A 57330-nucleotide genomic window follows, 5' to 3' on the forward strand; every position below is an offset into this window, starting at 1 on the left:
CCCGATGACGATGAAGGTGAACAGCAGCGTCTGTGCGACGACGAGATCGTCACTCACGGAGAGACCGTGGAAGAACAGCGGCAGGCCAATTGCCGCGTAGATCAGACCGAAAGCCACGATCAAAACCAGGCTGTGGCGATTGATCACCGGTTCGTCCGCGCCACGTGGCGGTCGCTCCATGATCCCGTCGGTCTTGGGGTCGACGCCGAGTGCCAGCGCCGGAAGGCCGTCGGTCACGAGGTTGATCCACAGCAGCATGACGGGCGTCAGGATCAGTGCCTGGGACTCGCTGGCAAACTGGGACGGAAACAGTGCACTACCGATCAGGACGCCGAAGAACACCGCGAGTACCTCGCCGGCGTTGGCCGACAGCAGGAAGTTGACGAACTTTCGGATGTTGTCGAAGACGCCCCGACCCTCGGCAACCGCGTCTCTGATCGACGCGAAGTTATCGTCGAGTAACACCATGTCGCTGGATTGCTGGGCGACGTCGGTCCCGCGTTCGCCCATCGAGACGCCGACGTCGGCGCGTTTGAGGGCGGGGGCGTCGTTGACGCCGTCGCCGGTCATCGCGACGTTGTGGTCGTTTTCGAGTACGGCTTCGAGGACCCGTACTTTCTGGTCGGGGGCCATCCGCGCGAAGAGTTCGACGTCCTCGACGGCCTCGGAAAGTTCCTCGTCCGAGAGGGTCTCGACCTCCGTGCCGGTCATCGCGCCCGCCGGATCGAACCCGACTTCCTCGCCGATCGCGATGGCCGTCTCGCGATTGTCCCCAGTGACCATGATCACGTCGATCCCGGCGCTCCGGCAGTCGGCGACGGCGTCGGGGACCTCCGCGCGGGCGGGGTCGATCATCCCCTGCAGGCCCAAAAAGACCATGCCGGACTCGATCTCGTCGGCTTCGGCTTCAGGGTCGGCCCCGGACTTCTCGGCGAACCCGAGGACGCGCAGAGCGTCGGTCGCGAAAGACTGGTTGCGATCGAGGATTTCCTGGCGACGCTCGTCGGTGAGTTCCACGACCTCGCCGCCCTCGCGGATCCGGTCACAGCGTTCGAGGACGATCTCTGGTGCCCCTTTCATGTAGGCGGTCTCGTCGTCAGTCACGACGGTCATCCGCTTGCGTGCCGAGGAGAAGGGGACCTCACGGACACGCTCGCCAGTGGATTCGATGCCGGCTTTCTCCGCTGCGACCTTGAGTGCGACCTCAGTTGGGTCGCCGAAGAAGGCCTCCTCTTCCTCGGCCGGCGCGCGTTCGGCGTTGTTACACACCGTCCCGCAGCGCAGGATCGCTTCGAGGGGTTCGGTATCGACTGCTTGGCCGTCGCGCTCGAATTCGCCGGTCGGGGTCGTCCCCGTCCCGGTCACGTCGTACTCTCGCCCGTCCGTGTAGAGTCGCCGGACGGTCATCTCGTCTTCGGTCAGTGTTCCGGTCTTGTCCGTCAGGATGACGTCGACTGATCCGAGACTCTCGACGACCGGCAGTCGCCGCACGAGGGCGTTGTCGTCGAGTAGCCGCCGCGAACCCAGCGCCAGGGTTAGCGTCACGACCGCAGGGAGTCCTTCCGGCACGGCGGCGACAGCGAGCGTGATCGCCACCAGCAGCGTCGAGATCGGGCCGGCGCCCGTAAACAGCAACTGGATGATCCCGACCAAGACGATGATCGCCATGATCCCGAGGCCGATCGTCCGACCGAGCCGGTCGACCTCCTTTTGGAAGGGCGTCTGCGTGTCTTCGGTCTCGCTGAGTTGCTCGGCGATGGCCCCGACCTCGGTATCCATTCCGGTCTCGGTCACGACGGCCCGACCTCGGCCCCGGACGGCCGAGGTGTTCATGTACACCATGCCGGTCCGTTCGGCGATCGGCGCGTCTTCGTCGGTCGGAGCGATGTCCTTCGTGACCTGGGCGCTCTCACCGGTCAGGGCCGACTCGTCGGTTTCGAGGCTCGCGGTCTCGATGAGGCGGGCGTCGGCGGGGATCGCGTCGCCGCCTTCGACGACGATGACGTCGCCTGGGACGACTTCCGAAGAGTCGACGACGTGACGTTCGCCCTCCCTGATGACCGTCGCGTCTGGCGTCGAGAGGTCTTTCAGCGCCTCGATGGACTTCTCTGCCTGGTAGTCCTGGACGAACCCGAATATCCCGTTGGCCAATAGGATGAGGCCGATCAGTGCCGCGTCGATGTATTCGGGTTCGTGACCGGGGAGCAACCCGACGCCAAGCGAGATCAGCATGGCGAAAATCAGCAGGTAGATCAGGACGTCCCGGAACTGATCGACGAAGATCGCCAACGGCGAGATCTCTTCGTCGTCACGGATCTCGTTGGGGCCGTATTCGTCGCGTCGACGACTGGCTTCGGCCTCGCTGAGCCCGTCCGGACCCGAATTCACGGCATCGAGGACATCCGCGCCGGGCTGGCTGTGCCAGGCTGTCTCCGTGTGTGCGTCGCTCATCGTCCTTTCAGATCTGCCTGTGGCGGTTCACGGCCGGTGCTGGCTGGTGGGTGCTCGTTGTAGCGCGACGTATCGGGGAGACAACTCGAAACGTGGATCGGTGGCTTCCTGGCTCGGTCATCGACAATCGTTCCCCAAGACGACGGTCGGAGTAATAAATCACCTATTTCGACAGTACTGTCCGTTTTCCGGCCATTTGGGCGTTCTCGGCACGGATGTCCCGAACAGTCGGCTTATCGAGGAATCTCCCGTCTCGGGCCGCGACATGGGCGATACTGACCGACACAGCGATATCCTCGTGACACTCCGCTCTGATGGTGAGTCATTCCCGATCCGAGGTATCGACGACGGTCGCGCCCCCGGCGACCCGCTTGACGCTGTCGATCCCGCGCTTTGCCCCTTGTTTCGAGACGTATCCCTCGGCGCTATCGGCGATGATCTCCCCGTTTGCCGCAACGAGCCGCCAGCGCCATTCGTCGGCTCGATCGAGAAACAGTTCAAACCGTGGTTCGGCTGGCACGGTTACTCCGCTAGCTCTTCTCGCAACAACGCGTTCACGTCACCGGGGTCCGCACTGCCGCCGGTCTTTTGCATTACCTGGCCGACCAGGAAGTTGATCGCGCCGCCATCGCCGTCGTGGTAGTCCGCGACGGCATCGGGGTTCTCCTCGATGGTCTCCTCGACTGCACCTCGGAGTTCGTCGCCGCCGGTCTTGCCCAGGCCCTCCCGGTCGACGATCGTGTCGGGGTCCTCGCCGTCGTCGAGCACTCCCCGGAGAACGGTCTCGCGAGCGTTCTTGGCGGTGATCTCCTCGCGAGCGACGAGTTCGACCAGGCGCTCGATCTCGTCGAGTCGCTCGGTCACGTCGGTGATCGCCATGTCGCGGTAGTTGAGTTCGCCCAGCAGTTCGTCGGCGACCCAGGTCGCCACGAGGTCGGGATCGAACTCCGCAGCCAGGTCCTCATAGAAGTCTGCGACCTGCTTGGTCGTGGTGAGCTTCGAGGCGGCCTCCTCGTTGAGCCCGTACTCCTCGCCGAAGCGTTCGCGCCGAGCGTCCGGAAGCTCCGGGATCGATAGCTCTTCTTTCCAGTGGCTGACCTCCAGGGGCGGCAGGTCGGCCTCCCGGAAGTAGCGGTAGTCCTTTTCTTCTTCCTTCGAGCGCATCGAGACGGTGATCCCGCGGGACTCGTCCCAATGGCGGGTCTCCTGCTCGACCTCGCGGCCGCGCTGGACGGCGTTTTTCTGCCGTTGGGCCTCGTAGGCCAGTGCCTTCTCTGCGCCCTTGTGACTGGAGATGTTCTTGACCTCCGTCCGGTTGGCCTCGGCCAGCACGTCGTCGTCGATCTCCCCAGCCTCGTCGACTTCTTCGGCCTCGACCAGCGAGAGGTTGGCGTCGATTCGAAGCGAGCCGTCCCGCGTCGCGTCGAAGATACCCAAGTATTCGAGGACCTCCTCCAGCTTCGCGAGGAAAGCTCTGACTTCCGTCGCGTCACGGAAGTCGGGCTCGGTGACGACCTCCATCAGGGGGACGCCGGCGCGGTTGTAGTTGACGAGCGTGTACTCAGCGGTGTCGATGTTCCCGCCCTGGTGTTGGAGGCTCCCCGGATCTTCCTCCAGGTGAGCGCGTTCGATCCCGACCGTGCGGCGCTCGCCCTCGACAGTGAATTCGAGTTCGCCGTCCTGGCAAATCGGCGCGTCGTACTGGCTGATCTGGAAGTTCTTCGGCAGGTCGGGGTAGTAGTAGTTCTTCCGGTGAAAGCGGGTTTGCTCTGGAATCGACGCATCGATGGCCTTGCCGACTCGCACGGCCGCCTCGACGGCCGCTTCGTTGAGGACGGGCAACGCGCCGGGGAGGCCAAGACAGACCGGGCAGGTATGGGTGTTGGGCTCGGCCTCGGCGAGGTCGGTCGAACAGCCACAGAAGATCTTCGTGTCGGTTTCGAGCTGGACGTGAACTTCCAGCCCGATCACGACCGCGTGTTCGTGTTCTTGGGTAGCTTGGGGAGTCATTGCCCGCGATTGTCAGCGCCGCGGCTAAAGGCTAACGACCCGGGCGGCCGCGACGGGCGCCGAGACACTGTCTCTCCTGACGACGACAGCGACCGGCTTCTTCGAAAATCAGGGATACGAACCAGTTTCTCGGGAAGCAGTTCCGGAGCCGATCCGACAAACGTCACCGTTCACCGAGCTGTGTCCAGACTCAGCGATGTGTTTGGGTCGATCTCTGGATTAGATAACGACCATTGTCACCGGGCGCGTGTTACTCCAAGAACGTGACGTCGGTGAATACGAACCGAGTTCCGCCGTCGCGTCCGTCTGTGATTTCACTATCCCACCCGTGGGCGGAGGCGATCTGCTGGACGATCGACAGCCCCATGCCAGTGCCGTCGTCCGCCGTCGAGTATCCCAGTTCGAACACCTCTTCCCGTCGGTCGCTTGGAATGCCGGGGCCGTCGTCTTCGACGTAAAACCCGTCCCGATCAGCGACGCCAACACGGACCGTCACGTCTTCTGCACCGTGCGTGACAGCGTTGTTGAAGAGGTTTTCGAGCAGTTCCTGTAATCGGCCCGGGTCCGCTTCGATCATTCCACTATCGGCAATGTCGATCCGGGCGGACTCGGTCCTGACGCTCGCCCAGGCTTCTTCAGCGATATGAGCGAGATCGACCGCGTCGGGCTGATGGGCGGCCTTTCCCTGTCGAGCGAGCGTGAGAACGTCGTCTATCAGCCGATCCATCCGGGTCAGTGCACGATCCATCCGATCGACTGCGTCGGTCTCGTCACACTCATCGGCAATCAGTTGCGCCGACCCCCGTGCCACTCCCAGTGGGTTTCTGAGGTCGTGGCTGACCACGCTGGCAAACTTCTCTAGCCGTTCGTTCTGGCGCTGGAGCTCCCGTTCGCGTTCCTTCTGCTCGGTGATGTCCCGAGAGATGAGCTGAAAGGTGTCGTGATCGCTATCGAAATCGACCGGGACGAAGATGTTGTGGAAGTGCTTGCCCTCGTAGACGTCCTCGCTTCGCTTCGGTTTGCCATCTGCGATCACGGCTCGTCCCGTCTCGAGACGCTCGTTGCCGACATCGCCGAAGACTTGCGGGAGGGTACTGCCGATGACGGTCTCGCGTTCCGAGCCGACAGTAGCCGCAAGTGACGGGTTCGCCGTGAGTACCGTCCCATCGCTGGCTACGTGGGCGACGCCATCCGGTGAGGACGTGACCAGGAGCTCGTACTTTTGCTGGGCACGGTTCTCGCTGACGACGCTCCGGATGCGATTTGCAAGTCGGCCATACTCCTCGTCTTCGACGACGTTGAGCTTCAGAAAGTAGTCATCGACGCCCGAGGCGATCGCTTCGCTTGCGACCTCCTCGTCACCGCGACCAGTGAGCAAGAGGAACGGAATCTCCTCGTCGACCGTCTCTCTGACGGTTTCGAGGAATTTGAGGCCGTTCTGCTCGGGCATCTCGTAATCGCTGACGATACAATCTACCCGCTCGTCCGCGAGGAATTCGATCCCTTCGTGGGCACTCTTTCGGGCGAACGTTTCGAACCCATGTTCTGTCTCCAGGGTCTTGGCAGTCATCTCGGCGAAGAACTCGCTGTCGTCGACGACGAGAACGCGGATCGGCCCACGCTCTATCATGGTGGACGCCTATTTCCCAGACACATACCTATACGTATTTTCTCTGGCCGGCACAAAAATCATTTCCCGTTCGTTCGAGCCCTCTCTCAAAATGGCACACGGCCCCTCACTGCTGAGACGTATCAGAAAGGATGTGAATGTCTGACGCAAGTTTAAGCGGACAGAGGCAGGTGATGGACGTATGAGCGACAATCGCGTCGAGGAACTGGAAGCGAAAGTCAAGGATCTCGAAGCCACCGTCGAGGGACTCACAGACGAACTCGTCGAGTCCAAAGTCCGCTTGCGGGAACTCGAAAACGTCGTCGACGACAACACTGGATTCAAGGAGCCAGCCGAGATCGAACACGAGTCAGTCCCCGAGTCGGATGCGGCCGAAGCCGATAAGGGCCAGGGGGACGACATCCCTGACGACGCCGAGACAGAATCGGATATCATCATCGCCTGAGGTCCGACAGGGTGCCCGGATCTCAGCCGGAAGGAGTCGTCTCACCATATGCACATCACAGAGGTCGTCCTGGACAATTTCAAGAGCTTCGGGCGCAAGACACGGATCCCCTTCTACGAGGACTTCACGACGATTAGTGGCCCGAACGGCTCGGGTAAGTCCAACATCGTCGACGCGATTCTCTTTGCACTCGGGTTGGCCCGCACGTCGGGGATCCGTGCCGAGAAACTGACTGATCTCATCTACAACCCCGGTCATCAGGATGGACAGCGACCGGACGGCGAGCGCGAAGCCAGCGTCACCGTCGTTTTAGACAACGCAGACGGAACCCTCTCCCGATCGCAGGTCGAAAATGCCGCCGGCAGCCAGAACGTCGGTGACATCGAGGACATCGAGATCAGGCGCCGCGTCAAAGAGACCGAAGACAACTACTACTCGTATTATTACATCAACGGTCGGTCTGTCAATCTCGGAGATATTCAGGACTTACTCGCCCAGGCCGGGGTGGCTCCGGAAGGGTACAACGTCGTCATGCAGGGCGACGTCACCGAGATCATCAACATGACCGCGGGTGCTCGCCGGGAGATCATCGACGAGATCGCCGGCGTCGCGGAGTTCGACAAGAAAAAAGAGCAGGCCTTTGCGGAACTGGAGACCGTCCAAGACCGTATCGACGAGGCCGAACTCCGTATCGAAGAAAAGGAGACACGCCTCGAACAACTCGAAGACGAGCGCGAGACGGCCCTAGAATACCAGGAACTCAAAGACGAGAAAGACGAATACGAGGCCTACAAGAAGGCCGCCGAACTGGAAGACAAACGCGACGATCTGGCCGAGATCGACGCCGAGATCGACGAGCTGGAGGCGACCCTCGAAAAGCGCCAGCGTGAACTCGACGAACGCCAGGGCAAAGTCCTCCGGCTCGAAGCGGAGCTAGAAGACCTGAACGCGGAGATCGAGCGGAAAGGCGAAGACGAGCAACTCCAACTCAAACGCGAGATCGAGGAGATCAAAGGCGAGATCGCTCGCCTCGAAGACGCCGTCGAGAGTGCGACCGAGAAACGCGAGGCCGCCGAGACCGACCGCCGTGAGGCTTTTGTCCAGATCGACCGCAAGCAGGAGACTGTCGACGACCTGGAGACCGAGATCCGGGAGACCAAAGTCGAGAAATCCTCCGTGAAAGCCGAGATCGACGACCTGCAGGTCGACCTTGCGGCCGTCGAGGAAGAGATCGAAGAAGTCGGCGCTGAATACGAGGAAGTCCGCGCGGAACTCGACGCAAAGAAGGCCGATCTGGAGGAGGCAAAGGAGCGCCGGAACGACCGCCAGCGCGAGCAGGATCGCCTGCTCGATGAGGCCCGGCGGCGCTCGAACCAGCAACGAGAGATCGAATCGACCATCGAGAGTCAGCGGGAGTCGATTCCCGAAATCGATGCCGAGATCGACGATCTCGAAGACGAACGCCGGAAGGCACGGAAGAACCGCGAGACGATCGACGAGGTAGTCGAGGACCTTCAAGACGAGAAACGCGATCTGCAAGCCGACATCGAGGAAATCGAAGACGATCTAGAGGCGGCCCGTCAGGAGTACGCCGAACTCGAAGCTCGCGCCGAGGAGTCCGGTGATGGCTCCTATGGCCGGGCGGTCACGACGATCCAGAAGGCCGATGTCGCGGGCGTTCACGGGCCGGTCGGCGACCTCGGTGGCGTCGATCCCGAGTATGCAGACGCCTGTGAGACGGCCGCAGGCGGGCGACTGGCAAACGTCGTCGTCGCGGACGACGGGGTCGGGCAGCGTTGCATCGAACACCTCAAGTCCCGCAACGCCGGGCGGGCAACCTTCCTGCCGATGACCGAGATGCACGACCGGTCGCTGCCCTCGCCGCCCGATTTGCCAGGCGTCGTCGATTTCGCGTACAACCTCGTCGACTTCGACGCGCAGTATTCGGGCGTGTTCAGCTACGTCCTCGGCGACACGCTCGTCGTCGAAGACATGGAGACAGCCCGCGACCTCATGGGCGAGTTTCGCCTGGTGACCCTGGACGGCGATCTCGTCGAGAAGAGCGGTGCGATGACTGGTGGCTCCTCGAGCGGGTCCCGGTACTCCTTTTCGGGTGGCGAAGGCCGCCTCAAGCGAGTTGCCGAGCGGATCACGGACCTAGAGGACGAACGCACGTCCGTTCGCGAGGAGCTGCGTGACGTCGAGGAGCGCTTGGAAGATGCCCGTGATCGTCGCTCGGAGGCGGCCGAGCAACTCCGGGAGATCCAGGCCGAGATCGAGCGCCGCGAACGCGAACGCGAGGAGGCCGACGAGCGCATCGAAGCGCTGGAAAGCGAGCTGGACGAAATCGAGAGAGAGCGCGAGGACGTCTCCGCACAGATGGACGAGATCGAGGCAGAGATCGAGGCTATCGAGGCCGAGATCGAAGACGCCGAGGCGACGATCGCCCAGCTTGAAAGCGAGATCGAAGACTCCGAGCTGCCGGCACTGACCGACGAGGCAGAGACGATCCGGGCGGCGATCGACGAGCGCGAGGACGAACTCGAAGATCTAGACGCCCAGCTGAACGAACTCCAGCTCGAGAACCAATACGCCGAGGAGGCCATCGAGGACCTCCACGACGAGATCGAGTCGGCCCAGAATCGCAAGGCCGAGCAGGACGAGCGCATCGAGGAGCTGGAGGGCGAAATCGACGAACAAGAGGCGTTGCTGGCCGACAAAGAGGACGCAGTCGCCGAACTCGAAGCGGAACTCGCCGAGCTGAAGGGCGAACGCGAGGAGCTCCGTGAGGACGTGCGAGCGGCTCGCGAGGCCCGCGACGAGCACCGAGAGCGCGTCAACGCCGTCCAGAGCGAATTAGAGAGCGAGCGCGAGACCCAACAGCGCTTGCAGTGGGAGATCGAGGAACTGGCGTCGGCGGTCGGGGAGTACGATCCCGACGAGATTCCCGATCATCACACCGTCCAGACGCGGATCGGCCAGCTCGAATCTCGAATGGAGGCCTTAGAGCCGGTGAACATGCTCGCGATCGAGGAGTACGACGCGGTCAACGAGGATCTCGAGGATCTGCAGGCCAAACGGGAGACGTTAGTCGAGGAGGCCGATGGGATCCGCGAGCGGATCGAGACCTACGAGGCCCGCAAGAAGGAGACGTTCATGGACGCCTACGAGGCGATCGACGAGCACTTCCAGGATATCTTCGAACGACTCTCGAACGGAACGGGGCGGCTCCATCTCGAAAACGAGGACGATCCCTTCGACGGTGGGCTGACGATGAAGGCCCAGCCGGGCGATAAGCCGATCCAGCGACTCGCCGCGATGAGCGGCGGCGAGAAGTCACTGACGGCACTAGCCTTCATTTTCGCGATCCAGCGGCACAACCCGGCCCCGTTCTACGCCCTAGACGAGGTGGACGCGTTCCTTGATGCGGCCAACGCCGACCTCGTTGGCGAAATGGTCGACGACCTCGCGGGTGAGGCCCAGTTCGTCGTCGTCTCCCATCGCTCGGCCATGCTCGAACGCTCAGAGCGGGCCATCGGCGTGACGATGGGCGAAGATAACGTCAGTGCCGTCACCGGGATCGACCTGAGCGATACCGCTGGGGAGGTGTCTGCCGATGACTGACCGTGACGGGGCTGGCTGTGGACAGACAGCATACGGAGGGTCGAATCGATGACAGAGGACGTCCCACTCGACATCGCTGGCCACGAGGGACGCGAGCGACCGGACGGCGGCACGGAGGTCCTGACGGACGCGAGTCCGCCGACCGACGGGCCGTCGATCGACGACGAGGCAGACGTCGAACCGGTCGAAGTACTGGTGACGATGGCTGAGGAGGACGAGATCGAGCCCTGGGACATCGACGTCGTGGTCGTGACGGACAAATTCCTGGACCGTCTCGACGAGGCAGATCTTCGCACCTCCGGGCGGGCGCTGTTTTACGCGAGTGTCCTCCTCCGGATGAAAAGCGACGCGTTGCTGGAGGACGACGACGAGCCAGAACCCGAACCGGAACCCGACCCCTTCGTCGGTGCGCCGGGCGAGACCGTGGATGGCGATCCGTTCGACGCCTTGGAAGACGAGATGGATCGGCGGCTCGATCGCAAGCGTGCTCGCGGGACGCCACAGACACTGGACGAACTCGTCAGGGAGTTACGCGAGGCCGAACGCGACACCTGGTGGAAAGACTCCAGAGAGTACGACACCAGTGACTCCCCGCGCGGGTTCCAGCGTGGCACCCAGCAACTGGACTATCGAGCCAGCGACGACTTCCGGGACGATTCAGAACCGACGGCGGCCGACGTGACCGGTACGGCCCACGGCGAGAACGTCGAGGAACTGGTCGAGTCGGTGGCCGAGAAACTGGAATCTCACTACGAAGCCGGCCGCGAGGAGGTCTTGTTCGCTGAAGTCGAGGCAGTCGGCGGCTCCCGCATCGAGACGTTCCTCGGTGTCCTCTTTTTGGCCGATACGGGCCGAGTCGAACTCCAGCAAGACACACTCTTTGGCGACCTCTGGCTCAGAAATCCCGACGTGACCCAGCAAAGCGACGTGGCCGCTGCCGACGACTGAGTTCGTGAGGAATCAGTACGGTTCTGGCCGTGCTACTCCCACACACGGCATGACCCCGGAACGTGTCAGCGAGCGCCTGGCCGAACTGGACGATCGATTCGACCGGAATCGCTACTACGCGGCACTCGAGTACGTTCACGACGACGGGCGGTGAGGGAGACTTAGACGACGGCTTCGCGGAGCGCGATCAGGACCGTCAGTATTGGGATCGATAGCAGCGTCGAGGTGAGGATAGCGCTGCTCGCGAATTCCGTGGGGGAAACCGGACCGTCGGCAGGGCCGCTGAACGCCCCCAGCAGAATGATCGGCGTCACGGCCGACGGGCCAGCGCATGCAAGCACGAACACGCGCGACTGTCTCGTTCTCGAATTCCAGCACGACGACGCCGGAGCTGAGCACGAGCGCGATGGCGATTCCGACCAGTCGGCCGTCAGCTGAGATGGCGGGCACGCCCCGGGGTTGGTCACCTCGCCTCTCAATCGCCTCGGATTCCGAACGCAAACCACTGCCATCTCACCGACGGTTCGTCCATTACTGTCGACGATATTGACCACTCGATCGGCCTCTCATTCAGTCAGATTCGCCTTCGGTCGTGAGTGTCAGTGCGGGACAGCGCTCGTTCGCGAGGTCGCCATTGAACAGAGCCACCGCATCGCCGTCCGATCGCTCGACAACGTCGAACTTCAGGCCGACACACGTGAACGACTTCCCATCGTACATCGCGGGGCCGTCCCATTCGTCACTTCCGGCGAGACGCCACCTGACCGTGTAGACAGCTCGCTCGTGTAGTTCTTCGTGAGTGATTTTTCGTAGGTAGACTCCTGGAAGCTATCGTCTTCCACATCCTGCCCGGAGAGCGGGATGCTCTGTCCGATCACTGACCGTCCCGGTCGATCCGATATTCGACTGTCCGGCGTTCACTCAATCGGTTCAGAAACTCTCGCTTCTGGATCGCAACGCCCGGCGGCTCGGACGAAAGCACCGAACAGCCCGCGAGGAGGGCCGAACTCTCGCCGAGCGTCGAGAGTAGTTTGGGGCGTGAAACCATACCATCCTCACTCTCGTGTGACTAAACCAAAACCAGTAGATCGCTGTGCTGATGTCTGTCCCGTGGTCATCCGTCGTTCCTGAACAGTCCAACAGTCAGGTCGCCGTCGATCGACCGACTGCGCCACTCGCCCACTTTCGCGGCCGTGTACCCGCCGACGAGAAACAGGAACGGGATCGTTGCCACGAAGATGGGGCTGTTCACCGCCACGACGAGGAAGACGACGTCCGCCCGCTGTGCGAGCGAGAGGCCGTCGAGCATCGCCGCTTTGAGCACGGCCCACGCGAGGATACCCGCTGCCGTCCCACAGATAGCAGCGAAGCCGCCCTCGATCAGATGACGGTCGTACTCGCGACTCGACAGCCCCACGACGACGCCAGCGGGAACGGCTGCGATGCCGACCGCCACGACCAACGTGTTACTCGTTGCGGTGGTAATCTCACTGCTACTGGTAGCAACGTGTCCGAACGCGATCGCTCCGGCCACCGCCGTCGCGAACCCGACTGCCCGACGATCGCCTCCACTGGTGGGCATGTCTTCGATAGACGACACGACGGGCTATTAAATGTTCCTCAGGCTACCGTCCAACAATCTTCGCCGGCGTACTCGATCACGCCGCGGCGCTCCATCTCTGTCAGGACTTCCTCGATGCGATCGGGCTGTGCGATCTCCATCTCGATAGGATCGATCTCGTGGTAGGAGCGCAGCAGCGAGCGAACGTCGTCTTCGCTGAACTGCTGGGCGTCAGCTTTCTCCATGACGCTCTCGGTCAGCTCGATCATGTCCTCGATAAAGTTCCACGGGTAGACGACCCAGGTCCACTCTTCGAGCCGCTCGCCGACGAAGTCGGGTTCGACCTCGCTGGTCTGTAACAGCTGTAGCGTGGCGGTTCGGACGGCGTTCGGATCGCGCTCGTTGACGTACTCGGAGGCGTGTGCGATCGATTGGCCGGTGTCGGCGATATCGTCGACGATCAGCACGTCCTTGCCTTCGACCGACCCTTCGGGCATCGGATAGCGGACCTCTGGCTCGTCGCCCTTGGCGGCGGTCCCGACGTAGTGTTCGATCTTGAGGCTCGTCAGGTCGTCCAGGCCCAGAAAGTCACACAGCGTCCGGCCGGCAAACCAGCCCCCGCGGGCCAGCGCGACGACGACGTCCGGCTCGAAGTCGTCGGCTTTGACGTCGTCACTGACCGTCCGACAGAGGCCGTATATGTACTCCCAGTTCGTGATCGTACAGGGGAACTCCTCCGGCAGATCGCCCATCAGGTAGTCACCGATCGAAGCCTGGTGACGACGACAATTAGGGTTTTACATGCGCATCGACGGCCCGTCGTGTCACACAGTGGTCTTTTTGTTGTCGCGTCCGAACGTTCGTACCGATGCGACGCCGCCGCTTCCTCCAGGTTTGTGGGACGCTTCCGACGGTCGCCCTCACTGGCTGTACGGGAACCGAAGAGAGGGCAGCCGACTCGATTGTCTCCGAACGGTCCCCACGCGTTCCCGATCCATCGGTCACGACGACTCCCACAAGCACGCGGACGACAGCGACGACTGACGACGATCTCCCTCCCTACGCCGATGCCGACGCCTACACTGCGGAGACGAGATCGATCGAGGCGACCGAGCACTGCGATCTCGGGGCGACGCTGACGATTCCCGACGGCGAGGACACCGCTCCCGGTGTCGTCATCGTCCATGGGTCCGGCCCGAGCGACCGGAACGGCACCGTCGGAGCGGTCCAACTGTATCGTGATCTTGCCGTCGGGCTTGCGAGTCGCGGGATCGCGGTCCTCCGCTACGAGAAGCGAACGTACGCCTGCCCGCTCGTGGTCGACGCCACGGAACTGACGATCGACGACGAAGTGACCGACGACGCACTGGCGGCAGTCGATCGGCTCCGTAACCACGATCGCGTCGCCGCTGGGGATGTAGTCGTTGCCGGGCACAGTCTCGGCGGCATGCTGGCGCCGAGAATCGCCCGTCGAGATCCGTCTCTGGCCGGCATCGCGATGCTTGCCCCACCGGCCCGCTCGTTGGCGACCCTCATTGCCTCTCAGCGACGGTATGCCTTCCAGCGGGATGGTCCTCTCTCGGATAGCGAACGCGAGCGCCTCGAACGCATCGAGTCGATCGCCGACCGTGTGAGGGCTGGCGATGTCGGCGAAAACGAGACTGTCTGGGGTGGCGGTCGGCCGTACTGGCGGAGTCTGGCCGCTTACGATCAGGTCGCGACGGCCCGAAAGCTGGACGTGCCCATGCTCATCCAGCAGGGATCGAACGACGTACAGGTGCCCCCGGACACGGAACTGTCCCGCTGGCGGGACGCGCTGGGCGATCGGTCGTCCGTGACGATCCAGACCTACGAGGGCGTGAACCATCTCTTGACGACCGGTCCGGGACCGCTGGCGACTGGTACTGCCCCGAGTCGGGACACGTCACCGAACCCGTCGTGGCAGATCTGGCCGCCTGGAGCAGGCGGATCACTCGCTAATCGCAGTTGTGTCCTCGCGGAACCGCTTTGCATTCACTCGATGGTCGGTAAGCATATTCGTCCCCTGGCCCGAGAGCGTGTATGACCGCCCAAGATCGACGCGAGGTACACCTCGTCGACGCGTTCACGACCGAACCGTTTTCGGGCAACCCGGCAGGGGTCGTCCCCGACGCCGACGGACTCGAGGCCGACCAGATGCAGGCGATCGCGGCCGAGATGGGTGCCAGCGAGACGGTCTTCGTTCAGGAGACCGGGGACGCCGATCGGCGGCTCCGCTATTTTACACCCGAACAGGAGGCCGACCTCTGTGGCCACGCGACGATCGCTGCCTACGCCCGTCTGTTCGACCGGGCGGCGGTCGAGGCTGGCACCGAGACAGTCGCGACGGGTGCCGGCAAAGTGTCGGTCGACGTCGAGTCTGACGGGACAGTCTGGCTCGATGGGGCCGAGCCGTCGGTCGAGGCGGTCGACATCGATTACGACGAACTCGCGGCCGCGCTGGGACTCACTGAGACCGCCTTCGCCGGCGTCGGCGAGGACCTGCCGGTCGCCCGCGCTTCGACCGGCATGCCGTTTCTGATCGTTCCCGTCAACTACTTCGAGCAACTCGGGGACGTCTCGCCCGATCTAGCGGCGATCGAGGCGCTTGCCGAGGCCCACGACGCGGCCGGGATCTACGCGTTCACCTTCGACACGCTGGATCGTGAATCGACGGTTCACGGACGACTGTTCGCCCCGACGCTGGGAGTCAGTGAGGATCCGGTGACGGGGACCGCGAGCGGTGCCGTCGGGGCGTACCTGCGACGATTCAGCGGCGTGGAGGGAACGGAGTTTCGGTGTGAACAGGGTGATTTCCTCGATCGGTCCGGGCGTGTTCGCGTCCGGACTGCCAACGGCGTCCGTGTCGGTGGGCGTGCGGTGACGACGCTCTCGGGCCAGATCGCCCTCCCGGAGACAGCAGACAGTGAGATCATCGAAGCGTGACGATCGCCGGACGTGCCAGGACGCACACAGCGAGCGGAACGGATAAACGGGACTAGCCCGTATCCAACGAGCATGCAGCGGGCCGTGCCGCAGGACTTCGACCGTGTGCTCTCGTCGATGTGTACTGAGCCCCATCCAGCGGCTCGCGAGACAGCCCAACAGTTCCTCGCGACCAACCCTGGCGACCCGGGAACCTATCAGACGGTCGCCAGGCTCGAAGAACGTGCAGTCGAGCTCTTAGGCGAGATAACGGCACTTGACGATCCGGCTGGATACATCACCAGCGGCGGCACGGAGGCAAACATCCAGGCTGTCCGGATCGCCCGCAATTACGCCGACGCCGACGAACCGAACGTCGTCGTGCCAGAGAGTGCACACTTCAGCTTCCGGAAGGCGGCGGAGATGCTCGATGTCGAACTTCGGGACGTGCCGACGACTGACTACCGGGCGGACGTGGATGCGGTGGCTGACGCCCTCGACGACCAAACGGTCGGGATCGTCGCCGTCGCGGGCACGACCGAGTACGGCCACGTCGATCCCATCCCTGCGCTGGCGGACCTGGCCGCGGACGCTGGCGCACTCCTCCACGTCGATGCGGCCTTCGGTGGGTTCTTTTTGCCTTTTACCGACATCGAGTGGAACTTCGCCCACGCCGGTGTCGATACGATGACGATCGATCCGCACAAGGCCGGTCAGGCGGCCGTCCCGGCTGGGGGCTTTCTGGCGCGATCGACGGACTACTTAGACGAGTTGACCATCGATACGCCCTACCTCGAATCGGAGTCACAGTTCACCCTGACCGGGACCCGGAGCGGAGCCGGCGTGGCCAGTGCCGTCGAGGCCATGGAAACGCTGTGGCCGGAGGGCTATCGCGAGCAGTATCAGGCCTCGATGGACAACGCCCACTGGCTTGCCAAGCGCTTCCAAGAGCGCGGCTACAACGTCGTCGGCCCGGAACTACCCCTCCTCGCTGCGGATGTCTCCCTGGAACTCGTCGAACAACTCCGGGATCGTGGCTGGCGGGTTACCAAAACGGGCTCGGGTGAAATGCGCGTCGTCTGTATGCCCCACGTCACGCGCTCGATGTTGCAGACGTTCGTCGCGGATCTGGACTGGTTTTGAGTAGCTGCAGTGGGACGGAAACAGGAAGGTTTACCCTACACGCGCTAAATCGGGCATCCGTGACTGTCCCTCTCTCGTTTGCACTCCTCGGTGACGTCGCAATCGGCCTGCTTGGCCCGCTTCAGGACGCTCTGGCAGCCGGTGGGGACTTCCTGTCGTGGCTCTATGGCGCGCTCGAGGGATCGGTACAATCAGCGACAGGGCCACTCGGCCTCCTCATCATCGCGATTTACTCGTTTTTGATCGCGTTCGTCCTCCCACTTCCCAGTGAGATCGTCCTCGCGCCGGCTGGGCAGATGCAACTCGGCCTCCCATACGGGCCGACGCTCGCGGTGATCATCCTCGTCAGCGGGATCGGGAAGGCAGCGGGCAGTGTCTTTGCCTTCCATATCGGGCAAGAGGCCAAGGAGTACGGCCCGCTCGTCAGACGAATCAAGGCTTCTCGATTCGACGTCATCGGGTGGTCCGAACGGAAGACCGTCCAACTCGCTCGCCGTTTCGGGTACGTCGGTCTCGCGATGGCGCTTTCGGTCCCGTTTTTCCCCGATACGATATCGATCTATGCGTTCACGATCCTCGAAGAGGACTATTTCAAGTTCGCGCTGGCGACGTTCGCGGGCAGCGTTGGCCGGCTACTGGTGACAATCGGGGCCTTCGGTAGCGTCTTCGTGCTGTTTTGACGGGGAAACACGACTGCCCTGCCTCGACGGTACTGGGCTCACGTTCGGTGAGCAGTGCCTGCTCGGGCCGAAACGACCGACCCGGACAACACCGAAACACGGCGCTGACACGTCGTTGTGGGTCGTCTTCATCATCCCCGGCAAGCGAGCATCCAAATGCCCTGGCGGCGTCACCGACACTGGTTGGGCGGCGCCTTCATTCGGCTGCCGGCGACGTCCGGAAACCGGCGGGTTTTAGGCTGGAATAGCGATACTGGTGGATATGAGCCACGACGAGTTCCCGACCGACAACCCGGCTGTGGTGACCTGCGGGTTGCCCTACGCCAACGGCGATCTGCACATCGGTCACTTGCGGACGTACGTCGGCGGCGACGTGTTGACTCGTGCCCTAGAGAAACTCGGCCAGGAGACGACTTTCGTCTCCGGGTCTGACATGCACGGGACGCCGATCGCCGTCCAGGCGATCGAAGACGACATCGACCCCGAAGCGTTCGCCTTGGAGTACCACCAACAGTACGAGGAGACGTTCCCGCGCTTTTCGGTCGACTTCGATAACTACGGCCACACCCACCAAGAGACCAACCGCGAGCTGACCCACGAGATCGTCGAAGCCCTCGAAGCCGAGGGCTACGTCGACGAACAGCAGATCAAGGTCGCCTGGGACCCCGAAGACGACCAGCCACTCCCCGACCGCTACGTCGTCGGGACCTGTCCCTACTGCGGTGAGCAAGCACGGGGCGACGAGTGTGACGAGGGCTGTGGTCGCCACCTCGAACCCGGCGAGATCGAGGACCCCGTCTCGAAGATCTCGGGCAACCCCGCCGAGTATCGCGAGCGCACCCACAAGTTCTTCAAAGTCTCCGAACTCGCCGACTATCTCTCCGGGTTCCTCGACCGTCTCGAGGGGACGCCGAACGCCCAGAACCAGCCCCGCCAGTGGATCGAAGAGGGGTTGCAGGACTGGTGTATCACCCGGGACCTCGATTGGGGCTTCGACTACCCCGGCGACGAGGCCGAGAGCGAAGATCTCGTCCTGTACGTCTGGGTCGATGCGCCGATCGAGTACATCGCCTCGACGAAGCAATACACCGAGCGCGTCGGTCCCGACACCTACGACTGGGCCGAAACCTGGAAGGAGAGTGGCGAGATCGTCCACGTCATCGGGCGGGACATCATCCAGCACCACACGATCTTCTGGCCCGCCATGCTCCAGGTCGCCGAGTACAACGAACCACGGGCCGTCGTCGCAAGCGGGTTCATGAGTCTGGACGGCGACGCCTTCTCGACGAGTCGAAACCGGGCGATCTGGGCAGAGGAGTACCTCGATGAAGGGTTCCACCCCGATCTCTTGCGGTACTATCTGACGACTGTCGGTGGCTTTCAGGACGACATCGACTTCTCGTGGGATCGGTTCCGCGAGCGCGTCAACGGCGAGTTGGTCGGGACGGTCGGCAACTTCGCTTACCGATCGCTCCTCTTTGCCTACCGCAATTTCGAGGGGACACCCGACGTCGAACTGTCCACAGAAGTCGAGGATCGGATCGCGGACGCGATCGCCGACTTCGAGGCCGGCGTCAACGATTACTCGATCCGGAAAGCCACGCAGGCCGCGGTCGAACTGGCGACGTTCGGCAACGAGTACATCCAGCGCCACGAACCCTGGAATCTCGACGACGAGGCGGCCGCGCCGGTCATTCGAGACTGTGTTCAGATCGCCAAGGCTGTCGCCGTCCTCATGCAACCGACCACGCCCGAGACGGCACGGCGGCTCTGGGACCAGCTCGATGAAGACGGGTCGGTCGCCGAGGTTACACTCGACGCCGCGCTGGAAGCGCCGCCCGTCGCCTTCGGTGAACCGACCGAACTCTTCGAGAAAATCCCAGCCGAACGTGTCGCGGACCTCAACGAGAAACTCGAACAGCGAGTCCAAGCGACCACCGCAGACGCGGAAACCGAAAACGACGATACGGCTGGAGACGACGGGACCGTTATGGACCTCGAACCACTCGCCGAGGAACGGATCGACTTCGACGACTTCCAGGCGTTGGACATCCGCGTCGGGCAGATCGTCGAGGCCGAGCCGATCGAAGACAGCGACGATCTCGTTCGGCTTGACGTCGATATCGGGCTAGAGACGCGCCAAGTTGTCGCCGGGATCAAGCAACTGCACGACGTCGAAACGCTTCCGGAGACGCGGGTCGTCCTACTGGCGAACATGGAGAAAGCAGAACTGTTTGGCTACGAGTCCAACGGCATGGTGCTTGCTGCCGGCGAGGAAGCTGATCTGTTGACGACCCAGGCAGATGCACCGCTCGGGTCGAAGATCCGCTGAGTTGTGCCACAGCACTTTAGCCGACCGCTCGATTAACGCAGGTATGACCGACGACGAGTGGCAGTACGATACCAACGACTTCGAAGAGCCACCGGCTGGCGACCGCGCGGTCGAGGAGCCGTCTGACGACGACCCCCAAGCGGCTGCTGACGATAGCGGCTGGCGGTTCTCTGTAGACGAGGTCGACGAAGATGGAACGGTGGCTGGGGACGAGGAGGGCGGGTGGTCGAGCCTGCACGAAGAGGTCGAAGCTGGCTCGCCGAACCCGGAGAACGTCGCCTTCGTCGCGATCGGCCTGCTGCTCGGTCTCGTTCTCGCCTGGCAACTGGTCCTGTGATCGCCCCGAACTGTTAACCCATCCCGGACCGAAACGCGTGTATGGCGCTGGTCTTTGGCATGGACCTCTCGTTGTTACTGTTGCTGGCCGGAGCGTCGCTGATCATCGGCGAGGCCTTCGCGCCCGGAGCGCACTTTATCGTCCTCGGGATCGCGCTGCTGGCTGCGGGACTGGTTGGGCTTGCCCTTCCCTCCTCGCTGGGCGTCCTGTCGGTGGTGCTCATGGCCGGCGTGGTGATCGCCGTGGGGAGCGTCTCGCTGTATGTCTACCGGCAGTTCGACTTTTACGGCGGGAAAGGTGCTGGTCGGACGAGTGACTCGGACTCGTTGAAGGGGCTGACCGGCCGTGTGACCGAACGTGTCACTAGCACGGATGGGGAAGTGAAACTCGACGGTGGTGGCTTCAACCCGTATTACCGGGCCCGTGCGTTCGACGAGGAGATCCCAGTCGATCAAGAAGTGATCGTCGTCGACCCCGGTGGCGGCAACGTCATCACCGTCGAATCGATGGCAGCCCTGGCGACGGACGACATCGACGACGAACTCGAAGCCGACCGCCAGGCAACGACACCGGACGACGATACCACTCCCTCCCCGGCAGACCGGGAAACCGAATCGGAGACCGTCTGAGAACTGTTCCCGTCGGCGGGCTCTCCCCCGAGCGGGGGATCGAAACGATAGCCAGGAACAGCAGCTATTTCAGTCGTCGCGAAATCCGTCCAGACATGGACGAATCCACACGCAAGGCAGCGAAGCGACGCGCCAGTGAACGTGCTGTCGAGGCCGTCACGGACGGCGATATGGTTGGTCTTGGCAGCGGGAGTACGGCCGAACACGCGATTCGCCTGCTCGGGGATAAAGTTGAAGACGGCCTGGATATCGTCGGTGTCCCGACTTCCTTCCAGGCTCGGGAAGTCGCAACCGACGTTGGGATCGAATTGACGACCCTCGAAGAGACAGCAGGCCGCCTCGACGTGGCGATCGATGGGGCCGATCAGTTCGCGGGCGGCGATCTGATAAAAGGCGGTGGCGCGGCCCACGCTCGTGAGAAAATCGTGGACAGTGCAGCCCAAGAGTTGGTCATCGTCGTCGACCCGACGAAACGAGCGGACGTCCTCGACGCCGCGGTCCCGGTCGAGGTCCTCCCTGATGCCCGCCGGACCGCTGCCGACGCAATTCGTGCACTCGATGGCGAACCGACACTGCGCCGGGCCAAACACAAGAGCGGTCCCGTCGTAACCGATAACGGAAACCTCGTCTTTGACTGTGACTTTGGCGAGCTCACCGATCCAGCGACGCTTGCTTCAGCCCTCTCGGAGCTGCCTGGCGTCGTCGAACACGGACTCTTCCTCGATCTCGCTGACGTCGTCTACCTGGGAACCGAAACGGGTGTCGAACGGATCGAGCCGTAGTCCATCTGGGCGCTGCATCTGTTGTTCATGGTTGATTGTTTTTCTTTTCAAAACTGAAGTAGGAGCCTACACACAGGCTCTTCCGGTTGTTTGGCGCCCTCTGCTGGTTCGCAGCCAAAATACTTAATACCGTCCGGCGGACGAGTTCCACGTGGACTATGGTGGACAACCAGCAGTTAGACGACTATAGTACGATCAGCCGCCGCCGGTTCGCTCAGATCGCTGGAGCGACCGGGGCGGCAGCCCTCGCGGGTTGTGGTGGCGGCGATACGACCACTGAAGGGGGCGGCCAAGAAGACACGCCGGCGGACGGTGGCGAGACGGACGACGGTACGTCCGATTCCTCGACACAGGTTTACGACGCTGAATACGACAACCTCAACCAGTCGGCGGCGACCGCTGATCTACAGTACAACCATCTCAACAGCTCCTCGTATGCGGGTTGGATCGCGTGGACCCTGACCGACCGCCTCATCGCGTACAACTTCAACGAGCGGGAGTATCAACCCTACGCGCTCGAAGAGTACACCATCGAACCCCAGCGGGCAGAACTCACTATTCGGGGCGATTATGCGTGGGTCGATGGGACGGATTATACGTCCACGCACCTCAAACAGGAGATCGCTGCCAGTTACATCGTCGGTGGTGGGCTCTGGGACTACATCGAAACTCTGGACAACATCAAGACGCCCGACGAGAAGACGCTGGTTCTGGAGCTTCCCGAGGCTGCAAACCCGACAGCGCTGGAGCACGAGATCGGTGCCATCCAGACGAACATTCGCGCAAAGGATGGGACCCCGTTTGCGACCCTTTGGAACGAGATGCAAGAGAACGGGGTTGACGGAGTCAGTGACTCCACCCGCGAGGAAGTGTCGAACTTCTCGCCTTCGAGCCCGCCGATGACGGCCGCGCCGTGGACGTTCGAAAGCGGTGACGCCAACGGCGTTCGGCTGTCGCGCAACGAGGAACACCCCGACGCCGACAACATCAACTTTTCAAACTACTACTGGGGCGCTTCGCCGGGTAACGAACACAAGCAGTCCCAGCTGGTTTCGGGCAAAGTCAACAGTGTAATGAGTCTGTACTGCCCGCCACGGATCGCGGCAAACGTGCCGGACGAGTTCGAAGAGGCACGTCCGCCGGCGTACTGGGGCTACGGGCTCATGCCGAACCACGAGCGCCCGCACGTCGAACACCGGGAAGTCCGCCAGGCAATCCAGCATGCGATCGACCGCAGTGTCGTAAAGCAAAACGCTGGCCCGCGGACCAAAGAGATGGCGGCAACTCCGGGTGCCCTCTGTCCGGGCCAACCTGAAGAAGAATGGCTCGGTGACACCATGGACAGCTACCTCCGCTTTGAGGATCCGGAACGCGGTGCGGAGCTACTCGAAGAAGCTGGCTATACGAAAGACAGCGGCACCTGGAAAGACTCAAACGGCAAGACTGCATCCCTCGAAGTCAGCGTCTTCGCTGGCTGGTCTGACTGGGTGACGGCCTCCCAGACGATTGTCAGCCAGCTCAACGACTTCGGCTTCGATGCCTCGTTGAACACCGTGCCCGGTGGGTCTGCCTGGGGCGACATTTTGCCCAACAGCAAGTTCCAGATCCACACCTACTCCTGGATGTCCGGCGGACCCCGCGGTGCGTTCCCCTACTATTCGGCCCGACGTCAGGTCGGTTACGTCTGGGGTGCTGGAAATATCCACAACTATCCTGGCTGGAACGGTGGTGACGGGCAAGAGATCACCGTGCCCGACGGTAACGGTGGCGAACTGTCTGCGAACCCAGTCGAACTGGTCGACAGTCTCCCACGGATCACTGACGAAGAGGAACTCACGCAGACGGTGCGCGACCTCCACCGCGTGTTGAACGTCGATCAGCCGTTCATGCCACTCTCGACGAAGCTCGAACAGTCGTGGTACGAGCAGAGTGACACGTGGGCCGCGCCTGACGAAGACTCGACGAAAGCCGGGGTCAAGTGGCCGTCGTGTTGGTTGCCAAAGCAGGGCGACATCTCCTACAAAGGAGACTAGCATCACACAGAACGCACTGTCCGCGTTCTGAACTAACTATAATCGTTAAAATACCACAAACTGACTAGCTGCACATGGTAAATTACTACATAAAACGGACTGGACAGATGGTAGTGACGCTCTATGCCGTCGTTACCATCGCATTCGCACTGGTGCGTTTCCTCCCAGGGGGGCCCGCAACGGCGTTACGAGCGCAGTTGATGCAAGAAGACGTTCCCTCGGAAGTCATCGCCCAGCGTATCGAACTGTATCTCAGTGTCAATCCCGACGCCCCGCTGTTGGATCAGTACATAAGCTACATGAGCAATATCTTCTTGGAGGGGAGCCTCGGCAAATCCGTCTTTATCCAGCGCCAGACCCCAGTCACAGAGATCCTGGCAGAGGCACTCCCGTGGACGCTGTTTATCGTCATTTCGTCTATCATTCTCTTCCACATCATGGCTGTCGTAATCGGTGCGCTGATGGCCTACTGGGAGGGGAGTCTGTTCGACACGGTGAATTCAGCTATCGCGATCGTGTTCACGTCGATCCCGTTCTACGTGCTCGCCATCGTGCTCGTCTGGATCCTCGGGTACGAGATGAGCTTGTTCCCGGTCGGAAACCGGTACGGGGACGCCATCGAGCCAGGACTCTCAGTGACGTACATCCTCGATGTGATCTATCACGGAGCGTTGCCGATCGCCTCGATGGTGATAACCCAGTACGGTGTTCGCGCACTGTCGTTCCGTGGGAACAGTATCCAGATCCTCGGCGAGGACTTCGTTCGGGTCGCCCGGCTGCGTGGCTTGTCCGACTCCCGGATCGCGCTCTGGTATGTCGGACGGAACGCGATCTTGCCGCTGTATACGGGCTTTCTGCTCTCGCTCGGGTGGCTGCTCGGTGGCACCGTGATCCTCGAAGAGATCTTCAACTATCCCGGTATCGGGCTCAAGTTTATCGAAGCGCTCGAAGTCCGCGACTATCCGGTGATCATGGGCGTGTTCATCATGATCACGGTCGCACTGGTCGTCGGTATCTATGTCGCCGACCTGACCTACGGGAAGATCGATCCGCGCATCGAAACGGGTGATCAAAGTGAAGCATTCTGACACTGATTCCGAAGACGGACTCGAATGGACCTACGACGCCTCCCAAGAAGTCGGGATGACGCGTCGTGAGAAGCTACGTGAGTATTATCAGGAGTATCTCTACAAGCCGGCCCTCGTCGCCTGGTCAGACTGGCGAACGCGGATCGGCTACGCGATCGTCGGCTTGTATCTCGCTATCGCTCTGATCGCACAGTTCAATCTCTACCGCCCGCCAGAGGCAAATCAGGAGATGCCGATGCTACAGGCCTTCCAGGAAGGGTCCGCAATCCTCGGCTCGAACACGATCGGCCAGGATATCCTCTCGTTGATGATCCACGCGACCCCGGAGATGCTCATCATGATCGTCTCTGGGGCAGTCTTCGCGATCGTCATCGCCGTGCTCGTCGGCACCTTCGCTGGATTCAAAGGCGGCCGAGTCGATAGCGCGTTGATGTTCGCCGCTGACGTCGGGATGTCGATCCCGGGGCTCCCGCTCGTGCTGGTGTTGACCTCGACGCTGCGGCCGACGAATCCCGCTGTCATCGGGATCATTATCACGATCAACTACTGGGCCGGTCTCTCGCGAGCGATTCGAGCACAGACTCTCTCGATCCGTGAGAACAGTTACGTGGAGGCCTCTCGAGTAATGGGCGTCAGCACGCCCCGCATCATGTTCAAGGATATCATCCCGAACCTGATGCCGTACATTACCGTTAACTTCGTCAACGCGTGCCGAGCCGTGATCTTCTTCTCGGTCGGGTTGTACTACCTTGGGTTCCTTCCCTACACGAACGCGAACTGGGGTGTTGTCCTCAACAACGCCTACACTCAGGGCGCAATCCTCGGCGGTTCGTACGTCTGGCTCATGGCGCCGATCGTGATGATCATGCTCCTGTCGCTCGGGCTGATTCTCATCGCTCAGGGGATGGACCGCGTGTTCAACCCGCGTGTCCGGACCCGGCTGGCCGGCGAGTCAGAATCCGTCGAAGGTGACGCTGAGGAAGACGATGTCGACACCTTCGGAGGTGCTATGTAACGATGAGTACTGATTACGACGATACGGCGACTGACGATGAGATGGACATGACTGTGACGAGTCTCGATGCCGAGGATCCGATCATGCAGATCCACGACGCGCGGGTCACCTACGATATGGATCGTGGGGAATCGCGCGTCTTGGACGACGTCCACCTCGAACTCGAACGTGAGGAGATCATCGGTGTCGTGGGGGAATCGGGCTCGGGCAAGTCGATGCTAGCCTCGGCGATGCTGGACTCTGTGCCGGACCCTGGAAAGTTGGCCGGCCAGATCCGCTACAATCCCGAGGATCGCGACCAGATCGATCTGCTGTCCCTTTCGAAAGAGGAGCTACGGCAGGTTCGCTGGGCGGATATCTCGATGGTCTTCCAGGGGGCGATGAGTTCGTTCAATCCGGTGTTGACGGTCAAAGCGCACTTCAAGGAAACCCTGGAAACCCACGATTACGACGTCGAAGAGGGGATGCAACGGGCGCGGGATCTCCTCTCTGACCTGTACCTCCAGCCCGAGCGCGTCCTCAAATCCTATCCGCACGAGTTGTCCGGTGGTATGCGCCAGCGGGCGTTGCTGGCGCTGTCGGTCGTTCTGGAGCCGGACGTACTGGTGATGGACGAGCCGACGGCGGCCCTCGACTTGCTGATGCAGCGGTCGATCCTCATGCTGATGGAGGAGCTGCAGGAGTCTTACGACCTGACGATGCTGTTTATCACCCACGACCTGCCGCTGGTGGCCTCCCTTGCCGACCGGATGGCAATCATGTACGCCTTCCAACTCGTCGAAATCGGTCCGACCCGGGCGTTGCTCGAACAGCCCGCCCATCCGTACACGCGCGCTCTTCTCAATTCGACACCGAACCTAGATGCACCTCTCGACGAGATGCAGTCCATCGAAGGTTCGAGCCCGGATCCGGTGAACGTCCCCGAAGGGTGTTCCTATCATCCGCGGTGTCCGTTCGCCGAAGAGAAGTGTATCGAATCCGAACCTAACTACTTCTTGCCAGAGTCCGATCACGGCGTCGCGTGTTTCAATTGGCGGGAAGCCAAAGAGCGACTGTCACTCAACCACCTGCAGGCACGCGACGACAGCGGCAAGCAGGTGCGTGACACCGACGACGAACGTGGAGGTGAGCACTGATGAGCTCCGAGGAACCGTTACTCTCCTTAGAGAACGTCGAGGTCCACTTCGAAAACCAGGGCGGCTTCCTGGATCTCTTTGACGAACCGGAAATCGTCCGAGCGGTCGACGGCGTTAACCTCGACATCTACGAGGAAGACGTCGTGGCGCTGGTCGGCGAATCCGGCTGCGGGAAAACGACGCTGGGCAAGACCGCAATCGGCCTGCAGGAGCCGACTGGTGGCAGTGTGAAGTTCCGCGGTACGGATATCTGGGAAGCACGACGTGGCAACGCCGATATCCCCTTCTCGGAGATCCGCAATTCCCTACAGATCATTCACCAGGACCCCGGGTCGTCGCTGAACCCCAACCGACGGGTAAAATCGATCCTGCAAGTCCCGCTCGAGCAGACCCACCCGGAGATGAGCACCAACGAAATGTTGGAGCGCATTTACTCCCTGCTAGAGCACGTCGGGATGACGCCGGCAACGGACTACGCCGAGCGCTATCCCCACCAGCTCTCCGGTGGCGAGAAACAGCGCGTTGCGCTGAGCCGGGCGCTGTTGATGAATCCGGACATGATCCTGGCTGATGAGGCCATTTCGGCCCTCGACGTCTCCTTGCGCGTCGAGATGATGGATCTCATGTTGGACCTGCAAGAACAGTTCAGCACGTCGTTCCTGTTCATCAGTCACGACCTCTCGAACGCGCGGTACTTCACCGAACACGGCGACGGCCGCATCGGTGGGATGTATCTGGGCGAACTCGTCGAGGTCGGCCCACCCGAACAGGTGACCCAAAACCCGCGCCATCCGTACACGGAGGTGCTGCGCTGGGCGACGCCGAATCTCAATCTCGACGAGCAATCGACGGACATGCCGATGCGAAAGATCGATATTCCGGATCCGGTCGACCCGCCGTCTGGCTGTCGATTCCACACGCGGTGTCCGGAAGCACGTGACGCGTGTAAACACGAGACTCCCCAGCCCCAGTCGATCGAACACGGGGACATCGAACACTGGGCGTCGTGCTTCCGCGAGTACGACGATCACGAGTACTGGCAGAGCCAGCCCTTACAGGACTGAGTACCCGGCCTGGCTCTCTGTCGAACTCAGTACCGTCGTCGGTGCTGTTGCCCGACGAACTGCAGTCCTGTTGCTCGTTGGATCTTGCGCCACGTTCGAGAACCGACGGTATCAGGCTCGATCGTCTTTCAGTGGCTGTATCAGCCGACAGTCACGTCTTCACGCTGTAGACACTTCCGGTAGACAAGCGTGGTGATCCCGAAAGCAACCACGACAAGCACGAGGTCGAAGATCGCTATCGTGTACGACATCGTGCCCGGTTCGCCAAAGAAAAGCGCAAACAACGTGAGCAACAGCGCCATGAACAACGCGATGATGAGTGTGTAGAGATACTGCGTCTGGCTACAGACGTACGACCACTTGTCCTCGGCCATAGTGACGCTTGGCAGTACCGTCTCATAAACATCAGGAATCTCACTTCGAATCGACGTGTTTGTCCCTGCAAGCTCACCTCGAAGACGACTTCTGGTGTTGTCATCGTCGGAGAAACCACTAGATTCACATGACCTTCGTTAGAAGAGGTCTCATGGAACGAGGATTAGCCGTTTTGTTGTCCGAAAGTGACGCGGAGAAGGAACTCTTACAGCAAGCCGCCACCTTTAGCGACTGCTCGGACGCCCCACTTACCGTCCTGGCGGTCGTTTCGCCTTCGGAGTACGATTCCGTCGCAGAGACGATGGATCTCATCGGCGAGATCGAGCATACGAGCTACGATGACGACGCGATCTTCGAGGGGTTGCGCAAGAACACGCGTGATATCGTCGAAGACGCGATCGGTGACATGGATGTCCCCTACGAGATTGCCGTCCAGGTCGAAGACGAGAGCGATCGGGCAGACGTTGTGCTTACGGCTGCCCGTGAACACGACTGCGATCACGTCTTCCTCGTCGGCCAGCGCCGATCGCCGACCGGCAAGGCGCTGTTCGGTGACCTCACCCAGAAGATCATTCTCAACTTCGAGGGCGATATCACGCTCTCGATGGAATAGCCCCATCACGACGGGCATTCGGTCTGTTCGAACCCTTCGCCTCTCGTCGCGATGGCGGACGAGTGTCGGTGTGTCGCCGGGGCTGGCTTGTGGCGTCGATGGCAGATCGATTTCTGCGTAGTACTCGACATATGCCACAGCAGTCTTCTCTCCCTGGTCGCATGCAGTAGCAGACAGTGATCGAACCGTCACGTATTTCCAGACTGCCTGGGTAGGCAGTCACATGCGACACGAAGACATGGATGTCGTTGAGGATCTCCTCGAGACGGCCCGAGAAGATCCCAGCCACGTCGACTGGGCGGATGTTGAGCCGTATTTGGCCCACGAGAACAACGACGTCAGGGCGAGAGGGGCCGAAACAGCGGCCGAACTCGTCGATGCAGAGCCGGAAGTTGCCCTCCGGAACAACTCGCAGTTGCTCGACCTTGCAGCGGACGACTATATCGCCGTCCGTCAACAGGCCCTCGCCGCGTTAGCTGCCGTCGTCCCCGAGTACACGGACGAATTTACCGACGATATCGAGACGTTTATCGATGCTCTCACCGCACAGGTCGGGACGATCCGCGTTCTCGCTGCCCAATCGTATTCGGCAATTGCCAGCGAGCACCCTGGGGCACTGGCGGCTCACACCGACGCGATTGCGACCGTGGTTGCTGAGGCCCACGATGCAGATATTTTCGAGGCAGCCGGCGACGTGTTCGACATGTCTGAGCGGGAAACCCTCCGAACCCACAACAGGGAGGAACAACAGAAATACAGCGTCACGAAGGAAGTTGCAGTTAACAGCCTGGTTGAAATCGCCCGCAAGCAGCCGGATGCCGTGTCAGAACACGTGGACGTGGCCCTCGAGGCGACGACTGCATCCAATCCCCTCGTCGCTGGTGCGGCGATCGACGTTATCAGCGAACTGGCAAAGCAGGGTTATGCAGTTCCCGAAGCCGCACCGACGGTCATCGAGGAGCAATTAGCGACCGAGTCTGTCTTCGTTCAGGCCCGGGCGGTTCGTGCTCTGGGCAATCTCGGAGCGATCGATGCAGCCGACTCGATCGCGGACCTGGCCACAGACGCGACCGACGAAGACCTGCAGGTGCTGGCTGAGGAGACTGCCGAGTGGCTCCAAGAGCGGGCCGATTCCGCCCCGGCCAGCACTTAGAGCGGGCAGACTGTCAGTAAACACTTATGTGGGATCCCGGGACACTTCACCAGTATGGGCGAGCGAAGTGCGGGACCCGAGCGGGGACGATCCGATCGGGCACCGATTGTGCTTGATGTTGGGTGTGGCAACTTACGATCGTACAGCGACCGCGATCGTTCGGCTTCGACGTTACTGACTCCTGTGGGTGGTGTGCGATGAGCGACGACGAGGAGGCACCGACTAGCAACGTCTTCGTCCGTGCCCTGCGGGCGGTGACTCCCAATGTGCTTCGGCGGCGATTCGCATTGAAGTTCGCTGTCGTCCTGCTCGTGATGGCTGCCTCGGTCGGCGTTATCGGCATCGCTGCGACGCAGGGGCTGACGAATCAGGTACAGGACAACGTCGCAAACGAATACGAAAATCTCGCCGCACAGGAGGCCGACTTGATCGCAAACGAGCTGGATCGTCACAAGTTGACGACCCAGCTCTTCTCGACGAACCCGGAGTGGGGAGCCAACAGGACCGAAGATCTGCGTCGGGATCTTCGGATCGAGCGGTCTGATCTGGATGCTGTCTCTGATATCTTGATTATCGACCGCCGGGCCACGACGGGCGAACGCTACGTCGCCGCCGGTGCCGGGACAGAGGCAGATCAAGCTGTGACCCAAGCCGACAGAGGGTGGGTGAGCGATCTCTCGTTTCGACGAACCAGTGAGACGAGGGTCTCGGGCGTCTATCAGGTCGACGGTGAGCACGTCGTCGGTATCGTGAGTCCGGTCACCGTCTCACAGCAACGACTGCTCTTGGTGGAAGTGTCCGTCGCTGATATCGCGGCGACACTCCGTGGCGCCGAGCGTGCGGAGGGCGGATTCACCGAAGTTGTCAACGGTTCCGGGGCCGTACAGATGTCCGAGCGGTCCTCGGGGCTGTTAGCACCGTATGCGACCAACGAGCGTACGCTGGCCCCGCTCGAAAACGCAAAGCAGCTCCGTCTGGATGGCGCCCAACGCGCCGGCGCGATCTCAGACATGGCTGCCTCGACTGCGGTCATCGACGAACCGTACATCGTCGGGTACGCGCCTGTCGAAGGGGTTGACTGGTACGTCTTATCTCACGCCCCCAAAAGTAGCGTCTTCGGCCTCGTCCAGACTGTCTCCAATTGGGGGACGATCGCCACCGTGGCTGGTGTGTTGCTCATCGCCCTCGTCGGGGCGACCCTCGGAGTGAGTACGTCTCGGTCGATCAATCGGCTCCGGGACCGTGCTGAAGCGATGGAGTCCGGGAACCTCGATGTCACGATCCACTCCAATCGGATCGACGATATCGGTCGCCTCTACGATAGCTTCGAGAACATGCGTGATGCACTCACACGGCAGATACAGGAGGCCGAACAGGCCCAGAAGGAAGCGGAAGTGTCCCGGGCTGAGGCGATGGAACTGAGCAACTACCTTCAGGACAAAGCTGAGGAATACTCGGCCATCATGCAACGGTGCTCGAAGGGCGATCTCACCCAACGGATGGAACCCGACGGCGAGAACGAGGCGATGGATCGCATCGCCGAGGATTTCAACGGGATGATCGACGAGTTAGAGAAGACGACCGGCCAGCTCAAACGCTTCGCCGAGGAGGTCAACGACGCGGGTGACGTGGTCCAACAATCCGCCGAAAGCGTCCGTGACGCCTCCGAACAGGTCGCCGATTCGGTCCAGAAAATCTCTGACGATGCTCACGAGGAGATGGATCGCCTCGACACGCTATCCGAAACGATGGACGAGACGATTCAGCAACTCGAAACAGTCGCTGACGACAACGATATCGACGTTACCGCCCAGCTTGCCGCACTTCGGGACGTCGCCGAGACCGTCAACGACATCGCCGAGCTAACTGAGCAGACGATGGCCGAAGCCGAGACCGTTGCTGGTGCGGCCGAAGAGCAGGCTGCAGAACTCAGTGAAGTCTCACAGCAGGCCGAGGACCTCACGCGCTACGCTCGGCCACTGGGTGACGTCCTCGGGAGTTTCGAAACGGAAGCTGAACACGAGTTTTACTTCCCTACTGGGCCTGGGTCGCCGTCCACTGAGGAGGAACCGTAATCGATCGCCTTCTGTCTTTGAGAACTGCCGCTGTGCCGTTCTGGGTGTCCGAGGTTTCTTCTCCGCTGGTCTCTCTCCTATCAGACCGGCGACCAGCCTGACTGGAGTGCGGGCGAGCCTAGACGGTAAGATAACTCCAAACATTGATGTAAGCTGCCATAGGATACCTGGGCATGGGGCGAGGAAACGACTCGAATGCTGCCGAGCCGTCGCGGCGCACGTTCCTTCAGGCGGCGACGGGTATCGGGGCGATCGCCACGGCGGGGTGTCTTGGCTCGCGTTCGGAGACGACGACACAGCCGGGACCGGCGGCTGGCGAGACCGTGACGGTCGGGATTACTGTGGCGACGTCGGGTGAGTATGCCGTCCAGGGTGAAGAAGAGCGTCGGGGTGCGGAACTGGCCGTCAAACACATCAACGAGGGTGGAGGGTGGGTTGAAGAGGACTTCTTCGATGAGCTTTCGGGGGATGGCTTACTCGGGAAGACCGTCGACGTTGCCGTCCGCAACACCGCAAGCGATCCTGAGACAGCCCGTAGTGCGGCCCAGGACGCGTTCGATGCCGACCACGCGGTCATGCTTTGTGGGGGCACTGCGGGCCAGCCAGCCCTCGCTCAGGCCGATGTGGCAGCCAACAGAGAACGCATCCATATGGTCACGGGCGCCCAGATCGATGCGATCACGAGCGGGGAGTGCTCGCAGTACTCGTTTCGCGAGATGTTCAATTCCTATTCGACGGCCAAAGTGCTCCGGGCAGAGTTAGCAGATCGTCTCGGGAGCGACGACATCTGGTTCCACCAGATCCACGCTAACAACGACTGGGGCAGAGAGATGCAATCCCACATCCAGACCGAGCTTGCAGAGCTGGGCTGGAACTCGGCTGGGACTGCGGAAGTGATGGTTGGAACCCAAGAGTTCGGGCCAATGCTGGAGACGGTCGACCAAGAAAGTCCCGACGTGTTGTTCCTCAATCTCCCGGGGTTCGACGCTGCGACCGCTATCCCACAAGCAAAAGACAAGCTAGGCGACGACATGACGATCGTCGTCCCGCGGTTGACTCGACGCATCGCCGAAACGGCTGGCTCGAAGATCACTGGCGTCTTGGGAACGATACCGTGGGATCCCGTCATGGCTCGCTTCGATCCGACGTCGCTGTCCCGCACGTTGGTTAACGCCTACGGGAACGAATACACCGGCGAAGGCCAGTACGATGCCGTCCCGGCGGGACCGACACATCTGGCTTATTCACAGGTCATGCAGTACGCCGCGGCGGTCGAACGCGCCGGGACCTTCGATGCCGACGCCGTTAGCAGTGCGCTCACCGACCACTCCTACAACGTCGGTATGTCAGTCGAGCAGACCCTCCGAGCGTGTGACCACCAGTCGACGCGGCCGGCACCCATCGTCGAGGGACGTATCCCTGGTCGACAGCGGTTTGGCCATTATTTCGCGTTGGATACGATCAGCACCGAGACTGCGTACGAGTGTGACACTGGTCCAGCAACTGATTGCTCGCTCTAGGTCGCCCGCTTGCCGGTTCCAGTTTCCCTTCGCTGCCGTTTCGCCGTCACGGCTAAGAGCGTACAGCCGTCATATCCTGTATGGGCGAAGACGCGACGCTGAACGACTTTCACTCCGTGGCCGACGATCCACCGACTGATACGACGGTAGCGCCAGCGATCCAACCAGCGACGCTCACGTATGCGTATTCGCCACGCGGCGTCGAGTGTGAGGCCTGTGGCACGGTCACCCAGCGTCGATGGGCCGCCGAGGACGGTCTGGTCTGTCCCTCTTGTGTGGAGTGGTGACCTGTGGACCAAGGTGTTTTCCAGCCCGCTGGATCGAAGCGATACGGACGCCTCGCCTTCGTCGCGGTGGCACTCGCCGGGATCGTCGGGTTCGGCCTCGCGGATTACGCACTCACGAGTGCAGGCTACTCGACGGCAGGCATGGTCGTCTGGGGTGGTGGCTATCTCGGCACGATCGTGCTCCTGTGGTATGGCTGGTTGCGTCCGCTGGATCTGGACGGGAACTGATCTTCGGGGCCGGCATCTCGCCGCGTGGCGGCGATTCCGGTGGGTAGCGGAAGTTTAAAGGCCGTATCAGAGCCAATCACGGACAGGAATGAACGGGCTCCTACCGTTGCAGCTAATCGACAGCGTCCTGCTGCAGTACAACGTGGGGGACGTGTTGCTGTTGTTGCTCGGGCTCTCTGTGTTGGGCGCGCTCGTGGTGCGATCCCGGAAAGTGTTCTCGATGCAGGCGCTTGGGTTCGGTCTGCTGCTCGTCCTCACGCCGGGGGGTGCACTCGAACCGGGCGATGGCAGTCTGCTCGGCTCCGTTATCCAATACAAGTTCTTCGGTCTCGTCTTGTTGCTTGCTGCCCCAATGTTGTACGTGACGGCACGGCGATAACCACTCCGGCCACGTCTAGATCGCGTTCGTGGACTGCTCGTGAGTGCGTATTCTCGTTGGGCTCGATAGCCCCGGGGACGGTAGTTTCTACGCCCTGCCAACTGCAGTGCCGGTTATTCGAGTTTGCCCAGTGCAGTGAAGAATTCGAGGGCAGGCCCGGCAACGTGGACTGGTTGTGCGGCCCGCTGTAGTGTAATCTGTGTCGGTGGTTCGATTTCCTGGGTCGTTCGCCCGTCGCTGACCACAGAGGCACTCGTTGCGTCCTCGATCCGGATCGTGATCGTCGTGTCGTCTTCGACGACGAGAGGCGGCATCGGGCGTTCGGCAGCCATCTCGGTGACAACCCAGACGGGAACGTTGGGATGGACGAGCGGGCCGCCTTCGCTGAGATTGTAGGCCGTGCTGCCGGTTGGCGTAGCGATGAGGACACCGTCGGCGTGACCGCTGGTATACAGGGCATCGTCTGCCCGGATCGTGACGCCGACGCCGTTGCCGTGGCCACGCTGGGGGCCTTGGACGACGACTTCGTTGAGTGCGGGCGGTAACGTCCAGTCGTCACCACTGGCTTCCAACCGGGGGAGCTTCCGGGTCGCTGTCTCGCCATCGCCTCGGAGGTCGGCGACGACGTCTTGGATCGTCTCGATGGCATCGTTCGGTGATACGGCGTTGAGAAAGCCAACCTCTCCCAGATTGACCCCCATGATCGGCGTTCCGGCTGCCCCGCGGGCGGCGTGCAGAAAGGTCCCATCGCCGCCGATCGAGACGACGAGATCACAGCTAGCCATCTCAGCGACCGGAACGCACTTGGGGTGTCTAGCTCCGGCGTGGCGACGCCGCCATAGGTTTCCTCGCGGTCGGTGGCGAGTGCCTCGGCAGTCACGTCGTCGACGACGATATCGATGTCACCCAGCTCCATGCGAACAGCTTCGACAAGCGAGCGGGCCCGCGGATTGTCTTTTGGCCAACGAGTCCGAGCTTCATGCCATCGACTTGCCGGCCCCGACAGATAAAATCGCCTCATATCCCTCGCGTGGCACGGATAGAGTTATTGAACCCTGGGCCTAACGATAGTTCATGGTCGCGGGCCGGAGGCGTGCTCGATGAGCGAAGACGACGAGGACTGGTTCGAACAGGCCCTCTCCGAGAGCGATCGGGACGACGAAGCCGACGCTCCGATGGAGAGCCCAGCGAACGCAGAGCGTCCTGACGCTGACTCGACTGGGGAAGCGTGGCTTGGAGACGAGGCTGACAGTGAAGAAGCTGTAGCGACGGAAGCTGATGACTCGTTGTTCGACGAAGACTTCGCGAGTGCCCTGCAGTCGGCGGGCGGGCCGGGCGAAGACAGTGGTGCGGACGGCGGTGAGGACACCTTCGACGAGGAAGGCTTCGAGTCCGAGATCCCACGGATCGATCTCGGTATCGAAGGACTCGACGAGATGATCCAGGGCGGTGTTCCCCAGCGCCATCTGATGGTCGTTATCGGCTCGCCGGGGACTGGCAAGACCACTTTCGGACTGCAATTCCTTCAACATGGACTCGTAAACGGCGAGAATGCGGTGTTTATCACTCTCGAGCAGAGTCGTGAGAGTATCCTCGACACGGCCGACGAACGCGGCTGGGATTTCAGGCAATACGAACGAGACGAGAACCTCGCCATCGTCGATCTCGATCCGGTCGAGATGGCAAATAGCCTCAAGAACATCCGCGCGGAGTTTCCCGAACTCGTCCAGGAATTCGATGCCGACCGGCTGGTACTCGATTCCGTCTCGCTGCTTGAGATGATGTACGACAACCAGGCAAAGCGCCGGACGGAAGTGTTCGACTTTACCCGTTCGTTGAAAGAGGCTGGCGTGACAACGATGCTGACAAGCGAGGCCAACGAGGACAATCCCTATGCCTCCCGGCACGGTATTATCGAGTACTTGACTGATGCCGTGTTCGTTCTTCAGTACGTCCGTGGAGATACCCAGGAAACGCGTCTAGCTGTCGAGATCCAGAAGATCCGCAACGCCAACCACTCCCGACAGACCAAACCCTACGCCATCACCCTCGATGGTATCGACGTCTACCAGCAGGCAAGTATTTTCTAGGCGTCACTGTTTCCGCCTCGGATCCGATCGATCCATCCGTCGCGATCGAACCGCGTAGCGGTCGGGGTAGTGAAACCGTCCCGACCGGAGACGGCGAACGCCGTCTCCTCCGCTATGTGATCCGGTTGCGGGCCATCGACCCGCAACCCGCTCGTCACAAAATGTGGGAAACGTAGCTGCGCACTCGCGATGCTCGTGCGTAGCAACCGTCTCGCTTCGCTGGGCGATGCAACGGATAGGGAACGGACCCGCTGTAGAGTACTACTCTTCTCGCTGGTCTACGTATTCCTGGGCGATCTTGTCGCCACTGGAGGCACCGATGCGGTCGGCCCCGGCCTCGAACATCGCCTCGGCGTCCGCCCAGGAGCCGACGCCGCCGCTGGCCTTGACTGGGAGATACTCGCTCATGAGTTCGACGTCCGGGACGGTCGCCCCACCGCCACCGAAGCCGGTCGCCGTCTTGAGGAAGTCTGCGCCGGCCTCAGCCACGAGCTGACTGGCGCGGTGTTTCTCCTCGTCGGTCAACAGCGGTGTCTCGATGATCACTTTCACCGGCTGGGTGGTCGCTGCCACGACGGCCTCGATATCTTCCTGGACTGCATCGTCCTCGCCTGCCTTGAGTCGGCCGACGTTCACCACCATATCGAGCTCGTCGGCACCGGCTTCGACCGCATCGACTGCTTCTTGGGCCTTGACTTCGGGTGTGTTGTTCCCGTGTGGGAAGCCGATCACGGTCGCAAGTTCCACCTCGGGAGTGTACTCACTGGCCATCTCCAGATAGCACGGTGGAATACACGCGCGCAAGCCGTATTCACTCGCCTCGTCCAGCAGTGTCCGCACGTCGTCGGGTGTCGTTTCCGGGCCGAGTACGGTGTGCTCGATCCGGGAGGGTACGTCATCCATACGTTCTTATTAAGTAGGGCTTTGCATATAAAAGACCTGTTCAGTCATCCCTCTGTGCCCTAGTGGCTTTCGAGCCATGGGTCTCTGGTCGAGCCGCCGTAGAGCTCTCTCATTAGCGTCACGATGCTCTCGGGTGGATACTGCCCGCGTTCCGTGACGATCGCGTCGACGTACCGCGGCGGGGTGACGTCGAACGCAGGGTTTTCGACGTCTATCTTACCGATCTGTTCGCGAGTCGGTTCGTCGAGAACTTCTCGGTCTTCGCGCATCTGGATGTCCACGCTGTGGCCAGTCAGCGAGTCCGGATGGAGGCGGAGCGTCTGGGCGGCGACGGTGACCGGCACTCCACGTTCGCGGGCGACGACAGCTAGGTCGCTCGTTCCGATCTGATTGATGACTGAGCCATCCGCGGCGATGCTATCTGCGCCCACGATGACGTGATCGGCGTCGTCGAGGTATCGCCGAGCCGCACTGTCGACGATCAGTGTGACCGTGATCCCCCATTCTTGGAGTTGCTGGGCGGCGATGTGGCCCTGTTTCCGGGGGCGAGTCTCCTTGACGATTGCCTCGATCTCCTTGTCGTCTGCCAGTGCACGCTCTATGGCCGCGAGTGCGTCCGCGGAATGGGAGTGGACCATGATCGTGTCGCCGTCCCGAAGCCGCCGCGAACCAATCTGTCCGAGCTTCTCGCGTGCGTTCTCGATGTTTTCTTGAAAGGTTCGAGCTGCGGCCGTCGTCGATTCCCGCAACTCTTCGACGGTCTCACCCTCGATACGCTGAAAGACGTAGCGGAGTGCGTTCGAGAGACTATCGTCCTCAGGGCGTGCCCCGTGAAGAATTCTGGCAGTTTCCCGCATCGTCGCCCGGAAGGCCTCGGGGCTGTCGGCCTCTGCATCCGCCGCTTGGGCCTGTAGTGCCTGCGTCGTTTCGCGAGCGATCGTTGCGGCCCCACGGATGTCCCGGTTTTCGATCTGCGTCGACACCGAGCGGACTCGCTGGTGGGTCATTACGTGACACCACTCTCGCTACCACTAAGAATCCGCCGCCTTCGTCCCGTGGGTGCGCCCGCAAACGGCGCTCGCCAGCAACGGCTATATGATTGGCGACGATAGCTTCCAGTATGCCGATTGGATTTATCGGTGGGAGCGGTATCTACGATGCACTCCCCCTCGAGGAGACACGAACTGTCGACGTCGAGACGCCGTTTGGCGAGCCGAGCGCACCGATCACGATCGGGACGCTCGACGGGACGGGCCGAGAACTCGCGTTCGTTCCCCGCCACGGCCGGAACCACGAGTACTCGCCGACAGAGGTCCCCTATCGGGCGAATATGTACGCGCTCAAAGACCTCGGCGTTAGCCACGTTATCGCGACAAACGCGGTCGGAAGCCTTTCGACGGATATCCCGCCCCGGAGCATCGTCGTCCCGGACCAGCTGTTCGATCGTACGCGCCACCGGGAGTATTCTTTCTTCGGGGACGGGATCGTCGTCCATCAGGGGTTCGCCGATCCGTTCTGTTCGGACCTGGCCAGCCACCTCGCCGATGCTGTCGACGAGGCCACGGACGAAACTGCGCGCCGCGGTGGCACGTACGTCTGCATCGAAGGCCCCCAGTATTCGACGCGTGCCGAGAGTGAGTTCTATCGGGCACAGGGTTGGGATGTCATCGGCATGACTGCAATCCCGGAGGCCAAACTCGCTCGTGAGGCCGAGCTGAGCTACGCGACGATCACTGGAGTGACCGACTGGGACGTCTGGAAGGACGATGCCGAAGTCACGCTCGAAGAAGTCCTCGAAAACGCGGCCAAAAACGAATCCGTCCTCAAAGAGGCCGTCCAACACGCCGTCGAGACCTTCCCGGACGGGCACTCGTGTGACTGTCACAGTGCTCTTGCCGGGACTGTCAACACAGAACCCGAGGCCATTCCCGAAGAAACCTACCAGCGTGTCGAGCCGCTCGTCTCCGAGTACGTCGACCGCTGACCGATTCGGAACTGCAGCGGGAGACGAGACTGTCCCCGCAGCGGACTCTTTTCGACGAGAGGCGGCAACCCGCACGATCGGACATAGTCTTTTGTCCGTCCACCGAGAATGGGAGAACATGCTGAAACAGTCCCACCTGCAGATCGAGATGGATCAGCTATCCGACCTCGTTTTGACGCCGGGTGACCCCGATCGTGTCGACCGGATCGCTTCCTATTGTCGGAACGTCGAGACGGTCGCGACAAACAGAGAGTACAAGGTCGTCAACGCAACCTACGAGGGTCGACAGCTGACGATCGCTTCGACGGGAATCGGGTCGCCGTCGGCTGCCATCGCAATCGAGGAGTTGGCCAACGTCGGCGTCGAGACGCTCATTCGGGTCGGGACGACCGGTGGCCTCCAGCGGGGGATCGAGATCGGCGATATGGTCGTCGCGACCGCCGCGGCGAAAAACGAGGGGACGAGCGACCGCTACGAGGCGGCCGAGTTCCCGGCCGTCGCGGACTACGATGTCCTCTCTACGCTAGTCGACACTGCCCAGGCAAACGACGAAGCGGTCCACGTTGGTCCGATCGCCACGGACGATGCCTTTTACAACGAGACCGAAGAGATCATCACGACCTGGGAAGAGGCTGGCATCCTTTCGGTCGAAATGGAAGCTTCGGCCCTATTCACACTCGCACGTCGTCGAGGTGTCCGAGCAGGCGCGATCTGTACGGTCGACGGCAACCTCGTCGAAGGGACCCAAAAGGGAGCAACCGACGAACGCGAACTCCCCGACAAAGCCAAGAACAACGTTGGACGGGCGATCGAGATCGCGCTCGACGCGGCGACACAGCTCTAACTCGCCCCGGCTACCTTTATACGATAGTGTCCTTATAATGGATCGCAGTGTTTATCAGTGAAATTCCGCTAAACGGCCATGTACATGACGAAAATTGCACAGACTCCCCGATCGCATTCTCGGATCGCGTCAGCGTCGCCGACTCACGGCGCCCGCCGTGACGATACGGCCGCCGACTCCGAGCGTCCGCGGTCGGCCCACAACGAGTACAGCCAGCCCACAGTCGACGCGAACACACGGAGTGATCAGGACGCATGAACGCGACACTCGTCGGCCTCGCGACGCTAACCGGGCTCGTTACCGGCCTCGTCTTCGGATTTTGGAGGTTCCCATTCCGGCTCCACCGAGTCTCGCTGGCGTCATGGGGATCGTCGGGATCTTCCTGGGGTACCGTATCATGGACTACTTCGATTACGGTATCAACCTGCTCGACGTCCTCGGCATCTGATTGACGCCGTTTAGCACCGTTCTATTCGCTATCCAGTTCTTCGACGAGCTCGGCGAGCTGTTCGATCGATTGCCGTTGCTGTTCGGTCTGCTCGCTGATCGCGCGGCTCGCAGTTTTTGCTTGCTGGGCCCGGTCGCGAACCGTCTCCAACATCGTCGTCACCTCTTCGATTGCCGCTGCTTGATCGTCGTTCGCTGCAGCGATTTCGTTGATCCCAGTTGAAACGTCCTCGATCTCGTGTTCGATGTCGGCGAATGCGTCCCGAGCTGTTTCGACCTCCTCGATCGTCGCCTCGATTTCGTCTGTTGCCCGCTCGATCTCTTCGACTGTCCGATCGGTCTGTGTTTCGACGTCGTCGATCTGTGTCGCGATCTCTTCGGCGTTTCTGGTCGTCTGCTCGGCGAGGTCTTTGACCTCGTCGGCGACGACTTCGAAGCCTTCGCCCGCTTCACCGGCGCGGGCAGCCTCGATGGAGGCGTTCAGCGCGAGCATGTTCGTCTGGTCGGCAACGTCTTGGATGATCTCGACAATCGTCCCGATCTCCGACATCCGCTCTTCTAAGGTGGCAACCGTCTGGGCGAGTGCCTCTCCAGTTTCGGCGAGTTCACTGGCGCTTTTACGGGCCTGCTTTCCAGATTCGAGCCCCCGCTTTGCCGTCTCACGACTCGTCTCGGCGGCTGTTGCCACTTCGTCGGCGTTGGCCGCGACTTCTTCCATCCTGGCACTGAAGTTTTCCATTTCGGTGACTGCCTCGTCGAGGTCGTCGGCTTGGTTCCCGACGAGTTCGGTGATTCGACTGGCTTCCGAAGCGCTTTCTCCGGCCGATTCGGTCAGTGATTCGGCTTGGTTGTCGACCTGCTCGACGAGTGTTTCCAGTCGGCTCGCGGTTTCGTTTACTTGCTTGAGAACAGCCAGCAAGTGCTGTTCGACGTAGTCGGTTTCCTCGAAGGACGCTCGTGCCCCCAGCGAGCCCTCGCTCAGGGCGGCCATCGTGTCGATTACTTCTTCGACGAGTGCCTCTGTATGTTCCTGGCGACGCTGGCGATCAGTCTCGTCTCGACAGAGTTGGATGACCGCTGAGAGCTCTCCGTCCTCGAAGATCGGCATCGCGTTGAACCGGATGTACCGCTCTTGGCCCGCGTCGTTTTCCAGCCAGTGGACGGATTCGTAAACCGGCGCGTCTGTATATTCTGAATCGACCCGCTCAGTTCGCTCCTGCGTTTCGGCTTCAAAGGGATTCTCGATGACGCGGTTTGCGAGTACTTTGATCTGGTTTCCCTCTTCGTCCCGGCCGAAGTACTCGTCGGTCCCCAGCATCTCGTCCCGGGACAAGCCAAGCAGCGGCTCCAGCCCGTCACTCCAGTGGATCACTGTGTGGTCGCTGTCGAGTATGTACGCCGGAATCGGCATGGCGTTTAGCACCGCTCGCACAGCCGGCCCGTTCGACGCCCCCTCCTCCTCAGTGGGTGGTGCTGTCATTGCCTCCTCTATACGCTTGAGAGATAAAAGAGTATTATATACCTGATTTCTTATAAACCATCGTTTTATTTGTGGACCCACTCCCTAGGGACGGACATGGACGACGAACAACTAATCGAGATCGCACACGAAGCCCGAACGGATGCCTACGTTCCGTACTCCGAGTACCCGGTCGGGGCAGCGCTCGAAACAGCGGATGGTGAGATCTATCGCGGTTTCAACGTCGAGATTGTCAACTACTCGAACAGCTTCCACGCCGAGGAACTCGCTGTCACCGGCGCGATCCGTGACGGCGTCACCGATTTCGAGCGGGTCGCAGTCGTCTCGGCAGAACACGACGGTGTCACGCCCTGTGGAATGTGCCGACAGACCTTCGCCGAGTTCTGTGATGACTCCTTTGAGATCATCACCGAAGACGATGGCGAGATCCAGCGGTACACGCTCGGGGAACTGCTCCCTGACGCGATGAAGCCTGGGAACCTGCAGGACCGATAGAACCAGTTGTCGACAAGAATCGAAGCGGCCAAAATCAGCTTTTCTCAAAACGCCACTCGTCGAATCCCGGAACCCGAATCGGCGGGTTACTCCTCGCCGGATTCGTAGTGCTCGCCGACTTCACTCGGGATTCGGGTGTACCCGACGAACGCGAGCACGATGATGACTGCGACGTACGGCACGAGCTGGATGAGTTGTGTCGGCACTGGGACGAACGCGATTTGCTGGAGGCGGATCTGCAAGGCGTCCAGTCCCGCAAACAGGATCCCCGCTGCGGCAGTCCCGAGCGGGTTGTAGTTGCCAAACAGGTAGGTCGTGATCGCGATGAACCCGTCCCCGGCGATCATCGTCTGGCCACTTCCGATGAAGCGACCGGCGCGACCGACGACCAGGCCCGCACCGCCAAACCCGGAGAGGACCCCCGAGAGGACAACGCCGACGTACCGGACGCGGTGGACGTCGATACCGGCGGTGTCGAGCGCGGAGGGGTTCTCCCCGCTTGCCTCGATCCAGCGGCCGAAGCTCGTCCGGTTGAGGACGAACCACGAGAGGACGATCGTCACCAGCATCAGGATGACGATCGGGCTGGCGTCGAAGATGATCGGCCCGACGACCGGGATTTGAGAGAGTCCCGGGACCGTCACCGTATTCAGCGTCGCGATACTCTCGCTGTTGACCGAGCCCCAGATCACGATGCTGAGGAACGGCCCGAGGCCGAGTCCGACCAGCCAGACGGCGAGGCCCGCGATGATCTGGTCTGCCTTGAACTCGATCACGAGCACGGCAAAGACCAGTGCCAACAGCGTACTCGCGAGGACACCGGCGAACAGCCCAATCCAGGCTGCCGACTGGGCGTCCCCGCCGAGCAGGTGTGTGACCGCGGCGGCGGTAAACGCCGAGATGATCAACAGGCCTTCGAGACCGATGTTGATGACGCCGCTTTTCTCGGCGAAGATACCGCCAATCCCGGCGAAGACGAGCGGGACCGAGATTCGAAGTGTCGATTCGACGAAGCTGACATTGAACAGGCCGGCGATGGTGGCCGGACGCGTCCCTGGCATCGTGATGTTGATGACCGCACCGAAGACCGCGGCGACGAGCAACGTCCCAAAGACGAGCCGCGGGATGCGCCCGATGTTTGCGGCCCAGTTGCGAACGCTTCCGAGTGCACCGCTGTCGGCGGGGGCGTTACTCATCGCCACCACCTCCAGTCACCGCAGCCGGCTCCGGTTTGACGCCCAGCCGGTTGCCGAGCATCCGGAATGCTTCCGGCATCGCGATGAACAGGATAATCATTCCTCGGAGGACCGCGACCAGCTCCGGCGGGACGCCGAGCTGGAAGTTGATAGCGTTCGAACCGCCCTTCAGGACGCCAAAGAGCAGCGACGCCGGAATCACGCCGACCGGGTTGTTCCCGGCCAGCACCGACACGGTAATGCCGTCGAACCCGATCGAGGGGACGCCCTGTCGCCAGGCGCCGATGACCATCATCGACCACATCGCGCCGGCGATGCCGCCCAGGGCACCCGACAGCGACATCGTCGAGACGACCATCTGCTCGGCGTTGGCACCGCCATACAGCGCTGCTTTGGCCTGTTTTCCGGAGACGCGCAGGTCGTACCCGAAGCTCGTGTACCGCAGGAGGTAGTAGATGCCCACCGTCGCAAGGAGTGCGAGGACGAGCGCCACCAGTGTGAACTGGCCCCCCTCCGGGAAGATGATCCCGTTGAGCCGGGCGCTGTCCGGGATCGTCTTGGTTTTGACGCTCTGTAGCGTCGGATCGGCGAAATACGACGAAACCAGGAAGAAGGCCATCCCCGTCGCGATACTGTTGAGCATGATCGTCGTGATCACCTCGTTGGCGTCGGCGTAGGCCTTCAGTGCCCCCGGTATTGCCCCGTAGAGCCCGCCGACAATCGCGCCGACGAGAAGACCAAACGGGATCAACAGGACCGATCCGACCAGTCCACCCGGCACGAACGGTCCGACCCAGACGAGCGCGAGTGCGGCCGCGAGCCCGCCAAGGACGAGCTGACCCTGAACACCGATGTTGAAAAGGTCACCTCGGAACGCCACGGCGACGGCGAGTCCGGAGAAGATCAACAGTGTCGTTTCTTTCAGAGTAGTCCCCATCGAGAAGTTGATCGGTGACCACCCTTCGGTGAACAGCCGCGCTGAGTCGAGGTCGAACGGCGAGCCGAAAGCCCCGTTGACCAGCACAGCGAAGATCTCGAGGGGGTTGTACGCTTCCCCGGACAGATATCCTGCTACGAGAACGATGAGGCTGCTGACGATAACGGCCGTCATCAGCGCGGCGATGCTGATCAGGATCCGCTCGGCGACCGAATTGCCGACGAAAAACCGGAAGAACCGCTGTATCGGTTCGGGGTACTGGCGATCGCTCATTCCTCGCCACCTCCATACTCGTCGGGGACCTCACCGGCCATCAGCAGGCCGACGTCACGGTCGGTCACTTCCTCTGGGTCGACGATATCCATGATCTCGCCCTCGTAGATGACGGCGAGGCGATCGGAGAGCTGCTGGACTTCGTCCAGCTTCGAGGAGACCAGCAGGACGCCTTTGCCCTCGTCGCGAAGCTCGACCAACTGGTCGTGGATGAACTCGATACTCCCGACGTCGACCCCGCGGGTCGGGTGGGACGCGACGATCACGTCCGGATCCCGGAGGATCTCTCGGCCGACGATGACCTTCTGTTGATTCCCGCCCGAAAGGGACTCCGAGGCGGTATCAGCGCCCGGGGTCCGTACGTCGTATCGATCGATGATCGTCTCAGCGTGGTCGCGGGTCGCTTTCCAATCGACGCGAGGGCCGCTCGTGAAGTCGGGATCGTACTGGTTGCCAAGCAGCGCGTTCTCGACGAGATCGAAGTCCATTACGAGTCCACGCGCCTGGCGGTCCTCGGGGACGAACGACATCCCACGCTCGATATGCTTACGCCTGGAGATTTCGGTCACGTCCTCTCCGTTCAGCGTGACAGTGCCTTCGTCGGGTACTTCCAGGCCAACGACCGAGTCGACGAGTTGTGACTGGCCGTTGCCGTCGACGCCGGCGATCCCGAGAACTTCGCCCTCGTGGACCGTCAGATCGACCTCGTTTACCTGTCGCACTCCGTCGTCGTTCTCGACAACGAGGTCGGAGATTCCCAGGGCAGACTCCCCTGGTTGACTGTCTTCTTTTTCGACTTCGAGCATCACTTGCCGGCCGACCATCAGCTCCGCGAGACTCTCTCGCGTCGCCGTCTCTGGGTCGACCGTCCCGACGTTTTCGCCGTCCCGGAGGACGGTGATGTCGTCGGAGATCTCCATCGCCTCGTCGAGTTTGTGCGTGATGAAGATTAGCGTCTTCCCCTGGGCGGTCAACTCGTCGACGATCCGGAACAGTTCGTCGACCTCCTGGGGCGTGAGTACGGCCGTCGGCTCGTCGAAGATCAACACGTCGGCTCCGCGATAGAGCGTCTTGAGGATCTCGACGCGCTGTTTCTCACCCACACTGATGTCTTCGATCTTTGCGGTCGGATCGAGATCGAAATTGTACGTATCACTTAGTTCGCGGACTGCCTCGCGGGCGCTCTTTGCATCGTACGCAAGCCCATTCCACTTGCGTGGTTCGTTGCCGAGCGTGACGTTCTCGGCGACAGTCATTGTATCGACCAGCATGAAGTGCTGGTGGATCATCCCGATCCCGGCGTCGATCGCGTCCTGGGGCGTCTGGAACGTCCGCTCCTGGCCGTTCAGGTAGACCGTCCCCCCTTCCTGCTGGTAGAGCCCGTAGAGGACGTTCATCAGCGTGGACTTGCCCGCACCGTTCTCGCCCAACAGCGTGTGGACCGAGCCACGCTCCACCTCGAGGGTTACTTGATCGTTCGCGACGACGCCCGGGAATCGTTTGGTGATGTTCTCCAGCCTGACTGCCGGGCCCGGGTCTGTGCCTCCTCCGGTATCGTCTTCCGGTGGTTGTTTCGTTTGTGCCATCGTATCAAATAATTTTCAACAGTCGGCGCGACCGGGTCAGATCAGAGGTCGTCGGGGTGGGACGGCACCGTCACGTCGCCGTCGACAACCGTCTGGCTCTGAGCCTCGATCTCGTCTTTGATTTCCTGCGGGATCTGATCGCCGATTTCCGTCCCGTACAGCAGCGCGACGCCGTCGTCTTCGAGCCCGAGCGTGACCGTCTCGCCGCCACGGAACTCGCCGTTGATCGCGTTGTCGACCGAGGTAACGACTGCCTCGTCGACCTGCTTGACCATACTGCCGAGAATCGCTCCGTTGTATTCGGTAAGCGTCTTGGACTGGCGTGCGTCGACGCCGATTCCGAATACACCGCGCTCGTAGGCGGCCTGGAGGACGCCGACACCAGTTCCACCTGCGGCGTGGTAGAGCACGTCTGCGCCGTCGTCGATCATCGAGTTGGCGATCGACTGGCCTTTGCTCGGTTCGCTCCAGGAGCCCGAGTATGCCACGTTGATCTTGACGTCTTCGTTGACTCGCTTTGCGCCGAATCGGTAACCTGCCTCGAACTTCTTGATGAGTCCCGTCTCTTTCCCGCCGACGAACCCGATCCTGTTCGAGTCGGTCTTCGTCTCGCTCGGGCCAGCGGAGAACTCCTGGCTCGTCAGCATTCCGGCCAGGATACCAGCCTGGAAGGACCCTTCGTGCTCGTTGAAGACGTAGTTCGCGACGTTGTCGAGTTCTGTAACCGAGTCAATGAACGTGAACTTCATGTCCGGGAAGTTCGGCGCGACCTCCTGAAGGGCGCTCTTTTGCGAGAACCCGATCGCAAAGATCTGATCGTATTCCGGATTCGAGGAGGTCGCGAACTGGCGCTGGAACGTACTGAACTCGCTCGGTGATTCCGGCTCGGCGTTCTGGAACTCGACGTTGTACTGCTCTTTGGCCGACTTGATGCCCCTGTTGGCCATGTCGTTGAAGGAGTTGTCGCCCAGGCCACCCGTCGAATACACCATGCCGACGTTGTGGGGGTCCCCACCAGACCCTTCGGTCGTGTCGTCCCCTTCCGCTGGCGTATCGTCGTTGTTGTTTGCTTCCGTGGTCTCGTTGCCACCACAGCCTGCGAGGGCGACCCCGACTCCGCTCGCAGCGATACCTTTAATGAATGCCCGCCGATCGTAGTTACGTGACATTACAGTTCTGTATGGGGACTTGAATAGTGATAATAGTTTTGCTGCTTTCTTCTTTTTAATAGGGCAGGTTCACTTAAACTGGTCTCTCGGCGACCGTGTCACGGATATGTGGTACTGACCGCTCGCAACCGCTGTTCGAGCCATATTCTGGCTCTGATTTTCGAAGACAGCCATGCCTTGTAACCGAAGTGACTTGGCTATTGGCGTCTACTCCCAACGCTGGCTCGGGCAGAACCACATTTGTCGACGCCCGTTTGACGGAACTCTCTTCGGCGAAAACGGCGTGAAGCGGATTTATACGGTGTCACTGGCCACAATGACCCGGAACAATCCGAGGGCGAATATTATATAAAAATCCAGCTTAAAAAGGAAACCAGGATGCCCGGAGACAGTGAAGATCCAAACGACGACGAACAGTATCACCTCGCCGTAAGTTCCGAAGATGTCGCCGATACGGTTCTGCTACCGGGGAATCCGGAGCGCATCGAGAAGATCGTGCGGTTCTGGGACGACCACGAGGAGAAGGCCCACCACCGAGAGTACCGAACAGTCACTGGGACGTACGACGACGCCCCGATTTCGGTGACTTCGACGGGAATCGGCTCGCCGGGAGCGGCAATTGCACTCGAAGAGCTCGCACGCGTGGGGCAGACACGTTCATCCGTGTGGGTTCGTGTGGCTCGATCCGCGAGGACGTATCAGTCGGCGACCTCGTCATCACGACGGGGGCCGTCAGACAGGAAGGGACCAGCAAAGAGTACGTCCGGGAGGATTACCCGGCAACGGCTGATCACGAAGTCGTCAGTGCGTTGATGGCCGCGGCCGAGCGCCTCGACTACAATTATCACCTCGGGACGACGATGAGCGCGGACAGCTTCTACACGGGACAGGGCCGTCCCGGATTCGAGGGCTACGAAGCACCCATCACCGACGGGCTCGTCGAGGATCTCCAGGAGGCAAACGTCACCAATATCGAGATGGAGGCCAGTGCCATCTTGACGATCGCCAACGTCTACGGCCTGCGAGCGGGTGCTGTCTGTGCTGTCTACGCGAATCGCGTGACCGGCGAGTTCCGCACCGAGAGCGACCAGCGTGCGTCGGAGGTCGCCTCGCTCGCGACCAAACTCCTCGCAAAGATGGATCGCGTGAAGGCCGAAGCCGGCGTCGACCACTGGCACCCCGGCCTCGAACTAACCGAATAATTACGAGGGATAGATATGACTATGGATCTCTTCGGGACGACCGGAATCAGAGGGCCAGTTGCGACGAAAGTGACCCCCGAACTCGCGCTGTCGGTCGGGCGTGCTGCCGGCGAGCACGGTGAGGAATTCGTGATCGCGCGAGACGGCCGGGAGACTGGAGTCGCCATCGCTGCCGCGCTCGAAGCCGGACTAGAGAGCGCTGGCGCAGACGTCGTTCGTGCTGGGATGCTCCCGACGCCGGCGCTTGGCTTTGCCTCTTACGGTCGCCACGGCGTGATGATCACTGCGAGCCACAATCCATCCCCCGACAACGGAATCAAGTTCTTCGTCGACGGCGTCGAGTATACGACTGCCGACGAGGAGCGCATCGAGGAAGGCGTCGCCAACGACGTCGAACCGGCGACCTGGAAAGAGTGGGGGCGCCAGACCAGTGAGGAGCCACTCGACGGGTACCTCGATGCTGTTGTCGAGTACGCGAGCGAGCACGGAGCCCCCCTCGAAGATATGACAATCGCTGTCGACGCTGGCAACGGCGTTTCCGCCCTCGGGACGCCGGAAGTGCTCCGGCGACTCGGTGCGACGGTCCACACGCTACACGCCAACGTCACGGGACACTTCCCTGGCCGGCCGAGCAAGCCCACGCCGGAGAACATCGAGAATCTGATCCAGTACGTCCGCGAGCGTGAGGCTGTCGATCTTGGGATCGCTCACGACGGCGACGCCGATCGGATTGTCGTGGTCGATGCCGACGGGTCGATCGTCCACGAGGACACCATCTTGGCCGTGCTCTCGTCGTACTTCGTCGAGCAGAGCGACGTCGCTGATCCGGTCGTCATGACGACGCCGAACGTTTCGGGCCGCGTCGACGAGCAGGTCCGGGCGGCGGGGGGCCGCGTCGAACGTACCGCACTTGGCCTCCTCCACGAGGGAATCGCCGAGGTCGAAGCCGAAGGCGAGCAGACGGCTGTCGCCTTCGCCGGCGAGCCCTGGAAGTGTATCCATCCTGAACTGGGAATCTGGACGGACGGTATCGCGACGGCGGCCGTCCTGACGCGGCTCATCGCTGCGGAGGGACTGGGCACCTTGCTCGAACCCGTCACCGAACGACCCCTAGAGAAGAACCCGGTCGACTGCCCGGAAGAAGCGAAAGCCGACGCCATGGAGCGCCTCGAGACCACCCTGCCCGAGCAGTTCCCGGACGGCGAGGTCTCACTCGACTACGGCGTCCGGATCGAACTTCCCGACGCGTCGTGGTTCCTCGTCCGGCCAAGCGGGACTGAACCGTACATCCGCGTCTACGCCGAGAGTGACGATGCGACGGCGCTGCTCGAAGACGTTCGAGAGACAGTCAAAGACGCGGTCGAAGCTGCCACCTGAGATCGTCCCGCAGCTTCTGTCGTCTACCTGATGACCGTCACGGGGACGGGCGAGCGCCGGACGACCGTCTCGGCGACGCTGCCGAGCAGGATTCGGGAGACGCCCGAGCGGCCGTGACTCCCCATGACGATCTGGTCGATGTCGTTGTTTTCGACGTACTCGACGATCACGTGGGTTGGCTTGCCGACCTCGATGACGCTCTCGACGTCGATCCCGCGTTCGTTCGCGTCGGCCTCGATTTCGTCGAAGCGCTCCTGGGCCTGTTGTTTCTGGCGCTCGTACCACTCTTCGGAGAACGTCGGAATCGACGCCTGGACGCTGTAACCCGCGTCTGCGGGGTTGATGACGTGCAACAGGACCAGGTCGGCTTCGGGAAATTCCTCGATCGCGAACTCACAAGCCGTTCGTGCCTGGTCGCTGCCGTCGACCGGAACAAGAATCTGCTTGCCCATACGACAACGTTTCTCGCCATCCGGCATCAACGTTCGGTATGCTAGCGTGACACTCTCGAGGTCCCGCCGTTACCCTTGGCCGTGTCGGGTCACGCATTCCGGGAGGCCGATCAACTCGACGGGCTCTGAGTTGTCCGGTGAGTAGACGACCATCTGGCCTTGCTCCATGTAGGGTACTTTCGCCTCCAGATGGCGGGGGATGTTCACCGCCGAGATGGCGTCTTCGTCGCCGAGATTGAGGACGACCGTCGTGTTGATCTGCTTGAAGACGGGATCGGCGATATCCTGTGGGTCCTGGGTGATGAGGAAGAGTCCGAGCCGTTCTTTCCGGCCCTGCTTTGCGGCGTCGGTGAACTTTCCGATGACTTGCCGGGCCTGGACGCTGTCGGCGTCGGTCAGGAAGTTGTGGGCCTCGTCCATCCCGACGACCAGCGGCGTCTCTTCGATCCGCTCGAAGGTCGGGTCGTTCGAGAGCTTCTCGTCGACGAGCAACGACGCCAGCGCGAGCACCACTGTTTCCGTGGCCCGCGTATCGTTGATGTGGTAGGTCGGGACGACTGTCAGCCCGCCCGGACGGACGAACTCGTGAACGAGATCGGTGATCGGCCGGGCGTCCTGGTCGAAGACGGTTCCGAAACCCACTGCACGTCGGCTGACGGCATCGAAGGTCTTCTCGTGGACTTTTCCCGACTCGTCGAGTTCTTCCCGCAACGCAGGATCGTCGAGGAACGACGTGAACTGGTCGTAGGTCCCCTCTCGGCCGTACTGCTCTTTGAACCGCTTGAGGAGGACGTTTACAAGCGCATTGTACTGGTTGTCGTTGAGGCCGCTGCCGGCGATCAGCCAGGGGTTGTCATAGACCATCGAGAACGGGATCGTGAACGCCACTTGCTCGGCGCGATGGCCCTCTGCCGCGTAGGTCGCGCCGCCGACTTTCGGGACGAACGCGATCGTGTCGTCGTGGCCGCCACAGGCGATTCCCTCGCGCTCACAGCGCTCGCGGAACGCCGCCGAGAGGTCACCGTCGTCGTGCATCTGGGCGTACTCGTCTTGGGGGTCGAACTGGACGACGGCGGGCTGGATCGTCCGGTCACTCCCTGTCGCAACCGGGTAGGTCCGGTCTTCCGCCAGGAACTGCCGGAGAACGTTCTTCGCGAGGTGGGTCTTCCCCGAACCCGTTCCGCCGGCGACGAGAGTGTGCCGGAAGACAAGCGGGTCGCCGGCGTCGTAAGCGTCCTTGAGTCGGTAGTCGATCGTCGGTGGTTGGGCGGCTGTCTCGACCGTCTGGCCACCGACCGAGAGATGGCCCAGGAAGACCCCATCCTCGGGGATTTTCAGGCCGGTCTTGATCGCGGACCGTTCCTCGGCGTGGCTGACGATCGTCTCCGGTTTCGGGACGCGATCGGTCATCCGCCGCTGGAGATCGCCGTCGTCGCTGTCTCGCGGCTCCGCCACTGGACTATCCGGGGCACTCGGCGCCTCACTATACAGAATCGCGACCGGTTCGAGTTCCGCGATGAACTTGAAGTCTTGCTCGTCGATCCCACTGGACCGCATCGCCCGCCGAGCGTGGATCTCGGTCGCGTCGTCGGCCCGGAACTCCCGGGCGTATTCCAGGGCGGTAATCCGACAGAACAGCCGCTCGTCGGTCGCACTGTCGGGATACGGCGCGAGTAGATACGTCCCAATCCGGACGTCTGCGCGGTTCCCGACGGTGACGTAGGCTCGCAGACGCGTGTCTTCGCCATCCTCGCTGATGGTCAGGCCCTGGGCCGCCGAGAGGACGCCGATGCCACGCTCCCCGCCGGCCGGTGATACCGAGACGGATTCGAAGTCGTCGGTCACTGCGCCCGCGTCCGTTGGCTGGCCGTCGGTCTGATCGGACGGTCGATCGGCCCGCCCGTCGTCCTCGCGGTCGCCGTCGAATTCAGTGAAGTCCCCGAGATCGGACATAGCCAAAGCCTGGTGGTCGAGGCCCAAACCGGTTTCCCCACGCTATCGCACTCGGTACTCGCTCGTCCAAGTCAGAAACGTCCTTACGCTGGCCCGAGAAACCCCGTGTAATGTCCGACTGGCTACGGGCCATGTCCTACAACGTCCGGTACGATACGTCCGAGGACGGCAAACACGCCTGGGAACACCGGCGAGATCGCGTGGCGGGGACGATCCGTTTTCACGCCCCCGACGTGATCGGCTTGCAGGAGCCACTCGACCACCAGCTCGCGGACATCGCCGAGCGTGTCCCGGAATTGGAGTGGGTCGGCGTTGGCCGCTCAGATGGCGCCAGCGGCGGCGAGTTCTCGCCGATCGGCTACCGGACCGATCGCCTCGAGTGTGAGGACACGGATACGCTCTGGCTCTCAGAAACGCCCGGGCAATCAGGGAGTGTCGGCTGGGACGCCAGCTATCCCCGGATCGTCACCTGGGCGCGCCTCCGTGATCGACAGACTGGGACGCGGTTCCTCCAGGCGAACACACACTTCTCCCACGACGGCCCGAAGGCACGCCGAGAGAGTGCCTGGCTGTTGCTGGACCGTCTCCCCCACATTGCCGACGGCGATCCGATCGTCTTGACCGGGGACTTCAATGTCGTCGTGGGCGAGCCGGCCCACGAGATCCTTGCAGAAGGGACCGACTCCGTCTCGCCGCTCTCGAACGCCATGGATCGGTCTCCCCAGCCCCACCACGGGCCCAAGACGTCTCGGACTGACTTCGAGACGCTGCTGCCGGATCGCAAGATCGATCACGTGTTCGTCAGCGACGACGTTGCGGTCGGGCAACACGGTGTCTGTACCGACTTCGACGACAGTGGGGCATTCCCATCTGATCATCTCCCGGTGCTGGTCGACGTCGATCCCGCTGGCTCTGCTCGCGGGGTGTGACCGCTGGCTTTTGTTGCTGGCGGACGTAGTATTGCTATGTTACTCATCCGTGGCCGGGCCGGCGGGACCGCACTGACGGGGACGCTGTACGAACCCGGCGAGACGCCTCCGAGTTACGAGGGGGCTCCCGACGCGGACGCGCCGTACGTCTGGGTCTGTGATGCCTTCTACGAGGTCGTGAGTGGCGGGGTCGTCCAGCAGATCGACGATCGCGAGGTCAACGTCGCCTTCGAGACGCCCGCCCCGCGAGGGTTCGAAGACCGTGCTCGAGCGATCGAGGCGGCAAAGGACCACCTCCGAACGCAGTTCAGCCGCATCGGGGTCGCCGAGTCGGCCGTCGCGATCGAACGTGAATCTGTCGCCGATGCGGGCAGTGCTGTCGACGAGCGATCCCGTTCAGGACCGATCGGGTAGTTGGAAACGGGACTGCGCGCGGTCCAATCGACCGCGAGGCCCGATGCTAGCCAGCGACGAGCAGTAGCGGTCCCTCGATGCTACGTGTCGATCGAGCATGCCGTCTCTCGGTTCGTTCAGCCAGGTAGCAAACCTTATTGTGCGCGCTCGCCCGCCGGTGCATATGAACAGTCGCGACGAACTCCTGGAGCTGTTGAGAGAAAACGCCCGCTACTCGACGGCCGAACTCGCGCGGTTGGCCGACATGGAGGAACCACGCGTCGAGGAAGCACTCGAAGATCTCGAAGCCGCTGGGGCTCTCCGAGGCTACCAGGCTGTCGTCGACTGGGACGAACTCGATCGTGAGCGCGTGCGAGCGACGGTCGAGCTCAACGTGACGCTGGACCGCGAGACCAGCTACGGCGACATCGCCGACCGGATCGCGAAGTTCCCGGAGGTAACGACCCTCCGGCTGATGAGCGGTGACTACGATTTCCTCATGGAAGTCGAGGGCGACTCGATGAGCGAGGTGTCGTGGTTCATCAGCGAGAAGGTCGCGCCGATCCCCGAGATCACCCAGACGGTTACCCATTACGTGATGGACTCTTACAAGGAGAACGGCATCGAATTCGGTGACGGCGACGAGGACGATCGGCTCTCGATCTCACCATGACCATCGAGCCGAGCGAGCGCGTCGAGCAAGTCCCGCCGTCGGGAATCCGCCGGTTTTTCGAACTCGCCGAACAACAGGACGACATCATCTCGCTTGGTGTCGGCGAGCCCGACTTTTCGGCTCCCTGGAGTGCCCGCGAAGCGGCGATCGCCTCTTTAGAGGCCGGCAAGACGTCGTATACGGCAAATCGGGGCAAACTCGAACTTCGGGAACGGATCGCCGCGGATGTCGACCAGCGATACGATCTGGATTACGATCCCGCCCAAGAGGTGCTGGTGACGACCGGCGTCAGCGAGGGGGTCGATCTCGCCCTCCGAGCGATCGTCGATCCGGATGATACTGTCGCGATAGCCCAGCCAGCGTACGTCTCGTACAAACCAGGCGTGATCTTCGCTGGCGGCGACCCACTGGCGGTGGCGACCAGACGTGAAGACGAGTTCAAGCTTACGCGTGAAGTGCTAGCAGCGAGCGGCGCGGCTGGGGCCGACGCGCTGGTGATGAACTACCCGAACAACCCGACGGGCGCGACCATGACCGAAGACGAACTGCGTGAGGTCGCAGCCTTCGCACGGGAGAACGATCTCGTCGTATTGAGCGACGAGGTGTACTCGGAGTTGAGTTACGAACACGAGCACACCTCGATCGCGACGCTACCCGGGATGCGTGAGCGAACGATCGTCTTCAACGGCTTCTCGAAAGCCTACGCCATGACTGGCCTGCGGCTGGGCTACGCGATGGGGCCGCCGGAAGTGATCACGGCCATGAACCGCATCCACCAGTACACGATGCTGTCGGCCCCGACGACGCCACAGCACGCCGCTATCGAGGCTCTGGACCGGTGTGCCGACGACGTCGCGGAGATGCGCAACCAGTACAACCGGCGACGGCGCTTTGTGCTCTCACGGTTCGAGGAGATGGGTGTCGACTGTTTCCCGGCCAGTGGAGCCTTCTATGCGTTCCCCGAATCACCCTGGGACGACAGCGAAGCCTTCGCCGAGGCACTCCTCGAATCCGAGGGCGTCGCCGTCGTGCCCGGGACTGCCTTCGGTGACGGCGGTAGCGGCCATCTCCGAGTCTCCTATGCGACTGGGCTCAGTGACCTCAAAGAAGCACTGGCGCGGTTCGAATCGTTCATCTCGTAATCTCGACCCAGAGTGCAGTACTGTCTCTTGGGTTGCCGTCGGTGATAGAATGGTCGCAGTCGACGACTTTACGATCGTCTGACGTAACCTTTTTTCGCTTGAATGAATGATGCTACACCAATGGCAATTGATGATAAAGAGGGTGGCGACGAGGGTTCGCTCCGGTCGCGGGCGAGTTCCTTATTCGACGGGGATAGCGATCCAGAGGGAGGTGACGACGACGAACCCGACGGATACACGTGGATCGATTTTCGGCGTGAATTTCACGAGGGTGGACAGTTTGACCGAAGCGAATATCTCGGATTCGACCCACAGCGCACCGAGCAGTTGCTCGGGGAGTGTTCGAGCAACGCACGCCAACTCGACGACTATTTTCAGGATTTTATCGACCCCGCAACGACGCCCGTCCGTAAAGGTGAGTATCGGTGGGAGCACTTCAAACAGGAGTTTTACTACGATGGGGACGGCTCGCCACCGCGTGAGGACGACGGGACAAAGATCCCGTTCGATCGGGCCGCCCATCTCGGATTCGATCCCGACGAGACTGAAAGACGACTGAGCCACGGCCAAGACAAAGCGGAGGCACTGGTGGATCTCGTCGATCAGCGGACGGTCGACGTCAACCCGGAACTGGACGAAGACGAGTTCTTCTCGACGGTCGAGGGCCACACGACGATCGTCAATCGATACGATCTGGAGAAAGCCGTCCCGATGGAGAAAAAGCGCCACTTCGAGGAAGTCGAGCGCTACTGGGTCAACAAACCCTACGCTTGTGTCATCTTGTTCCATTCGATAAAGGAGAACGAGCGTAAGTACTACGTCGTCGAGCCGACGCTGAACGCGCTCGAACTCGAGCTCAAGGACTTTCTCGGCAGTAAACTCAAGACGGCGATCAAATACGCCGAAGAGGGCGTGGCTGTTGGCGACGACGCCGAGGGTCGGGCGGCGGTCATCGAGCGCGAAGCCCAGGCGCTCCTCAAACGGTACGATATCTACGACGAACCGAACACGGATCGTGTGGGCCAAACGACGGGTGACTGGGTAAAACAGCTGCTCGGCCTGGGCGAGGAGTCCGCCGAACCCGACCAGCTCGATCAGTCCACCGAACTCGACGGGATCGCGGCCCGACCGGAGCCGGCAATCCTCGAAGAAGACGCAGATACTCTGACCGAATACCAGGTCGAGAAACTGCTGTACCTGTTGAAGCGGGACTACATCGGCTACGGCAAGATCGATCCGATCAAACACGACATCAACGTCGAGGATATCTCCTGTGACGGGTACAACTCCCGGGTGTTCGTCTATCACACCGACTACGAGCAGA

Annotated in this window: 52 protein-coding genes and 3 pseudogenes (2 of these 55 running past the window's edge); 35 read left to right on the forward strand and 20 right to left on the reverse strand. The window is 61.7% G+C overall.

Annotated features, from left to right (window positions below; all coding sequences use genetic code 11):
• From Hrd1104_RS02085 to Hrd1104_RS02100, 4 genes are all read right to left on the reverse strand, one after another.
• On the reverse strand, positions 1–2451 hold the 5' portion of the coding sequence (locus tag Hrd1104_RS02085) for a cation-transporting P-type ATPase (protein WP_154551191.1). The gene continues 249 nt to the left of window position 1, outside the view; 2451 of the gene's 2700 nt are visible here — the first part of the coding sequence; its start codon is at positions 2449–2451; the stop codon falls past the left edge of the window.
• Positions 2452–2773: 322 nt separating this feature from the next.
• Positions 2774–2971: an HVO_2922 family protein gene (locus tag Hrd1104_RS02090; protein WP_154551192.1), complete on the reverse strand. Its 198-nt coding sequence runs from the start codon at positions 2969–2971 to the stop codon at positions 2774–2776.
• Positions 2972–2973: 2 nt separating this feature from the next.
• On the reverse strand, positions 2974–4461 hold the full coding sequence (gene gatB / locus Hrd1104_RS02095) for an Asp-tRNA(Asn)/Glu-tRNA(Gln) amidotransferase subunit GatB (RefSeq protein ID WP_154551193.1): 1488 nt from the start codon (positions 4459–4461) through the stop codon (positions 2974–2976).
• A 250-nt stretch (positions 4462–4711) separates the two neighbouring features.
• A complete protein-coding gene (locus tag Hrd1104_RS02100) occupies positions 4712–6091 on the reverse strand; it encodes an ATP-binding protein (RefSeq protein ID WP_154551194.1) in 1380 nt (459 codons plus the stop codon).
• Positions 6092–6272: 181 nt separating this feature from the next.
• Between Hrd1104_RS02100 and Hrd1104_RS02105 the strand changes: the two genes are divergently transcribed.
• The 3 genes from Hrd1104_RS02105 to Hrd1104_RS02115 are packed head-to-tail and all read left to right on the forward strand — an operon-like array spanning position 6273 to position 11108.
• Complete coding sequence (locus Hrd1104_RS02105; protein WP_154551195.1) at positions 6273–6536, forward strand: bZIP transcription factor; 264 nt, start codon at positions 6273–6275, stop codon at positions 6534–6536.
• 48 nt (positions 6537–6584) lie between these two features.
• Positions 6585–10160, forward strand: coding sequence for a chromosome segregation protein SMC (gene smc / locus Hrd1104_RS02110; RefSeq protein ID WP_154551196.1), 3576 nt, complete (start codon positions 6585–6587; stop codon positions 10158–10160).
• Between the two features lie 48 nt (positions 10161–10208).
• Complete coding sequence (locus tag Hrd1104_RS02115) at positions 10209–11108, forward strand: segregation/condensation protein A (RefSeq protein WP_154551197.1); 900 nt, start codon at positions 10209–10211, stop codon at positions 11106–11108.
• Between the two features lie 161 nt (positions 11109–11269).
• On the opposite strand, the gene Hrd1104_RS02120 is transcribed toward Hrd1104_RS02115, so the two are convergent.
• From Hrd1104_RS02120 to Hrd1104_RS02140, 5 genes are all read right to left on the reverse strand, one after another.
• Positions 11270–11422: a hypothetical protein gene (locus tag Hrd1104_RS02120; RefSeq protein ID WP_154551198.1), complete on the reverse strand. Its 153-nt coding sequence runs from the start codon at positions 11420–11422 to the stop codon at positions 11270–11272.
• A 256-nt stretch (positions 11423–11678) separates the two neighbouring features.
• Positions 11679–11828: a hypothetical protein gene (locus Hrd1104_RS02125; protein ID WP_154551199.1), complete on the reverse strand. Its 150-nt coding sequence runs from the start codon at positions 11826–11828 to the stop codon at positions 11679–11681.
• Positions 11829–11982: 154 nt separating this feature from the next.
• Entirely contained in the window at positions 11983–12156 is a 174-nt protein-coding gene (locus Hrd1104_RS02130; RefSeq protein ID WP_154551200.1) for a hypothetical protein, read from the reverse strand.
• 66 nt (positions 12157–12222) lie between these two features.
• Complete coding sequence (locus Hrd1104_RS02135) at positions 12223–12690, reverse strand: hypothetical protein (protein WP_154551201.1); 468 nt, start codon at positions 12688–12690, stop codon at positions 12223–12225.
• A gap of 38 nt (positions 12691–12728) precedes the next feature.
• On the reverse strand, positions 12729–13421 hold the full coding sequence (locus Hrd1104_RS02140) for a phosphoribosyltransferase (RefSeq protein WP_154551202.1): 693 nt from the start codon (positions 13419–13421) through the stop codon (positions 12729–12731).
• 116 nt (positions 13422–13537) lie between these two features.
• Here Hrd1104_RS02140 and Hrd1104_RS02145 point away from each other — a divergent pair, with 116 nt between their 5' ends.
• The 13 genes from Hrd1104_RS02145 to Hrd1104_RS02205 all read left to right on the forward strand — a co-directional run bounded on the left by Hrd1104_RS02145 (position 13538) and on the right by Hrd1104_RS02205 (position 27851).
• Entirely contained in the window at positions 13538–14734 is a 1197-nt protein-coding gene (locus Hrd1104_RS02145; protein WP_154551203.1) for a S9 family peptidase, read from the forward strand.
• On the forward strand, positions 14731–15633 hold the full coding sequence (locus Hrd1104_RS02150) for a PhzF family phenazine biosynthesis protein (protein ID WP_154551204.1): 903 nt from the start codon (positions 14731–14733) through the stop codon (positions 15631–15633). Before Hrd1104_RS02145 ends, Hrd1104_RS02150 begins: the two co-directional genes overlap by 4 nt.
• Positions 15634–15705: 72 nt before the next feature.
• Entirely contained in the window at positions 15706–16755 is a 1050-nt protein-coding gene (gene mfnA / locus Hrd1104_RS02155) for a tyrosine decarboxylase MfnA (RefSeq protein WP_154551205.1), read from the forward strand.
• 131 nt (positions 16756–16886) lie between these two features.
• Complete coding sequence (locus Hrd1104_RS02160; RefSeq protein WP_229770586.1) at positions 16887–17435, forward strand: YqaA family protein; 549 nt, start codon at positions 16887–16889, stop codon at positions 17433–17435.
• 262 nt (positions 17436–17697) lie between these two features.
• The gene (metG, locus tag Hrd1104_RS02165; protein ID WP_154551206.1) at positions 17698–19767 is read left to right on the forward strand and encodes a methionine--tRNA ligase; all 2070 of its coding nucleotides are present in this window, start codon (positions 17698–17700) and stop codon (positions 19765–19767) included.
• A 43-nt stretch (positions 19768–19810) separates the two neighbouring features.
• Positions 19811–20104 carry a hypothetical protein gene (locus Hrd1104_RS02170; RefSeq protein WP_199268294.1) on the forward strand — a complete coding sequence of 98 codons (294 nt, stop codon included), beginning with the start codon at positions 19811–19813 and terminating at the stop codon, positions 20102–20104.
• Between the two features lie 41 nt (positions 20105–20145).
• Complete coding sequence (locus tag Hrd1104_RS02175) at positions 20146–20733, forward strand: NfeD family protein (RefSeq protein WP_154551207.1); 588 nt, start codon at positions 20146–20148, stop codon at positions 20731–20733.
• Positions 20734–20828: 95 nt separating this feature from the next.
• A complete protein-coding gene (rpiA, locus tag Hrd1104_RS02180; RefSeq protein WP_154551208.1) occupies positions 20829–21515 on the forward strand; it encodes a ribose-5-phosphate isomerase RpiA in 687 nt (228 codons plus the stop codon).
• A 158-nt stretch (positions 21516–21673) separates the two neighbouring features.
• Positions 21674–23548 carry an ABC transporter substrate-binding protein gene (locus Hrd1104_RS02185; RefSeq protein WP_154551209.1) on the forward strand — a complete coding sequence of 625 codons (1875 nt, stop codon included), beginning with the start codon at positions 21674–21676 and terminating at the stop codon, positions 23546–23548.
• A gap of 74 nt (positions 23549–23622) precedes the next feature.
• The gene (locus Hrd1104_RS02190; protein ID WP_154551210.1) at positions 23623–24636 is read left to right on the forward strand and encodes an ABC transporter permease; all 1014 of its coding nucleotides are present in this window, start codon (positions 23623–23625) and stop codon (positions 24634–24636) included.
• Positions 24623–25651 (forward strand): ABC transporter permease, encoded by a 1029-nt coding sequence (locus Hrd1104_RS02195; RefSeq protein ID WP_154551211.1) that lies wholly within the window; start codon positions 24623–24625, stop codon positions 25649–25651. Before Hrd1104_RS02190 ends, Hrd1104_RS02195 begins: the two co-directional genes overlap by 14 nt.
• Positions 25652–25653: 2 nt before the next feature.
• Positions 25654–26787 carry an ABC transporter ATP-binding protein gene (locus tag Hrd1104_RS02200; RefSeq protein WP_229770513.1) on the forward strand — a complete coding sequence of 378 codons (1134 nt, stop codon included), beginning with the start codon at positions 25654–25656 and terminating at the stop codon, positions 26785–26787.
• Entirely contained in the window at positions 26787–27851 is a 1065-nt protein-coding gene (locus Hrd1104_RS02205) for an ABC transporter ATP-binding protein (protein ID WP_154551212.1), read from the forward strand. The genes Hrd1104_RS02200 and Hrd1104_RS02205 overlap by 1 nt, the downstream gene beginning before the upstream one ends.
• 140 nt (positions 27852–27991) lie before the next feature.
• Here the strand turns inward: Hrd1104_RS02205 and Hrd1104_RS02210 are convergent, their stop codons facing one another.
• A complete protein-coding gene (locus tag Hrd1104_RS02210; RefSeq protein ID WP_154551213.1) occupies positions 27992–28225 on the reverse strand; it encodes a hypothetical protein in 234 nt (77 codons plus the stop codon).
• A 176-nt stretch (positions 28226–28401) separates the two neighbouring features.
• Here Hrd1104_RS02210 and Hrd1104_RS02215 point away from each other — a divergent pair, with 176 nt between their 5' ends.
• The 7 genes from Hrd1104_RS02215 (at position 28402) to Hrd1104_RS02245 (ending at position 34481) form a co-directional block, all read left to right on the forward strand.
• Positions 28402–28839 (forward strand): universal stress protein, encoded by a 438-nt coding sequence (locus tag Hrd1104_RS02215; RefSeq protein WP_195837612.1) that lies wholly within the window; start codon positions 28402–28404, stop codon positions 28837–28839.
• Positions 28840–29062: 223 nt separating this feature from the next.
• A complete protein-coding gene (locus tag Hrd1104_RS02220) occupies positions 29063–29992 on the forward strand; it encodes a hypothetical protein (RefSeq protein ID WP_154551215.1) in 930 nt (309 codons plus the stop codon).
• Between the two features lie 197 nt (positions 29993–30189).
• Entirely contained in the window at positions 30190–32067 is a 1878-nt protein-coding gene (locus tag Hrd1104_RS02225) for a HAMP domain-containing protein (RefSeq protein WP_154551216.1), read from the forward strand.
• A gap of 173 nt (positions 32068–32240) precedes the next feature.
• Positions 32241–33587, forward strand: coding sequence for an ABC transporter substrate-binding protein (locus Hrd1104_RS02230; RefSeq protein WP_154551217.1), 1347 nt, complete (start codon positions 32241–32243; stop codon positions 33585–33587).
• An 80-nt stretch (positions 33588–33667) separates the two neighbouring features.
• Positions 33668–33874, forward strand: a complete 207-nt coding sequence (locus Hrd1104_RS02235; protein ID WP_154551218.1) for a hypothetical protein — start codon at positions 33668–33670, stop codon at positions 33872–33874.
• 3 nt (positions 33875–33877) lie between these two features.
• Complete coding sequence (locus Hrd1104_RS02240) at positions 33878–34102, forward strand: hypothetical protein (protein WP_154551219.1); 225 nt, start codon at positions 33878–33880, stop codon at positions 34100–34102.
• A gap of 88 nt (positions 34103–34190) precedes the next feature.
• Positions 34191–34481 (forward strand): hypothetical protein, encoded by a 291-nt coding sequence (locus tag Hrd1104_RS02245; RefSeq protein ID WP_154551220.1) that lies wholly within the window; start codon positions 34191–34193, stop codon positions 34479–34481.
• Between the two features lie 113 nt (positions 34482–34594).
• On the opposite strand, the pseudogene Hrd1104_RS02250 reads toward Hrd1104_RS02245, so the two are convergent.
• Positions 34595–35397, reverse strand: a pseudogene (locus tag Hrd1104_RS02250) (NAD(+)/NADH kinase).
• A 184-nt stretch (positions 35398–35581) separates the two neighbouring features.
• Here Hrd1104_RS02250 and Hrd1104_RS02255 point away from each other — a divergent pair.
• Entirely contained in the window at positions 35582–36571 is a 990-nt protein-coding gene (locus Hrd1104_RS02255) for a KaiC domain-containing protein (protein ID WP_154551222.1), read from the forward strand.
• A gap of 261 nt (positions 36572–36832) precedes the next feature.
• On the opposite strand, the gene deoC is transcribed toward Hrd1104_RS02255, so the two are convergent.
• On the reverse strand, positions 36833–37474 hold the full coding sequence (deoC, locus tag Hrd1104_RS02260; protein WP_154551223.1) for a deoxyribose-phosphate aldolase: 642 nt from the start codon (positions 37472–37474) through the stop codon (positions 36833–36835).
• 59 nt (positions 37475–37533) lie between these two features.
• A complete protein-coding gene (locus Hrd1104_RS02265) occupies positions 37534–38481 on the reverse strand; it encodes a ribose 1,5-bisphosphate isomerase (RefSeq protein ID WP_154551224.1) in 948 nt (315 codons plus the stop codon).
• A gap of 113 nt (positions 38482–38594) precedes the next feature.
• On the opposite strand from Hrd1104_RS02265, the gene mtnP reads away from it, so the two are divergent.
• The 3 genes and pseudogenes from mtnP (at position 38595) to Hrd1104_RS02280 (ending at position 40750) form a co-directional block, all read left to right on the forward strand.
• Positions 38595–39458: an S-methyl-5'-thioadenosine phosphorylase gene (gene mtnP / locus Hrd1104_RS02270; protein ID WP_154551225.1), complete on the forward strand. Its 864-nt coding sequence runs from the start codon at positions 38595–38597 to the stop codon at positions 39456–39458.
• A gap of 118 nt (positions 39459–39576) precedes the next feature.
• Positions 39577–40302 (forward strand): nucleoside phosphorylase, encoded by a 726-nt coding sequence (locus Hrd1104_RS02275; protein WP_154551226.1) that lies wholly within the window; start codon positions 39577–39579, stop codon positions 40300–40302.
• Positions 40303–40556: 254 nt separating this feature from the next.
• Positions 40557–40750 (forward strand): annotated as a pseudogene (locus Hrd1104_RS02280) (XapX domain-containing protein).
• Positions 40751–40771: 21 nt separating this feature from the next.
• On the opposite strand, the gene Hrd1104_RS02285 reads toward Hrd1104_RS02280, so the two are convergent.
• Positions 40772–42229 carry a methyl-accepting chemotaxis protein gene (locus tag Hrd1104_RS02285; protein WP_154551227.1) on the reverse strand — a complete coding sequence of 486 codons (1458 nt, stop codon included), beginning with the start codon at positions 42227–42229 and terminating at the stop codon, positions 40772–40774.
• Positions 42230–42325: 96 nt separating this feature from the next.
• On the opposite strand from Hrd1104_RS02285, the gene cdd reads away from it, so the two are divergent.
• Positions 42326–42724, forward strand: coding sequence for a cytidine deaminase (cdd, locus tag Hrd1104_RS02290; RefSeq protein WP_154551228.1), 399 nt, complete (start codon positions 42326–42328; stop codon positions 42722–42724).
• Positions 42725–42810: 86 nt separating this feature from the next.
• Here the strand turns inward: cdd and Hrd1104_RS02295 are convergent, their stop codons facing one another.
• Genes Hrd1104_RS02295 through Hrd1104_RS02310 form a run of 4 tightly spaced genes read right to left on the reverse strand, consistent with a single transcriptional unit; the run spans position 42811 to position 47885 of the window.
• On the reverse strand, positions 42811–43920 hold the full coding sequence (locus Hrd1104_RS02295) for an ABC transporter permease (RefSeq protein ID WP_154551229.1): 1110 nt from the start codon (positions 43918–43920) through the stop codon (positions 42811–42813).
• Positions 43913–45130, reverse strand: a complete 1218-nt coding sequence (locus Hrd1104_RS02300) for an ABC transporter permease (protein WP_229770514.1) — start codon at positions 45128–45130, stop codon at positions 43913–43915. The genes Hrd1104_RS02295 and Hrd1104_RS02300 overlap by 8 nt, the downstream gene beginning before the upstream one ends.
• The gene (locus Hrd1104_RS02305; RefSeq protein WP_154551230.1) at positions 45127–46716 is read right to left on the reverse strand and encodes an ABC transporter ATP-binding protein; all 1590 of its coding nucleotides are present in this window, start codon (positions 46714–46716) and stop codon (positions 45127–45129) included. Before Hrd1104_RS02305 ends, Hrd1104_RS02300 begins: the two co-directional genes overlap by 4 nt.
• Positions 46717–46757: 41 nt before the next feature.
• Positions 46758–47885 (reverse strand): BMP family protein, encoded by a 1128-nt coding sequence (locus tag Hrd1104_RS02310; protein WP_154551231.1) that lies wholly within the window; start codon positions 47883–47885, stop codon positions 46758–46760.
• A gap of 378 nt (positions 47886–48263) precedes the next feature.
• Here Hrd1104_RS02310 and Hrd1104_RS02315 point away from each other — a divergent pair.
• Together Hrd1104_RS02315 and Hrd1104_RS02320 are read left to right on the forward strand one after the other, a co-directional pair.
• Positions 48264–49087, forward strand: a pseudogene (locus Hrd1104_RS02315) (nucleoside phosphorylase).
• Between the two features lie 21 nt (positions 49088–49108).
• Positions 49109–50464: a phosphomannomutase gene (locus Hrd1104_RS02320; RefSeq protein WP_154553174.1), complete on the forward strand. Its 1356-nt coding sequence runs from the start codon at positions 49109–49111 to the stop codon at positions 50462–50464.
• A gap of 23 nt (positions 50465–50487) precedes the next feature.
• On the opposite strand, the gene Hrd1104_RS02325 is transcribed toward Hrd1104_RS02320, so the two are convergent.
• Both Hrd1104_RS02325 and Hrd1104_RS02330 read right to left on the reverse strand, forming a co-directional pair.
• Entirely contained in the window at positions 50488–50916 is a 429-nt protein-coding gene (locus tag Hrd1104_RS02325) for a universal stress protein (RefSeq protein WP_154551232.1), read from the reverse strand.
• Between the two features lie 69 nt (positions 50917–50985).
• Positions 50986–52869 carry an ATP-binding protein gene (locus Hrd1104_RS02330; RefSeq protein WP_154551233.1) on the reverse strand — a complete coding sequence of 628 codons (1884 nt, stop codon included), beginning with the start codon at positions 52867–52869 and terminating at the stop codon, positions 50986–50988.
• A 110-nt stretch (positions 52870–52979) separates the two neighbouring features.
• Between Hrd1104_RS02330 and Hrd1104_RS02335 the strand changes: the two genes are divergently transcribed.
• The 5 genes from Hrd1104_RS02335 to Hrd1104_RS02355 all read left to right on the forward strand — a co-directional run.
• Complete coding sequence (locus Hrd1104_RS02335) at positions 52980–53798, forward strand: endonuclease/exonuclease/phosphatase family protein (protein ID WP_154551234.1); 819 nt, start codon at positions 52980–52982, stop codon at positions 53796–53798.
• Positions 53799–53834: 36 nt separating this feature from the next.
• The gene (locus Hrd1104_RS02340; RefSeq protein ID WP_154551235.1) at positions 53835–54212 is read left to right on the forward strand and encodes a hypothetical protein; all 378 of its coding nucleotides are present in this window, start codon (positions 53835–53837) and stop codon (positions 54210–54212) included.
• Between the two features lie 163 nt (positions 54213–54375).
• Positions 54376–54864, forward strand: a complete 489-nt coding sequence (locus Hrd1104_RS02345) for an Lrp/AsnC family transcriptional regulator (RefSeq protein WP_154551236.1) — start codon at positions 54376–54378, stop codon at positions 54862–54864.
• Positions 54861–56006: a pyridoxal phosphate-dependent aminotransferase gene (locus tag Hrd1104_RS02350; protein WP_154551237.1), complete on the forward strand. Its 1146-nt coding sequence runs from the start codon at positions 54861–54863 to the stop codon at positions 56004–56006. The genes Hrd1104_RS02345 and Hrd1104_RS02350 overlap by 4 nt, the downstream gene beginning before the upstream one ends.
• A 120-nt stretch (positions 56007–56126) precedes the next feature.
• Positions 56127–57330, forward strand: partial view of a type II/IV secretion system ATPase subunit gene (locus Hrd1104_RS02355; protein ID WP_154551238.1) — the 5' end (the start) only. It continues 1346 nt past the right edge of the window; the window shows 1204 of its 2550 coding nt (coding positions 1–1204); its start codon is at positions 56127–56129; its stop codon lies beyond the right edge, outside the window.

This window comes from Halorhabdus sp. CBA1104 (genome assembly GCF_009690625.1).
GTDB lineage: Archaea > Halobacteriota > Halobacteria > Halobacteriales > Haloarculaceae > Halorhabdus.

What these genes read in the sequence shown, in the direction of transcription:
- gatB (WP_154551193.1), bottom strand. Translation starts at nt 4,461, where the DNA reads ATGACTCCCCAAGCTACCCAAGAACACGAACACGCGGTCGTGATCGGG.
- Hrd1104_RS02100 (WP_154551194.1), bottom strand. Translation starts at nt 6,091, where the DNA reads ATGATAGAGCGTGGGCCGATCCGCGTTCTCGTCGTCGACGACAGCGAG.
- Hrd1104_RS02105 (WP_154551195.1), top strand. Translation starts at nt 6,273, where the DNA reads ATGAGCGACAATCGCGTCGAGGAACTGGAAGCGAAAGTCAAGGATCTC.
- smc (WP_154551196.1), top strand. Translation starts at nt 6,585, where the DNA reads ATGCACATCACAGAGGTCGTCCTGGACAATTTCAAGAGCTTCGGGCGC.
- Hrd1104_RS02115 (WP_154551197.1), top strand. Translation starts at nt 10,209, where the DNA reads ATGACAGAGGACGTCCCACTCGACATCGCTGGCCACGAGGGACGCGAG.
- Hrd1104_RS02125 (WP_154551199.1), bottom strand. Translation starts at nt 11,828, where the DNA reads ATGTACGATGGGAAGTCGTTCACGTGTGTCGGCCTGAAGTTCGACGTT.
- Hrd1104_RS02130 (WP_154551200.1), bottom strand. Translation starts at nt 12,156, where the DNA reads ATGGTTTCACGCCCCAAACTACTCTCGACGCTCGGCGAGAGTTCGGCC.
- Hrd1104_RS02135 (WP_154551201.1), bottom strand. Translation starts at nt 12,690, where the DNA reads ATGCCCACCAGTGGAGGCGATCGTCGGGCAGTCGGGTTCGCGACGGCG.
- Hrd1104_RS02140 (WP_154551202.1), bottom strand. Translation starts at nt 13,421, where the DNA reads ATGGGCGATCTGCCGGAGGAGTTCCCCTGTACGATCACGAACTGGGAG.
- Hrd1104_RS02145 (WP_154551203.1), top strand. Translation starts at nt 13,538, where the DNA reads ATGCGACGCCGCCGCTTCCTCCAGGTTTGTGGGACGCTTCCGACGGTC.
- Hrd1104_RS02150 (WP_154551204.1), top strand. Translation starts at nt 14,731, where the DNA reads ATGACCGCCCAAGATCGACGCGAGGTACACCTCGTCGACGCGTTCACG.
- mfnA (WP_154551205.1), top strand. Translation starts at nt 15,706, where the DNA reads ATGCAGCGGGCCGTGCCGCAGGACTTCGACCGTGTGCTCTCGTCGATG.
- metG (WP_154551206.1), top strand. Translation starts at nt 17,698, where the DNA reads ATGAGCCACGACGAGTTCCCGACCGACAACCCGGCTGTGGTGACCTGC.
- Hrd1104_RS02170 (WP_199268294.1), top strand. Translation starts at nt 19,811, where the DNA reads ATGACCGACGACGAGTGGCAGTACGATACCAACGACTTCGAAGAGCCA.
- Hrd1104_RS02175 (WP_154551207.1), top strand. Translation starts at nt 20,146, where the DNA reads ATGGCGCTGGTCTTTGGCATGGACCTCTCGTTGTTACTGTTGCTGGCC.
- rpiA (WP_154551208.1), top strand. Translation starts at nt 20,829, where the DNA reads ATGGACGAATCCACACGCAAGGCAGCGAAGCGACGCGCCAGTGAACGT.
- Hrd1104_RS02185 (WP_154551209.1), top strand. Translation starts at nt 21,674, where the DNA reads ATGGTGGACAACCAGCAGTTAGACGACTATAGTACGATCAGCCGCCGC.
- Hrd1104_RS02190 (WP_154551210.1), top strand. Translation starts at nt 23,623, where the DNA reads ATGGTAAATTACTACATAAAACGGACTGGACAGATGGTAGTGACGCTC.
- Hrd1104_RS02200 (WP_229770513.1), top strand. Translation starts at nt 25,654, where the DNA reads ATGAGTACTGATTACGACGATACGGCGACTGACGATGAGATGGACATG.
- Hrd1104_RS02205 (WP_154551212.1), top strand. Translation starts at nt 26,787, where the DNA reads ATGAGCTCCGAGGAACCGTTACTCTCCTTAGAGAACGTCGAGGTCCAC.
- Hrd1104_RS02210 (WP_154551213.1), bottom strand. Translation starts at nt 28,225, where the DNA reads ATGGCCGAGGACAAGTGGTCGTACGTCTGTAGCCAGACGCAGTATCTC.
- Hrd1104_RS02220 (WP_154551215.1), top strand. Translation starts at nt 29,063, where the DNA reads ATGCGACACGAAGACATGGATGTCGTTGAGGATCTCCTCGAGACGGCC.
- Hrd1104_RS02225 (WP_154551216.1), top strand. Translation starts at nt 30,190, where the DNA reads ATGAGCGACGACGAGGAGGCACCGACTAGCAACGTCTTCGTCCGTGCC.
- Hrd1104_RS02230 (WP_154551217.1), top strand. Translation starts at nt 32,241, where the DNA reads ATGGGGCGAGGAAACGACTCGAATGCTGCCGAGCCGTCGCGGCGCACG.
- Hrd1104_RS02235 (WP_154551218.1), top strand. Translation starts at nt 33,668, where the DNA reads ATGGGCGAAGACGCGACGCTGAACGACTTTCACTCCGTGGCCGACGAT.
- Hrd1104_RS02245 (WP_154551220.1), top strand. Translation starts at nt 34,191, where the DNA reads ATGAACGGGCTCCTACCGTTGCAGCTAATCGACAGCGTCCTGCTGCAG.
- Hrd1104_RS02255 (WP_154551222.1), top strand. Translation starts at nt 35,582, where the DNA reads ATGAGCGAAGACGACGAGGACTGGTTCGAACAGGCCCTCTCCGAGAGC.
- deoC (WP_154551223.1), bottom strand. Translation starts at nt 37,474, where the DNA reads ATGGATGACGTACCCTCCCGGATCGAGCACACCGTACTCGGCCCGGAA.
- Hrd1104_RS02265 (WP_154551224.1), bottom strand. Translation starts at nt 38,481, where the DNA reads ATGACCCACCAGCGAGTCCGCTCGGTGTCGACGCAGATCGAAAACCGG.
- mtnP (WP_154551225.1), top strand. Translation starts at nt 38,595, where the DNA reads ATGCCGATTGGATTTATCGGTGGGAGCGGTATCTACGATGCACTCCCC.
- Hrd1104_RS02275 (WP_154551226.1), top strand. Translation starts at nt 39,577, where the DNA reads ATGCTGAAACAGTCCCACCTGCAGATCGAGATGGATCAGCTATCCGAC.
- Hrd1104_RS02285 (WP_154551227.1), bottom strand. Translation starts at nt 42,229, where the DNA reads ATGACAGCACCACCCACTGAGGAGGAGGGGGCGTCGAACGGGCCGGCT.
- cdd (WP_154551228.1), top strand. Translation starts at nt 42,326, where the DNA reads ATGGACGACGAACAACTAATCGAGATCGCACACGAAGCCCGAACGGAT.
- Hrd1104_RS02295 (WP_154551229.1), bottom strand. Translation starts at nt 43,920, where the DNA reads ATGAGTAACGCCCCCGCCGACAGCGGTGCACTCGGAAGCGTTCGCAAC.
- Hrd1104_RS02300 (WP_229770514.1), bottom strand. Translation starts at nt 45,130, where the DNA reads ATGAGCGATCGCCAGTACCCCGAACCGATACAGCGGTTCTTCCGGTTT.
- Hrd1104_RS02305 (WP_154551230.1), bottom strand. Translation starts at nt 46,716, where the DNA reads ATGGCACAAACGAAACAACCACCGGAAGACGATACCGGAGGAGGCACA.
- Hrd1104_RS02310 (WP_154551231.1), bottom strand. Translation starts at nt 47,885, where the DNA reads ATGTCACGTAACTACGATCGGCGGGCATTCATTAAAGGTATCGCTGCG.
- Hrd1104_RS02320 (WP_154553174.1), top strand. Translation starts at nt 49,109, where the DNA reads ATGGATCTCTTCGGGACGACCGGAATCAGAGGGCCAGTTGCGACGAAA.
- Hrd1104_RS02325 (WP_154551232.1), bottom strand. Translation starts at nt 50,916, where the DNA reads ATGGGCAAGCAGATTCTTGTTCCGGTCGACGGCAGCGACCAGGCACGA.
- Hrd1104_RS02330 (WP_154551233.1), bottom strand. Translation starts at nt 52,869, where the DNA reads ATGTCCGATCTCGGGGACTTCACTGAATTCGACGGCGACCGCGAGGAC.
- Hrd1104_RS02335 (WP_154551234.1), top strand. Translation starts at nt 52,980, where the DNA reads ATGTCCGACTGGCTACGGGCCATGTCCTACAACGTCCGGTACGATACG.
- Hrd1104_RS02340 (WP_154551235.1), top strand. Translation starts at nt 53,835, where the DNA reads ATGTTACTCATCCGTGGCCGGGCCGGCGGGACCGCACTGACGGGGACG.
- Hrd1104_RS02345 (WP_154551236.1), top strand. Translation starts at nt 54,376, where the DNA reads ATGAACAGTCGCGACGAACTCCTGGAGCTGTTGAGAGAAAACGCCCGC.
- Hrd1104_RS02350 (WP_154551237.1), top strand. Translation starts at nt 54,861, where the DNA reads ATGACCATCGAGCCGAGCGAGCGCGTCGAGCAAGTCCCGCCGTCGGGA.